53 protein-coding genes and 1 pseudogene are annotated in these 55,154 nt (G+C 71.6%); 28 read left to right on the top strand and 26 right to left on the bottom strand.

From position 1 onward, the window contains the following. Positions 1–95: 95 nt before the first annotated feature. On the top strand, positions 96–824 hold the full coding sequence (locus ACIF83_RS44705) for a 3-keto-5-aminohexanoate cleavage protein (RefSeq protein ID WP_393476306.1): 729 nt from the start codon (positions 96–98) through the stop codon (positions 822–824). On the opposite strand, the gene ACIF83_RS44700 is transcribed toward ACIF83_RS44705, so the two are convergent. Beyond that, entirely contained in the window at positions 770–1,504 is a 735-nt protein-coding gene (locus ACIF83_RS44700; RefSeq protein ID WP_393476309.1) for a hypothetical protein, read from the bottom strand. The genes ACIF83_RS44705 and ACIF83_RS44700 overlap by 55 nt on opposite strands. 149 nt (positions 1,505–1,653) lie before the next feature. Here ACIF83_RS44700 and ACIF83_RS44695 point away from each other — a divergent pair, with 149 nt between their 5' ends. After that, positions 1,654–2,721: an RNA ligase (ATP) gene (locus ACIF83_RS44695; RefSeq protein ID WP_393476312.1), complete on the top strand. Its 1,068-nt coding sequence runs from the start codon at positions 1,654–1,656 to the stop codon at positions 2,719–2,721. Positions 2,722–2,724: 3 nt separating this feature from the next. On the opposite strand, the gene soxR is transcribed toward ACIF83_RS44695, so the two are convergent. Then, entirely contained in the window at positions 2,725–3,183 is a 459-nt protein-coding gene (gene soxR / locus ACIF83_RS44690) for a redox-sensitive transcriptional activator SoxR (RefSeq protein ID WP_399736264.1), read from the bottom strand. A gap of 117 nt (positions 3,184–3,300) precedes the next feature. On the opposite strand from soxR, the gene ACIF83_RS44685 reads away from it, so the two are divergent. Further along, positions 3,301–3,762 carry a MaoC family dehydratase gene (locus ACIF83_RS44685; protein ID WP_393476317.1) on the top strand — a complete coding sequence of 154 codons (462 nt, stop codon included), beginning with the start codon at positions 3,301–3,303 and terminating at the stop codon, positions 3,760–3,762. A 19-nt stretch (positions 3,763–3,781) separates the two neighbouring features. On the opposite strand, the gene ACIF83_RS44680 is transcribed toward ACIF83_RS44685, so the two are convergent. The 3 genes from ACIF83_RS44680 to ACIF83_RS44670 form a co-directional block, all read right to left on the bottom strand. After that, positions 3,782–4,405 carry a TetR/AcrR family transcriptional regulator gene (locus ACIF83_RS44680; protein WP_393476320.1) on the bottom strand — a complete coding sequence of 208 codons (624 nt, stop codon included), beginning with the start codon at positions 4,403–4,405 and terminating at the stop codon, positions 3,782–3,784. Between the two features lie 93 nt (positions 4,406–4,498). Continuing rightward, positions 4,499–4,786 carry a YiaA/YiaB family inner membrane protein gene (locus ACIF83_RS44675; protein ID WP_393476323.1) on the bottom strand — a complete coding sequence of 96 codons (288 nt, stop codon included), beginning with the start codon at positions 4,784–4,786 and terminating at the stop codon, positions 4,499–4,501. A 60-nt stretch (positions 4,787–4,846) separates the two neighbouring features. Further along, positions 4,847–5,998, bottom strand: a complete 1,152-nt coding sequence (locus tag ACIF83_RS44670; RefSeq protein WP_393476592.1) for an acyl-CoA dehydrogenase family protein — start codon at positions 5,996–5,998, stop codon at positions 4,847–4,849. Positions 5,999–6,088: 90 nt separating this feature from the next. Here ACIF83_RS44670 and ACIF83_RS44665 point away from each other — a divergent pair, with 90 nt between their 5' ends. From ACIF83_RS44665 to ACIF83_RS44655, 3 genes are all read left to right on the top strand, one after another. Beyond that, positions 6,089–6,730 (top strand): TetR/AcrR family transcriptional regulator, encoded by a 642-nt coding sequence (locus ACIF83_RS44665; RefSeq protein WP_386574624.1) that lies wholly within the window; start codon positions 6,089–6,091, stop codon positions 6,728–6,730. A 46-nt stretch (positions 6,731–6,776) separates the two neighbouring features. Continuing rightward, positions 6,777–7,484: an ArsR/SmtB family transcription factor gene (locus ACIF83_RS44660; protein WP_399736258.1), complete on the top strand. Its 708-nt coding sequence runs from the start codon at positions 6,777–6,779 to the stop codon at positions 7,482–7,484. 286 nt (positions 7,485–7,770) lie between these two features. Next, positions 7,771–8,700 carry a DMT family transporter gene (locus ACIF83_RS44655; RefSeq protein ID WP_393476595.1) on the top strand — a complete coding sequence of 310 codons (930 nt, stop codon included), beginning with the start codon at positions 7,771–7,773 and terminating at the stop codon, positions 8,698–8,700. Between the two features lie 3 nt (positions 8,701–8,703). On the opposite strand, the gene ACIF83_RS44650 is transcribed toward ACIF83_RS44655, so the two are convergent. The 11 genes and pseudogenes from ACIF83_RS44650 to ACIF83_RS44600 all read right to left on the bottom strand — a co-directional run bounded on the left by ACIF83_RS44650 (position 8,704) and on the right by ACIF83_RS44600 (position 21,213). Next, the gene (locus ACIF83_RS44650; RefSeq protein ID WP_393476327.1) at positions 8,704–9,786 is read right to left on the bottom strand and encodes a Zn-dependent alcohol dehydrogenase; all 1,083 of its coding nucleotides are present in this window, start codon (positions 9,784–9,786) and stop codon (positions 8,704–8,706) included. A 15-nt stretch (positions 9,787–9,801) separates the two neighbouring features. Further along, on the bottom strand, positions 9,802–11,190 hold the full coding sequence (locus ACIF83_RS44645; protein WP_399736255.1) for an aldehyde dehydrogenase family protein: 1,389 nt from the start codon (positions 11,188–11,190) through the stop codon (positions 9,802–9,804). Between the two features lie 91 nt (positions 11,191–11,281). Further along, positions 11,282–11,727, bottom strand: a pseudogene (locus ACIF83_RS44640) (DUF3574 domain-containing protein). 18 nt (positions 11,728–11,745) lie between these two features. Next, complete coding sequence (locus tag ACIF83_RS44635; protein WP_399736252.1) at positions 11,746–13,125, bottom strand: ABC transporter ATP-binding protein; 1,380 nt, start codon at positions 13,123–13,125, stop codon at positions 11,746–11,748. A gap of 216 nt (positions 13,126–13,341) precedes the next feature. After that, positions 13,342–14,043, bottom strand: a complete 702-nt coding sequence (locus ACIF83_RS44630) for a class F sortase (RefSeq protein WP_399736249.1) — start codon at positions 14,041–14,043, stop codon at positions 13,342–13,344. Continuing rightward, positions 14,030–14,755 (bottom strand): hypothetical protein, encoded by a 726-nt coding sequence (locus ACIF83_RS44625; protein WP_393476337.1) that lies wholly within the window; start codon positions 14,753–14,755, stop codon positions 14,030–14,032. Before ACIF83_RS44625 ends, ACIF83_RS44630 begins: the two co-directional genes overlap by 14 nt. A 101-nt stretch (positions 14,756–14,856) precedes the next feature. Then, positions 14,857–16,092, bottom strand: a complete 1,236-nt coding sequence (locus ACIF83_RS44620; RefSeq protein ID WP_399736246.1) for an MFS transporter — start codon at positions 16,090–16,092, stop codon at positions 14,857–14,859. A 21-nt stretch (positions 16,093–16,113) separates the two neighbouring features. Then, on the bottom strand, positions 16,114–17,508 hold the full coding sequence (locus tag ACIF83_RS44615) for a CitMHS family transporter (protein ID WP_393476342.1): 1,395 nt from the start codon (positions 17,506–17,508) through the stop codon (positions 16,114–16,116). A 123-nt stretch (positions 17,509–17,631) separates the two neighbouring features. Then, the gene (locus ACIF83_RS44610; protein WP_399736243.1) at positions 17,632–19,872 is read right to left on the bottom strand and encodes a molybdopterin oxidoreductase family protein; all 2,241 of its coding nucleotides are present in this window, start codon (positions 19,870–19,872) and stop codon (positions 17,632–17,634) included. A gap of 122 nt (positions 19,873–19,994) precedes the next feature. Next, complete coding sequence (locus ACIF83_RS44605) at positions 19,995–20,612, bottom strand: TetR family transcriptional regulator (protein WP_393476347.1); 618 nt, start codon at positions 20,610–20,612, stop codon at positions 19,995–19,997. Between the two features lie 67 nt (positions 20,613–20,679). Then, a complete protein-coding gene (locus ACIF83_RS44600) occupies positions 20,680–21,213 on the bottom strand; it encodes a hypothetical protein (RefSeq protein ID WP_399736240.1) in 534 nt (177 codons plus the stop codon). A gap of 154 nt (positions 21,214–21,367) precedes the next feature. On the opposite strand from ACIF83_RS44600, the gene hmgA reads away from it, so the two are divergent. The 3 genes from hmgA (at position 21,368) to ACIF83_RS44585 (ending at position 24,734) form a co-directional block, all read left to right on the top strand. Then, positions 21,368–22,705 (top strand): homogentisate 1,2-dioxygenase, encoded by a 1,338-nt coding sequence (gene hmgA, locus ACIF83_RS44595; RefSeq protein WP_393476351.1) that lies wholly within the window; start codon positions 21,368–21,370, stop codon positions 22,703–22,705. Positions 22,706–22,750: 45 nt separating this feature from the next. Continuing rightward, entirely contained in the window at positions 22,751–23,497 is a 747-nt protein-coding gene (locus ACIF83_RS44590) for a GntR family transcriptional regulator (protein ID WP_393476353.1), read from the top strand. Positions 23,498–23,570: 73 nt separating this feature from the next. After that, a complete protein-coding gene (locus ACIF83_RS44585; protein WP_399736236.1) occupies positions 23,571–24,734 on the top strand; it encodes a type ISP restriction/modification enzyme in 1,164 nt (387 codons plus the stop codon). A gap of 51 nt (positions 24,735–24,785) precedes the next feature. On the opposite strand, the gene ACIF83_RS44580 is transcribed toward ACIF83_RS44585, so the two are convergent. Continuing rightward, positions 24,786–25,496 (bottom strand): TetR/AcrR family transcriptional regulator C-terminal domain-containing protein, encoded by a 711-nt coding sequence (locus ACIF83_RS44580; protein ID WP_393476359.1) that lies wholly within the window; start codon positions 25,494–25,496, stop codon positions 24,786–24,788. 63 nt (positions 25,497–25,559) lie between these two features. Between ACIF83_RS44580 and ACIF83_RS44575 the strand changes: the two genes are divergently transcribed. Genes ACIF83_RS44575 through ACIF83_RS44565 form a run of 3 tightly spaced genes read left to right on the top strand, consistent with a single transcriptional unit; the run spans position 25,560 to position 28,536 of the window. Continuing rightward, a complete protein-coding gene (locus tag ACIF83_RS44575; protein ID WP_399736233.1) occupies positions 25,560–26,516 on the top strand; it encodes an ATP-binding cassette domain-containing protein in 957 nt (318 codons plus the stop codon). Then, positions 26,513–27,295: an ABC transporter permease gene (locus tag ACIF83_RS44570; protein WP_399736230.1), complete on the top strand. Its 783-nt coding sequence runs from the start codon at positions 26,513–26,515 to the stop codon at positions 27,293–27,295. Before ACIF83_RS44575 ends, ACIF83_RS44570 begins: the two co-directional genes overlap by 4 nt. Before the next feature lie 44 nt (positions 27,296–27,339). After that, positions 27,340–28,536 carry a CaiB/BaiF CoA transferase family protein gene (locus ACIF83_RS44565; RefSeq protein ID WP_399736227.1) on the top strand — a complete coding sequence of 399 codons (1,197 nt, stop codon included), beginning with the start codon at positions 27,340–27,342 and terminating at the stop codon, positions 28,534–28,536. A 53-nt stretch (positions 28,537–28,589) separates the two neighbouring features. Here ACIF83_RS44565 and ACIF83_RS44560 read toward each other — a convergent pair whose 3' ends face one another. The 3 genes from ACIF83_RS44560 to ACIF83_RS44550 all read right to left on the bottom strand — a co-directional run bounded on the left by ACIF83_RS44560 (position 28,590) and on the right by ACIF83_RS44550 (position 30,340). After that, a complete protein-coding gene (locus tag ACIF83_RS44560; protein ID WP_393476371.1) occupies positions 28,590–28,856 on the bottom strand; it encodes a hypothetical protein in 267 nt (88 codons plus the stop codon). A gap of 126 nt (positions 28,857–28,982) precedes the next feature. After that, the gene (locus ACIF83_RS44555; RefSeq protein ID WP_399736224.1) at positions 28,983–29,801 is read right to left on the bottom strand and encodes an anti-sigma factor domain-containing protein; all 819 of its coding nucleotides are present in this window, start codon (positions 29,799–29,801) and stop codon (positions 28,983–28,985) included. Further along, positions 29,798–30,340: a sigma-70 family RNA polymerase sigma factor gene (locus tag ACIF83_RS44550; protein ID WP_393476375.1), complete on the bottom strand. Its 543-nt coding sequence runs from the start codon at positions 30,338–30,340 to the stop codon at positions 29,798–29,800. Before ACIF83_RS44550 ends, ACIF83_RS44555 begins: the two co-directional genes overlap by 4 nt. Before the next feature lie 211 nt (positions 30,341–30,551). Between ACIF83_RS44550 and ACIF83_RS44545 the strand changes: the two genes are divergently transcribed. The 4 genes from ACIF83_RS44545 (at position 30,552) to ACIF83_RS44530 (ending at position 36,941) form a co-directional block, all read left to right on the top strand. Continuing rightward, a complete protein-coding gene (locus ACIF83_RS44545; protein ID WP_393476378.1) occupies positions 30,552–32,093 on the top strand; it encodes a DUF4331 domain-containing protein in 1,542 nt (513 codons plus the stop codon). Positions 32,094–32,190: 97 nt separating this feature from the next. Then, positions 32,191–33,675: a tetratricopeptide repeat protein gene (locus tag ACIF83_RS44540; RefSeq protein WP_399736220.1), complete on the top strand. Its 1,485-nt coding sequence runs from the start codon at positions 32,191–32,193 to the stop codon at positions 33,673–33,675. After that, entirely contained in the window at positions 33,672–35,294 is a 1,623-nt protein-coding gene (locus tag ACIF83_RS44535; protein ID WP_399736216.1) for a sulfite exporter TauE/SafE family protein, read from the top strand. The genes ACIF83_RS44540 and ACIF83_RS44535 overlap by 4 nt, the downstream gene beginning before the upstream one ends. A gap of 27 nt (positions 35,295–35,321) precedes the next feature. Continuing rightward, complete coding sequence (locus ACIF83_RS44530; RefSeq protein WP_398140841.1) at positions 35,322–36,941, top strand: serine/threonine-protein kinase; 1,620 nt, start codon at positions 35,322–35,324, stop codon at positions 36,939–36,941. 3 nt (positions 36,942–36,944) lie between these two features. Here the strand turns inward: ACIF83_RS44530 and ACIF83_RS44525 are convergent, their stop codons facing one another. After that, positions 36,945–37,751, bottom strand: a complete 807-nt coding sequence (locus tag ACIF83_RS44525; protein ID WP_393476386.1) for an SGNH/GDSL hydrolase family protein — start codon at positions 37,749–37,751, stop codon at positions 36,945–36,947. Positions 37,752–38,097: 346 nt separating this feature from the next. Here ACIF83_RS44525 and ACIF83_RS44520 point away from each other — a divergent pair, with 346 nt between their 5' ends. The 5 genes from ACIF83_RS44520 to ACIF83_RS44500 all read left to right on the top strand — a co-directional run bounded on the left by ACIF83_RS44520 (position 38,098) and on the right by ACIF83_RS44500 (position 45,390). Continuing rightward, the gene (locus ACIF83_RS44520) at positions 38,098–38,532 is read left to right on the top strand and encodes a hypothetical protein (RefSeq protein ID WP_399736213.1); all 435 of its coding nucleotides are present in this window, start codon (positions 38,098–38,100) and stop codon (positions 38,530–38,532) included. 388 nt (positions 38,533–38,920) lie between these two features. After that, positions 38,921–39,742, top strand: coding sequence for a glycosyltransferase family 2 protein (locus tag ACIF83_RS44515; protein ID WP_398140805.1), 822 nt, complete (start codon positions 38,921–38,923; stop codon positions 39,740–39,742). Then, entirely contained in the window at positions 39,739–40,770 is a 1,032-nt protein-coding gene (locus ACIF83_RS44510) for a glycosyltransferase (protein WP_398140806.1), read from the top strand. Before ACIF83_RS44515 ends, ACIF83_RS44510 begins: the two co-directional genes overlap by 4 nt. Beyond that, positions 40,767–41,567, top strand: coding sequence for a polysaccharide deacetylase family protein (locus ACIF83_RS44505; RefSeq protein WP_399736209.1), 801 nt, complete (start codon positions 40,767–40,769; stop codon positions 41,565–41,567). Before ACIF83_RS44510 ends, ACIF83_RS44505 begins: the two co-directional genes overlap by 4 nt. After that, a complete protein-coding gene (locus tag ACIF83_RS44500) occupies positions 41,560–45,390 on the top strand; it encodes a lipopolysaccharide biosynthesis protein (RefSeq protein ID WP_399736206.1) in 3,831 nt (1,276 codons plus the stop codon). The genes ACIF83_RS44505 and ACIF83_RS44500 overlap by 8 nt, the downstream gene beginning before the upstream one ends. An 18-nt stretch (positions 45,391–45,408) precedes the next feature. Here ACIF83_RS44500 and ACIF83_RS44495 read toward each other — a convergent pair whose 3' ends face one another. Beyond that, positions 45,409–46,830 carry a xylan 1,4-beta-xylosidase gene (locus ACIF83_RS44495; protein ID WP_399736304.1) on the bottom strand — a complete coding sequence of 474 codons (1,422 nt, stop codon included), beginning with the start codon at positions 46,828–46,830 and terminating at the stop codon, positions 45,409–45,411. Between the two features lie 110 nt (positions 46,831–46,940). Here ACIF83_RS44495 and ACIF83_RS44490 point away from each other — a divergent pair, with 110 nt between their 5' ends. Next, positions 46,941–48,035: a DUF5925 domain-containing protein gene (locus tag ACIF83_RS44490; RefSeq protein ID WP_393476402.1), complete on the top strand. Its 1,095-nt coding sequence runs from the start codon at positions 46,941–46,943 to the stop codon at positions 48,033–48,035. Positions 48,036–48,091: 56 nt separating this feature from the next. Next, a complete protein-coding gene (locus tag ACIF83_RS44485) occupies positions 48,092–48,865 on the top strand; it encodes a DUF72 domain-containing protein (protein ID WP_399736203.1) in 774 nt (257 codons plus the stop codon). 61 nt (positions 48,866–48,926) lie between these two features. Here the strand turns inward: ACIF83_RS44485 and ACIF83_RS44480 are convergent, their stop codons facing one another. Continuing rightward, on the bottom strand, positions 48,927–49,298 hold the full coding sequence (locus ACIF83_RS44480) for a GntR family transcriptional regulator (protein WP_393476408.1): 372 nt from the start codon (positions 49,296–49,298) through the stop codon (positions 48,927–48,929). 72 nt (positions 49,299–49,370) lie between these two features. On the opposite strand from ACIF83_RS44480, the gene ACIF83_RS44475 reads away from it, so the two are divergent. Beyond that, positions 49,371–50,300 carry a GNAT family N-acetyltransferase gene (locus tag ACIF83_RS44475; RefSeq protein ID WP_399736199.1) on the top strand — a complete coding sequence of 310 codons (930 nt, stop codon included), beginning with the start codon at positions 49,371–49,373 and terminating at the stop codon, positions 50,298–50,300. After that, positions 50,281–50,781: a DUF402 domain-containing protein gene (locus ACIF83_RS44470; protein ID WP_393476413.1), complete on the top strand. Its 501-nt coding sequence runs from the start codon at positions 50,281–50,283 to the stop codon at positions 50,779–50,781. Before ACIF83_RS44475 ends, ACIF83_RS44470 begins: the two co-directional genes overlap by 20 nt. Positions 50,782–50,811: 30 nt before the next feature. Here the strand turns inward: ACIF83_RS44470 and ACIF83_RS44465 are convergent, their stop codons facing one another. Further along, positions 50,812–51,432, bottom strand: a complete 621-nt coding sequence (locus ACIF83_RS44465; RefSeq protein ID WP_393476416.1) for a class I SAM-dependent methyltransferase — start codon at positions 51,430–51,432, stop codon at positions 50,812–50,814. Positions 51,433–51,570: 138 nt separating this feature from the next. Between ACIF83_RS44465 and ACIF83_RS44460 the strand changes: the two genes are divergently transcribed. Next, positions 51,571–51,705 (top strand): hypothetical protein, encoded by a 135-nt coding sequence (locus tag ACIF83_RS44460; RefSeq protein WP_386574576.1) that lies wholly within the window; start codon positions 51,571–51,573, stop codon positions 51,703–51,705. A gap of 28 nt (positions 51,706–51,733) precedes the next feature. Here the strand turns inward: ACIF83_RS44460 and ACIF83_RS44455 are convergent, their stop codons facing one another. Then, the gene (locus tag ACIF83_RS44455; RefSeq protein WP_393476419.1) at positions 51,734–52,183 is read right to left on the bottom strand and encodes a GNAT family N-acetyltransferase; all 450 of its coding nucleotides are present in this window, start codon (positions 52,181–52,183) and stop codon (positions 51,734–51,736) included. Positions 52,184–52,361: 178 nt separating this feature from the next. Here ACIF83_RS44455 and ACIF83_RS44450 point away from each other — a divergent pair, with 178 nt between their 5' ends. Beyond that, positions 52,362–53,084: a hypothetical protein gene (locus tag ACIF83_RS44450; RefSeq protein WP_399736301.1), complete on the top strand. Its 723-nt coding sequence runs from the start codon at positions 52,362–52,364 to the stop codon at positions 53,082–53,084. Positions 53,085–53,607: 523 nt separating this feature from the next. Here the strand turns inward: ACIF83_RS44450 and ACIF83_RS44445 are convergent. After that, positions 53,608–54,315: a hypothetical protein gene (locus ACIF83_RS44445; RefSeq protein ID WP_399736194.1), complete on the bottom strand. Its 708-nt coding sequence runs from the start codon at positions 54,313–54,315 to the stop codon at positions 53,608–53,610. Between the two features lie 435 nt (positions 54,316–54,750). On the opposite strand from ACIF83_RS44445, the gene ACIF83_RS44440 reads away from it, so the two are divergent. Continuing rightward, the gene (locus ACIF83_RS44440; protein WP_399736191.1) at positions 54,751–54,999 is read left to right on the top strand and encodes a hypothetical protein; all 249 of its coding nucleotides are present in this window, start codon (positions 54,751–54,753) and stop codon (positions 54,997–54,999) included. Positions 55,000–55,154: the final 155 nt, after the last annotated feature.

The following is a 55,154-nucleotide window of genomic DNA, read 5'->3' as shown; positions in this document are numbered from 1 at the left end:
CGACGCGCCCGAGCACGCTCAACCGACAACAGTTCCAGACCGCTTGCCGGGACGCGCCGTTGGGCACTGTCAGTGGCCTCCGGCACCATCGACTCATGATGCAGGTGTGTCTCAACGGCCGCCGCTCGGCCATGGACGGCGCGTGTGTGCCGTTGTCCCCCGAGGGCTTGTCACGGTCCGCCGCCGAAGCGGTCGCGGCCGGCGCCACGGAGATCCACGTCCACCCCAAGACACCGTGCGGGCACGACAGTCTGTCCCCACGGGTGCTCGCCCCGACGCTGGAAGCGATACGGGCGCGGATACCGGCGCCGGTCGGGGTGACCACCGGCGCCTGGGCCGAGCCCGACCCCGCCGCCCGGCTCGACCGGGTGCGCAGCTGGTCGGTGCTGCCCGACTTCGCCTCGGTCAACTGGCATGAGCCGGGCGCCGAGGAGGTGGCCGAGCAGTTGCTCGCCCGGGGTGTGGGTGTGGAGGCGGGCATCTGGTCAGGCACCGACGGGGCGGCCCGGTTCGCGGTCTCGCCGCTCGGGCCGAGGGTGCTGCGGGTGCTCGCGGAGGTGACCGACCCGGATCCGGCGACGGCTCAGGCGTCGGCGCGGGCCCTGCTGGCCGAGCTGGGCGAGGCCCACGGCCGCCCGGTGCTGCTGCACGGCGAGGAGGGCGGCGCCTGGCCGGTGCTGCGTCTGGCCGGACGGCTGGGCCTGGCCATCCGCATCGGTCTGGAGGACACCCTGGTCCTGCCGGACGGTGAACGGGCCCGGTCCAACGCTCAGTTGGTGGGGGAGGCGCTGTCCCAGCAGGCGTGCGCCCAGCGGTCGTCGTAGGGCAGGGCCAGGAGTTCACTGCGGACGGCGAGGTCGTACTCGCCCAGGGCGTGCAGGCGGGCGGCACCGGGGCCGGCCAGCCAGGTACGCAGCTCGGCGAGGCCCGCCTCCTCGCTGTCGTCGTACCACCAGGGAAAGGGGGAGTTGTCGGAGAGCAGGTCGTAGAGCCACACGTCGGCGCAGTGGATGAGGTGTGTGTCGGCGACCGGTCCACGGGGCCAGCCATCGAGGAACGGAGTGACGCTCTGCGCGATCGTGACGCAGGTGTCGAAGATGTCGTCGATGCCGTACGGCGGTTCGGCGGTCGTGAGGGCGTCCTGCCACCAGGCGCGCAGGAAGGCATCGATCGCCGCGGACTGCTCGGCCGGCCAGGAGCGCCAGTCCACCCGGCTCAGCCCGTGGCAGCCGTAGCCGATCGAGCCGAGGGTGGCGTCGGCCATCGCCCGTGCGGCCTGCGGGAGCAGGCGGCGCATCGCGGCCGCGTGGTCGTCGAAGTGGTCGGACACCTCGAAGAGGTACATCCGCACCACGTCGACGGGCATGCGGACGTACGGCGTGCGCAGATACGCGGTCTCCTCGGGCAGGTGGCACCGGCCGCAGCCGGTCTCGTTCGGGCTCGCGAAGCCGTTGAAGACCGTGTCGATGTCCGCAAGGGCGGCGTCAAGTGCGGGTGAGGCCATGGGAGTCGGTCCCGTCGTGACTCCGTGCGCGGCGTCGCCGCCGGCCGAAGATCACGACGTTAGCAGGCCCGAATCCGGTCGCTCCACCCCTTTCTCGTGCGGAGAGTGGGTGTCGATGAAACCGAGCTGAGGAACCGAGGAGTCCCCAGATGTCGACGCTGCGCGTCACCGCCGAAGTGCTGACCGTCCACGAGCACCCGAACGCCGATGCGCTCGAGTTGGCCCAGGTGGGCCTGTACCGAGCCGTCGTCGCCAAGGGTGCGTACCGCACCGGCGAGGCCGCCGTCTACATCCCCGAGCAGTCCGTGCTCCCGCCGGGGCTGATCGAGGAGCTGGGGCTGACCGGACGGCTGGCGGGCGGCGACGCCAACCGGGTCAAGGCGGTACGGCTGCGGGGTGAGCTGTCGCAGGGCATCGTGTGCCGGCCGAAGGAGCTGGCGGACGTGGACCTGGCGCGAGCCGCGGCCGAGGGGACCGACTTCGCCGAGCGGCTGGGCATCACCAAGTGGGTGCCGCCGGTCCCGCCCACGATGGACGGGGACGTGGAGTCCGCGCCCGATCTGCTGCCCTGGGTGGACATCGAGAACATCCAGCGGTTTCCGGACATCTTCGCAGCGGGCGAGGATGTGGTCCTGACCGAGAAGCTGCACGGCTCGGCCTGCCTGCTGACGTATCTCGCCGACGAGGACCGGGTGCACGTCTCCTCCAAGGGCTTCGGCGCCAAGTCCCTCGCCCTGAAGGAGGATCCACGCAATCTGTACTGGCGGGCGGTGCGCGGACACGGCGTCGCCGAGGTCGCGGCCCGGCTCGCCGAGCGGCTGGGGGCACGCCGGGTCGGCATCTTCGGCGAGGTGTACGGGGCGGGGGTGCAGGACCTGACGTACGGGGCCGACGGGCGGCGGGAGACGCTGGGGTACGCGGTGTTCGACGTCTGCGCCGAGATCGACGGCACGGTGCGGTGGCTGGACGCGGCCGCACTCCTCGACGGTGAGCTGCCGTTGGTGCCCCGGCTGTTCTCGGGGCCGTACGACATCGAGCGAGTGCTGGAGTTCGCGAGCGGGCGGGAGACCATGTCCGGGCGGGGGCTGCATCTGCGGGAGGGCGTGGTGATACGGCCCCTCGTGGAGCGCTACAGCGGGGTGACCGGGGGTCGGGCGATCGCGAAGGCGGTCAGCCCGGCGTACCTGACGCGCAAGGGCGGGACCGAGTACGAGTAGGTCTCAGCGGCCCTCCGCCATGAGCCGCGATCCCGCCCTCCGCTCGCCGAACACGTCGTCCGGGTTGGACAGGACGCATGTGTCCAAGGACAGACAGCCGCAGCCGATGCAGTCGGTGAGGTGGTCGCGCAGGCGGTTGAGCTGCTTGATGCGTTCGTCCAGCTCGGAGCGCCACGCCTCGGACAGGCGGGCCCAGTCCTCGCGGGTCGGGGTGCGTTCCTCGGGGAGTTGCGCGAGGGCCTCGCGGATCGTGGCCAGCGGGATGCCGACCCGCTGGGCCGCGCGGACGAAGGCGACGCGGCGCAGCGTGTCGCGGGTGTAGCGGCGCTGGTTTCCGGTGCTGCGGCGGCTGGTGATGAGGCCCTTGGACTCGTAGAAGTGCAGGGCGGAGACGGCGGCGCCGCTGCGCGCGGACAACTGGCCGACGGTCAGCTCGTGGATCTTCTCGGGAAGCTGGGGCACTCCACAGAGACTACCGACAGACACCGTCCGGCCGGTCGGGACGGTATCCGTTGACATCGCCTCCGCACCCGACCATGCTAAGCAGTTGCTTAGACATGCGAGCGAGAGGCCGGGAACATGGCAGAACCGAGGACCTTCACCTCCCCCGACGAGCTGAAGGGCGCGGTGGGCGAGCAGCTGGGCTACACGGACTGGCTGGAGATCGACCAGAAGCGGATCGACCTGTTCGCGGAGGCCACCGGGGATCACCAGTGGATCCACGTGGACCCGGAGAAGGCCGCGGCGGGACCGTTCAAGACCACCATCGCCCACGGTTACCTGACGCTGTCGCTGCTCCCGCTCTTCGGGCCGCAGCTCATCAAGGTCGAGGGCGTGAGGATGGGCGTCAACTACGGGACGAACAAGGTCCGCTTCCCCTCCCCCGTCCCCGTCGGCTCCCGGCTGCGCGCCACCGCGACGATCACCGGCGTCGAGGACGTCCCGGGCGGCGTCCAGGTGGCCGTCGCCTTCACCGTCGAGCGCGAGGGCGGCGACAAGCCGGTCTGCGTCGCGGAGTCGGTGTCCCGGTACTACCTCTGAGTGCCCCCCGGGGGGCGCCTTACTCGGCGCCCACCATCCGCAGCACGAGGTCGGCGTACAGCGCGCCGACCTCCTCGGGGGTACGCGGGCCGTCCAGGGTGAACCAGCGGGCCACGTCGATGCACAGCGAGAGCACGGCGAGGGTGGTGCCCTTCACGTCGAGCACGTCGAACTCGCCGGAGGCCACACCGTCCTCGATGATCCCGCGCACCTCGGCGTCCACCTGGCGGCGCAGCGCGACGATCTCGGCGCGGGCCTCGGGGCCGAGCGCTTCGAGTTCGTACTGCACGACCCGTGCGGTGGTGCGCCGCCCTGCGTGCCAGCGGACGAAGGAGCTGACGGCGTCGGCGAGCCGCTCCGCGGCCGTGCCCTCGCGCCGGGCCGCCGTCCGCAGGATGTCCAGGGCCTTGTCGTGGCCGATCCGACTGATCCGGTGGAGCAGCTCTTCCTTGGTCTTGTAGTGGATGTAGAGCGCGGCCGGGCTCATGCCGGCGCGGCCCGCGATGTCGCGGGTCGTCGTCGCGTGGTAGCCGCGCTCGGCGAAGGCCTCCACGGCGGCGACCAGCAGTCGCCGGGCCGCCTCAGGGGTGACCTCTTCCCACGGCTCGACCTCGCCGCCGGCCGTCTCCTCCGCCGTACTCATCGCTCGCTCGCCCCTCTCGGTGACAGGAGCACCACCATACCGCCGAAGGTGAGCGCTCGCTTAGAGCGCCCGCTCAGAGCTTGCCTGCGCTTTTCACAGCTTCTCGAAGGGGTCGTGCTCGGCGAGCAGCTTCTCCAGGCGGGCCTGGTCGACGCGGCTGACGATCTGCCCGGCCTCCTGGCGGTCCCGGATCACCTTGGCGAGCGTGAAGGCGGACGTGACGAGATAGAGGACGGCGATGGCCAGGAAGGCCCGCACCCAGGCGTCGGCGTTCAGCCGGAAGATGCCCACGGCGGTGGCCACCATGGCGACCGCGAAGGAGGCGACGGACTGGCCGTAGAAGGCGGCCGTGTTCTGCTGTTTGACGGGTGTGTCACTCATGGGAGCAAGGATCGGCGGACGTGGCCCGCGCCACATCCGCCGAAGTACTCAGGAGCGTACTCAGAAGGCGGAGACCCCGGTGAGCGCCCGGCCGATGAGCAGCTTCTGGATCTGGGTGGTGCCTTCGTAGAGGGTCATCACACGGGCGTCGCGCAGGAGTTTGCCGGCCGGATACTCGTCGATGTAGCCGTAGCCGCCGAAGACCTGCAGGGCGTTGTTGGCGGCGCGGACGGCCGCCTCGGAGGCGAACAGCTTGGCCTTGGAGGACTCGACGGCGAACGGCTGCCCGCGGTCGATGAGGTCGGCGACCCGCCAGGTGAGCAGCCGGGCCGCGTCGACGTCGACGGCGATGTCGCTGATCAGCTCCTGCACCAGCTGGTGATGAGCGATGGACCGGCCGAACTGCTCGCGCTCACCGGCGTACCGCACGGCTGCGTCCAGCGCGGCCTGGGCTATGCCGACGCAGCCCGCCGCCACCGACATCCGCCCCTTGGCCAGCGCGGACATGGCGACGGAGAAGCCCTTGCCCTCCTCGCCGAGCAGCGCGGAGGCGGGCACCCGGACGTCCTCCAGAACCAGTTCGGCGGTGGCCTGGCCGCGCAGGCCGAGCTTGCCGTGGAGGGCGCGGCGGGTCAGTCCGGGGGTGTCGGCGGGGACCAGGAAGGCGGAGACACCCTTGTGCCCGGGGGCGTCCGTGGAGCGGGCGAAGAGCAGGACGACGTCGGCCCAGGTGCCGTTCGTGATGAACATCTTGGTGCCGTCGAGGACGTAGTCGTCGCCGTCGCGCACCGCGCGGGTGGTGAGGTTGCCCGCGTCGGAGCCGGTGCCGGGCTCGGTGAGGCCGAAGCAGCCGACGTACTCGCCCGCGGTCAGACCCGGCAGCCACCGCCGCTTCTGCTCCTCGCTCCCCCAGGCGGCGACCGACTTGGCGACCAGACCCAGGGACACGGAGACGATGCCGCGGACCGAGGAGTCCCCGCGGCCCAGCTCCTCGGTGACCAGGCAGTACGCGAGATGGTCGCCGCCCGAGCCGCCGTACTCCTCGCCGATGGTCAGACCGAGGAAGCCGACGTCGCCGAGCTTCTTCACGATGCCCCGGTCGACCTCCTCGGCCCGGTCCCAGGCGACCGCGTGCGGGGCGATCTCGCGCTCCACGAAGTCCCGGGCGAGCTGCCGTACCGCGGTCTGCTCCGCACTGAGCCCCAGGTTCACCACGAGATCACCCCACACCAGACGGATCTTGAAAGCCGGACATTTAAATTAGCACTGCTAGTTTCCTGTTGCAGCCCTACTATGTGCGCCATGGCCCGACCGCGCAAGCCCCTCCTCAGCACCGACCGGATCGTCGAGACGGCACGGGAACTCGTGGACGCGGAGGGCCTGGCGGCCGTCTCCACCCGGCGGCTCGCCGCCGAGCTGGGGGTGAGCGGGCCTTCGCTCTACAACCACTTCCGCACCAAGGACGAGATCCTGGAGGCGGTCGCCGACTCGGTGAGCGGTCTGGTGGACCTGTCGATGTTCGAGGACGTCCGGGACTGGCGGACCGCGCTGCACGACTGGGCCATCTCCTACCGGGCCGCCCTGCGCGACCACCCCAACATCGTCCCGGTCCTCGCCCGCGGGCCCGGGCGCCGCCCCGCCGCACTGCGGCTCGCCGACGCCGTGTACGGCGCGATGGTCGCGGCGGGCTGGCCACCGGCGCAGGCCACGTCCATCGGCGCGCTGATGCGGTACTTCATCATGGGCTCCGCGCTCGGCTCCTTCGCCGGGGGCTTCGTGGACGACGCGAGCGCGTACGACCCCGCCGACTATCCCCACCTCGGGCAGGCGCACCTCCTCGCCGAGCAGCAGGAGAAGATCGACGAGCGGGCCTTCGAGACGGGGCTGAGCGCGCTGCTGGACGGGCTGGCGCAGCAGTACGAGCAGGTACGGCAGAGCGTGTGAGGACACTTCGGCGGGTGCCTAAGTGTCGGTGCCGCATGCTGAAGGCATGACCGCCAAGGACTCCCGGGCCGCCGGCCTCGCCGCATTCGCCTCGCTGGTCGCCGACGAGACCCGGGCCGCGTGCCTGCTCGCGCTGCTGGACGGGCGGGCCTGGACCGCCGGGGAACTGGCCCGGCATGCCGGGGTCGCCGCGTCCACACTGAGCGAGCACCTGGGCAAACTGGTGGCCGGCGGCCTGCTCGCGGAGGAACGGCAGGGCAGGCACCGGTATGTGCGGCTGGCCGACGCTCGTGTCGCACAGCTCGTGGAGGACCTTGCCGCGCAGGTGCCTGTGGCGGCGGTACGGCCACGCTCTCTGCGGGAGTCGAATTCCCGGTCCGCCATGGCCCGGGGCCGTACCTGTTACGACCATCTCGCCGGACGGCTCGGCATCGCGGTCACGGAAGCGCTGACTTCCCGTGGGCTGCTTCGGCAGGACACCGGGTTCGCGCTGACGGACGCGGGGGTGGAGTGGTTCGGTACGGCGGGTATCGCCCTCAACCGTTCGACCAGGCGCCCGCTGGCCCGAGCGTGCCTCGACTGGACCGAGCGGCGGCCTCATCTCGCGGGGGTGGCCGGGTCGGCGCTGTGCCGGCACGCGATGGATGCGGGCTGGTGCGTGCGAATCGGCTCCGAGCGGGCCGTGAAGGTGACTCCGTCGGGGGAGCACGCGCTATTTGAGTTGCTCGGTGTCGAGGCGGCGGGGTTGGGTTGAGTTCGGCTACGGGGGTGGGGGGTTGTGTGGTGTGCCGGGTGCGGGTGCGTGGGGGCTGGTCGCGCAGTTCCCCGCGCCCCTGAGGGGTGCAGTGCCGCGCGCCGGAATCGCACCGCCCGTAGCTGCGGGCAGTGGTGCCGCTGGGGCGGCACGGGTGGGCGCAGCGGCACCCTGCCAGCGCCGGGGAGGGTCCCCACCTCCGCCCAGCTACAGCACCGGGGAACCAGCGACGCCGTCCGATTTCCGCCAGCCCACAGCCCTTTCGCTGCCTAGCTTCAGGAGCATGATGAGTACCTCCCCGCGCCAAAAGCTCCTCCCCGCTGCCGCCGCCGTCGTCTCCGTCGTGCTCTGGGCCTCCGCCTTCGTGGCCATCCGGACCGCGGGGGACGCCTACTCGCCGGGTGCGCTCGCGCTCGGGCGGCTGGTCGCGGGGGTCGTGGCGCTGGGCGTCATCTGTGTCGTACGGCGGGAGGGGTTGCCGCCCAGGAGTGCGTGGCGGGGCATCGGGCTGTCCGGGGTGCTGTGGTTCGGGTTCTACATGGTGGTCCTGAACTGGGGTGAGCAGCAGGTGGACGCGGGCACCGCCGCACTCGTCGTGAACGTGGGCCCGCTGCTGATAGCCCTGCTCGGCACCAGGCTGCTCGGCGATCCGATGCCGCCCCGGCTGCTGGCGGGGATGGCCGTGTCGTTCGCCGGTGCCGTGACCGTGGGGCTGTCGATGTCGGCCGGGGGCGGATCCTCGGTGTTCGGGGTGGTGCTGTGTCTCCTCGCGGCGGTGGCCTACGCCGCCGGGGTCGTCGCGCAGAAGCCGGCCCTCGGGCACGGGAGTGCCCTGCAGGTGACGACCTACGGGTGTCTCGTCGGTGCCGTGGTCTGCCTGCCGTTCGCCGGGCAGTTGGTGCGGGAGGCGGCCCATGCGCCGGTCTCGGCCACCCTCGACATGGTGTATCTGGGTGTCTTTCCCACCGCTCTCGCCTTCACCACCTGGGCCTACGCCCTCGCCCGCACCACCGCCAGCCGGATGGGCGCGACGACCTACGCCGTTCCGGCCCTGGTCGTGCTGATGTCGTGGCTGGCGCTCGGCGAGGTCCCGGGGCTGCTCACGCTGGTGGGCGGGCTGCTGTGCCTCGCGGGCGTGGCGGTGTCCCGGTCCCGGGTGCGCGGGCGGACCCGGCGGGTCGCGGCCGGGGAGCCGCGACCCGAGAAGGTCGGCTGAGCGTCAGAACACCACCAGGGACCGGCCGCCCTTGCCCGCCAGCATGTTCTCGAAGGCCGCCGGGATGCCGTCCAGGGCGATCCGTTCGGTGACCAGGGCCGAGAGGTCGAGCCGGCCCTCCCGTACGTGTCCGGCGAGCACCGGCAGGTCGCGGGCCGGGTCGGAGTTGCCGTAGACGCAGCCGGACAGGGTGCGGCCCCACTGGAAGATCTCCAGGGCGTTGAAGGTGACCTCCTGGTCCTTGCCGCCGATGCCGACGACCGTCGTACGGCCGCCCCGGCGGGTGGACTCCCAGGCGGCACGGATGGTGACCGCGCGGCCCACGCACTCCACGGAGACGTCGACGCCCTGCTTGTCGGTGAGGGCGCGGATCTCGCGGGGGGTGGTGTCGGAGGCGAGGACGAAGTCCGTGGCACCGGCGGCGCGGGCGAGCTCCTCCTTCTCCGGGGAGACGTCGACGGCGATGATGCGGGACGCGCCCGCGATGCGCGCGGACTGGAGGGTTGCCAGGCCCACTCCCCCGACGCCGAACACGGCGACCGTCTCGTCCGGCCGGACCTTGGCCGAGTGGTGGACGGCGCCGTAGCCGGTGAGGACGGCGCAGCCGAGGAGGGCCGCGTCGGTGAGCGGGACACCCTCCGGGAGGGGGAGCACGCAGGAGGAGGAGACGAGGGTCTCCTCGGCGAACGCGGCGACGTTCAGACCGGGGTGGAGGTCGGTGCCGTCGACGGTGCGGGCGTAGACGTCGGCGGTGCCGTTCAGCGCGTTGGCGCACAACCAGACCTCGCCGAGCGTGCAGGCGTGGCAGGTGCCGCAGGCCGGTGCCCAGTTGAGGACCACGGGGGTGCCGGGCGACACGTGGGTGACGCCCTCGCCCACGGCCACGACCGTTCCGGCGCCCTCGTGGCCGAGGACCACCGGGACCGGTACCCGCAGGGTGCCGTTGGACAGGGACAGGTCGGAGTGGCAGACACCGGCGGCGGCGAGGCGGACCCGGACCTGTCCGGGGCCCGGCTCGGGCAGCTCGATGTCGGTGATCTCCAGCGGGGCGCCGATGGCGGGCAGGACGGCGGCTCGTACGGCCATGGGTCGTGGACTTCCTTAGAACTGGAGGGACTTGGTCTGGAGGTACTCGGCGAGCCCGTGGCTGCCCAGTTCCCGGCCGACGCCGGACTGCTTGTAGCCGCCGAAGGGGGCGAGGGGGTTGAACCGGCCGCCGTTGATGTCGACCTGGCCGGTGTCCATGCGGCGGGCGAAGGCGACGGCCTCGGCCTCGTCGCCGGCCCAGACCGCGCCGGCGAGGCCGTAGACGGTGCCGTTGGCGATGCGCAGGGCGTCCTCCTCGTCCTCGTAGCGGAGGATCGTGAGGACCGGGCCGAAGATCTCCTCCTGCGCGATCGTCATCTCCGGGGTGACGTCCGCGAAGACCGTCGGGCTGACGAAGCATCCCTTCTCGCGCGGCGATTCGGGGCCGCCGGCGACCAGGCGGGCGCCCTCGGCGACGCCCTTCTCGATGTAACCGCGCACGCGTGCCTGCTGCTTGGCGCTGACGACGGGTCCGATGCGCTCGCCGTACTTGGCGGCGGCCGCGGCGGCCAGCTCGACGGCCTCGTCGTACCGGTCGCGGTGGACCAGCATCCGGGTCCAGGCGCTGCACGTCTGGCCGGAGTTGGACATGACGTTGGCGACGCCGACCTGGACGGCCTTGGCGAGGTCGGCGCTCGGCAGGATGACGTTGGCGGACTTGCCGCCCAGCTCCAGCGCCACCTTCTTGACGGCCGCGCCGGCCACCGCGCCGATCTGCCGGCCGACGGCCGTGGAGCCGGTGAAGGAGACCAGGTCGACGCCCGGGTGCTCGGCGAGCGCCTGCCCGGCGACCGGGCCGAGGCCGGTGACGAGGTTGAACACACCGGCCGGGACGCCCGCCTCGTGGACCGCCTCGGCGAAGAGCTGGGCGGTGAGCGGCGTGTCCTCGGCGGGCTTGAGGACGAGGGTGCAGCCCGCGGCGAGCGCCGGGGCGACCTTCGCGACGATCTGGTGGAGCGGGTAGTTCCAGGGGGTGATGGCGCCGACGACGCCGATCGGCTCGTGCAGGACGGTGGAGTTGCCGACCTTCTCCTCGAAGGAGTGGGTCGCGGCCAGGTCGGCGTAGGAGCCGGCCACGACGATCGGCACGCCCGCGTGGACCGCCTGCGCGAACTGCAGCGGGGCGCCCAGTTCGGCGGTGACCGTCTCGGCGATCTCGTCCTTGCGGGCCGCGAGCGCGTCCCGCAGCGCGGCCAGGCGTGCGGCCCGCTCGGCCGGGGGCGTGGCGGCCCAGGCCGGGAGGGCGGCGCGTGCGGCCCGTACGGCGGTGTCCACGTCCAGGGCGCTCCCGGCCGGGACCCGGCCGATGACCTGCTCGTCGGTCGGGTTCACGACCTCGATCACGTCCCGGCCCTCGGCGGGGCGCCAGGCGCCGTCGATGTACAGGCCGTCGTGTGCCTTCATGTTGCTTCCTCCCGGCAGGGCTGCGTCGTCCGGCAACAAACTAGCGGCGTTAGTTTTCAGGCGCCATACATGGCCGGACGTCCCCGGGATATCAGAAGTCGACCTGCGCCCGTTCGTCCACCCTGCCCACGGACTCCTGGCCGAAAGCCTTCTCGTGGGCGCGCCGGATGTCCTCGATGCTGCGGTCGCTCGCGTCCGCCCCTGCGGCTACAGCAGGATCGGCTCGTACGGCCGCTCCTTCTCGATGGTGCCGTGCGCGTCGCGCCACTGCCACCGCCCGTTCTGCACGGTGAGCCCGGCCGGGAAGCCGGGCGTGACCTGCTGGTCGACGAAGGCCATGAACTGCCGGTCGGTGACGGCCGGACCGCCGTCCGGGCGCGCCGTGCCGAAGAAGAGCCGGGTCTCGACGTACGGCTTTCCGCGGGTGTGCGCGGCCGGGTCCGGGGTGGCGAGCGTGGCGTACGCGGTCGGGGCGGCGGCCAGCAGCAGACCGGCCGTGGTGAGGGCGGCCCGGGTGGGGGTGAGGTGATTGCGCATGCCCCACCCCTGGTGGGCTCACTCCTCCAGGTCCGGCAGCCGCGCCGGGGACGGGCAGATCCGTTCGCCGTGCCGGTCGAAGACGAACAGGTGGGCGATGTCGACGAGAAGCGGGACCTGCATGCCGTGCCGGAGCTGGATGTCCGGGGTGGTGCGCACGACCAGGTCGCCGGGCATCCGGCCCTCCGGAGGCGCGGCTTCGGGGCCGTCGCCCGGCGGGTCCTCCAGGACCACGACCGGCCCGGCGCGCAGGGCACCGGCCCGCTCCCTGAGCCGGTCCAGGACCCTGGAGCCCTCCCGGCGGCGGCGCCGCACGGGGCGGCCGGACGGGCGCGGGGCCTCCAGCTCCGGCACGAGGGCCGGGCTCGAACCGGTGTTGAAGTGGACGAGGACCTCGTGCCCCTGGAACTCCACATGCTCCACCAGGCCGCTGATCGGCACCTCCCCGGGCCGGGCGGCGACGGGCCGCGGGGGTCCCCCCTGTTCGAGCGAAGCCGAGAACTTGGGGGAGATCCGGATCGCCTCCGAGCGCAGCCCGACGATCACCTCACGGCCCTGCTGCACGCGCAGCAACCGGTGGTCGAGGGAGAGGGGTTCGGGCAGGCGCAGCGCCTGTCTGCCGAGGCTGATGGTCATGGCGCCGTCCAGCGGGGCACGGACCAGGCCGCGCAGCAGATTGATGCGCGGGGTGCCGATGAAGGCGGCGACGAAGACGTTGCGGGGCAGCCCGTACACCTCGCGCGGGCTGCCGACCTGCTGGAGCACTCCACCGCGCAGGACGGCGACCCGGTCGCCGAGCGACATGGCCTCGGCCTGGTCGTGCGTGACGTACACCGTGGTCACACCCAACTCCCTGGTGAGCTGGGATATTTCGGCCCTCAAGTGGTTGCGGAGCTTGGCGTCGAGGTTGGACAGCGGCTCGTCCATCAGGAAGGCGGAAGGGCGGCGGGCGATGGCCCGGCCCATGGCGACGCGCTGGCGTTCGCCGCCGGAGAGCTGGCTGGGGAAGCGGTCGAGCAGGTCCTCGATGCCGAGCATGCGGGCGGTCGCGTCCACCCGCGGGCGGGGGTCGGCGCCCGGGGACTCGATGCGCAGCGGGAAGCCTATGTTGTCGCGGCTGGTCATGCTCGGGTAGAGGGCGAAGTTCTGGAAGACCATCGCGATGTTCCGGTCGGAGGGCTGCCGGTCGTTGGCGTACTCGCCGTCGAGGAGCAGTTCGCCCTCGTCGACCTCCTCCAGGCCGGCGATCATGCGCAGCACGGTGGACTTGCCACAGCCGGAGGGGCCCAGCAGTACCAGGAACTCGCCGGGCGCGATGTCCAGCGAGAGTCGGTCCACCACGCGGTTGCCCCGCGCGTAGGACTTGCTCACGTCGTGCAGAGAGATGGCGCGTGTCATGGCTGGTGTCCCCGGGGGCTGTCAGGAGCGCCGCTGCTCCGTGGGTCCGAAGGCCGCGTGCGGGTCGTACGAGGCCTGTGGGTCACGGAAGTTAACGGAATGTGCTCGGCCGGGGAAGACGGGGCGCGGCATCGGACGCCGCGCCCCTGGCAGGGGTGGAAGCGGACGGCGCGATTCGGGTCGCCGGGTGCGGTCGGCACCGTGCGCGCCGTGCGGTCACCTGGTCCCGGTCAGGTGGGCGAAGACCACCACGTTGCTCGTGTAGCCCGTGCGCCGGCTGAACAGACCGCCGCAGGTGAGCACGCGCAGCTCCGGGCGACGGGCCGGGCCGTACACCTCCTTGTCGGGGAAGTCGGCCTTGTCGAAGACCTTCACCCGGTCCACGGTGTAGACGGCGGTACGGCCGTCCGCCCGCTTGGCCTCGATCAGCTTCCCGGGCTTCACCTGGGCGAGTGCGGCGAAGACGGCGGGGCCGGTCCTGGTGTCGCGGTGGCCGACGGCGATCGCGGTGCCGGACTCCCCCGGCGTGGCGCCGCCCTGGTACCAGCCGATCTCCTTCGGCCGGTCGAGCGGTGGCGTCTCCAGCTGCCGGTCCCGGTCGAGCCGTAGCCCGATGACCGGCGCGTCGATCCCGAGGGACCGGATACGGAGGGATGTCGGGCGGGACCGGGGCAGCGGGCGGGGCGGGGGCGTCGGGCGGGCCGGGGCTGGATCCTCCCGGCCGGCGCCCCGCCCGTCGGTGCGGGCGGAGCCCGGGTCGGCGGCCAGGCCGCCCGCCCGGAGGGAGGCGGCCGGCCCGTCGTCTCCGCCGCACCGGACGCCCACCGTCACCAGGACGGCCGCGAGCAGGGCCGTCCTGGTGAGACGGTAGGCGCGGGTCCGGTACCACGGCCTGCGTCTGAGCCTACGCGGCGCCATGCGGCCGTCGGCGGATCAGGCGGAGGTACGCCACCCCGCTGACCGCGACCAGTCCCACGGCCGCTGCCGCGGCCACGGGCGAGAAGGCACCCGAAGTGTCCACGAGGCCGCCACCGCCCGCGTGCACACCGCCCTTCGGGCCGTCGTTGTGGTCACCGCCCTGACCCCAGGCCGCGTCACCGCGCTGGTCGCTCTGCTGATCCTTCTGCGGGTCCTTCTGCTGGCCGTCCTGCTGGTTGTTCTGCTGGTGGTCCTCGATCTGGCCCGGAGCGTGCGCCCCGTCCTCCTTGGCCAGGTCACGGCAGTTGACACGGAAGACCTTCTCCTTGGTGGCACCCGCGACCACCCAGGTGATCTTGTACTGACCGTCCGCCAGCCCCAGCGGGTCGGTGTGTCCGGCGCCGCCGGCGAGCGGGACGGCACCGGTGACGGTGGCGGACGTGGGCAGCGGGGGCTGCGGCGTGATGGTGTACGGGATGCTGGACAGGGTGTCGAAGTTGACGGCGTCGAGATAGAACCGGCAGACCTGCGACTCGTCCTTCCCCGTGCCGGGAAGCGCGAAGACCCGGTGGACCCTGATGTCGCCGTTTTCCCCTTGGGCCACCGCGGTCGGCGCCGCCACCCACGACGCTCCCGCCGCGGCGAGGGCGGTAAGGACGACGGTGGCGCCCGCGCGGGAGCCGACGGCACGTGGGAGTGTCAGGGTGGGCATGCGCATTCCTCCGAGTTCAGACGATTTTCATATAAATCGGTCTTTCGCCTGGACTCTGCTTCACGAACACCTTGCCCCGCGGCACGACGCCCGGCGCGTCGTCAGATATCGCTCGTGCGGCGCAATACCGAGCGTCCGGGCCGCTCCCCCTCCGCTCGTCCAGGACCTTCGGGTCGCCCCGGTGACCGCAGCGCCACCCCCGACGACAGCAGCAGCAACGCCCCGAGCATCACGAACGGCGCGGCCACCCCCGCCACGCCCGCGACCAGGCCCGCGGCGGCCGGTGCGGCGACCTGGCCGAGCCGGTTGCCGGTCAGCCGCAGCGCGAGCGCGGTGGAGCGGGCACCCTCGGGGGCGGCCTGGACGACCGTCGTCATGGACAGCGGCTGCCCGACACCGAGGCAGAAGCCGAGGACCGTGAGCATGAGGCCGAGCACCCACACCGGCACGGGCAGGGCCACCCCGGCGCACAGGACGGCCGCGAGGAAGCAGGTCACGGTGAGCAGCGCGGGCCGCCCGAGCAGCCGGAGCAGCGGGGTCAGGACCAGACGGCAGGCGATGGTGGCCCCGGCGCGCAGGCTGAGCAGGACACCCACCACCGACGGGGCGATGCCCCGGTGCTCGCCGACCACCGGGAGGTAGGCGGTGAGGATGTCGGTGGCGGAGAGCACGGAGAGGCTGATGAGCATGCCGGCGGGCACGCCCCGGGCGCGCAGGATCCCGCCGACGGGCACCCGGTCGCCTTGCAGGGAACGGGGGTTGACGGCCGCACGGTCCTCGATGCGCCACAGCGAGGTGAACGCGACCGCACCCCCCACGCCCGCCACCACGAGCGCCAGCGCGCTGCTGCCCGCCATGTCGGGGCCGCCGATCAGGGCTCCCGCGGCGACCGGGCCGATGAGCTGGCCGAGGGAGGCGCCGATGGTGAAGTGCCCGAAGTTGCGGTCCTGTTCGTGCGGCGCGGACTGGCGGGCCACCAGGGACTGGGCGCCGATCACGAAGCACAGATGACCGAGCCCCATCACCCCGCTCCACAGGGCCGTCGCCCACAGGGAGTTGACGACTCCGCTCAGTACGCAGCCGCCGGACACGAGGACCACGCCCACCGGGAGCAGGGGTGCGCAGCGGCCGTGGTCGGTGCGCCGGCCGAGCGGTACGGCGGCGAAGAGCGGGAGCAGGGCGTACATGCCCGCGATGACGCCGACCGCCCGCTCGTCGGCGCCCAGCGCGAGGGCCCGGTAGGAGACGGCGGGGCGGGCCATCGACACCGCCCCCTGCGCGAAGCCGAAGGCGATGACGAGACGGAGCAGCCAGCCGCGGTTCCCACCGGGCGCCATGGACGTGCCCTCCTCGAGAGATCAGATGATGCCGAAGAGGATTCCCGCCCCGAGCACCACGAGGGAGGTCAGGGCGGCCCACTTCACGACGAACCTGGTGTGGTCGCCGAACTCGACCTTGGCCATGCCGACGAGGACGTACACGGCCGGGACGAGCGGGCTGGACATGTGCAGCGGCTGGCCGACGAGCGAGGCGCGGGCGATCTCGAGGGAGGAGACGCCGTGCGCCTGACCGGCCTCGGCGAGCACCGGCAGGATGCCGAAGTAGAAGCCGTCGTTGGACATGAAGTACGTGAGCGGGATGCTCAGCACACCGGTGACGAAGGCCATGTGCGGGCCCATGCCGGCGGGGATGTTGTCCACCAGCCACTCGGCCATGTGGTCGACCATGCCGGTGCCCTGCAGGACTCCGGTGAAGACGGCGGCGGCGAAGACCATGCCGGAGACGTTGAGGACGTTGTCGGCGTGCGCGGCCAGGCGGGCCTTCTGGTCCGGCATGTGCGGGAAGTTGACGGTCAGCGCGAGCGCGGCGCCGATCAGGAACAGCACCGGGATCGGCAGCCACTCCATGATCATGGCGGTGAGCAGGGCGACCGTGAGCAGTGCGTTGAACCAGTAGAGCCCGGGGCGCAGGGTGGCGCGGTTCGGGTCGAGGCCCTGGAAGTGCTCGTCCTCGGGCTCGTCGGGCAGGTCCGCGCCGGTGCCGGAGCCACCGGCGCTCCGGGGGCCCTTGCCGGTGCCGGCACCGACCAGGACGGCCTCCGTGCGGGTCTCCTCCACCAGCACCTCGTCCAGCGTCAGCACGCCGAGCCGCCCCCGCTCGCGGCGGCCGAGGACGTAGGCGAGGGCGAAGACGAACAGCAGGCCCATCGCGAGCGCCGGGATCATCGGCACGAAGATGTCGCTGGCGTCCAGTTTCAGCGCGGTCGCGGCCCGGGCGGTCGGACCGCCCCAGGGCAGCGTGTTCATCACGCCGTTGGCCATGGCGGCCACACCGGTCATCACGACCAGGCTCATCTTCAGGCGCTTGTACAGCGGGTACATCGCCGAGACCGTGATCATGAAGGTGGTCGAGCCGTCGCCGTCGAGCGACACGATCGCGGCGAGGACGGCCGTCCCGACGACGATCCGCAGCGGATCGGCCTTGCAGAACCTCAGGATCGCCCGGACGATCGGGTCGAAGAGGCCGACGTCGATCATCACACCGAAGTAGACGATCGCGAACATGAGCATCGCCGCGGTGGGGGCGAGGCCGGTGACGCCGTCGATGACGTAGTCGCCGAGCTTGGCGCCCTTGCCTACGAAGACGCAGAACAGTGCCGGGATCAGCACGAGCGCCGCGATCGGCGACATCTTCTTCAGCATGATCAGGACCAGGAAGGTCGCGATCATGGCGAAGCCGAGGATGGTCAACATGAGTGGATACCTAACGTTCGCCCTTGAACATCCCACCTGGGGCTGGCGGTGCGACGACGTTAGGTCCCGTCAAACGGCGTTAACAAGACGTTGACACGCGAGCAATAAGCGCAAAACTCCAGGTCACAGCTGTGCGGCGAGTGCGGCGACCTCGACGGGTACTCCGTTGAGGACCGCGTTGCCCGACAGCGGGTCGAGCAGGCTGCCGTCGAGGAGCTGGTTGACGTTGACACCGGGCTCCCGGACCGCGTGGCTCATCCGGGTCCCGGGGCGGTCGTGACCCCAGCCGTGCGGCAGGCTCACCACGCCCGGCCGGACGCCGTCGGTGATCTCGGCGGGCGCGACCACCTCTCCCCCGGCCCCCTTCACGCGTACGTCCGCCCCGTCCCGCACGCCCAGACGCTCCGCGTCCTCGGGGTGGATGTGGAGGGTGCAGCGGTTGCTGCCGCCGGTGAGGGCGGGCACGTTGTGCATCCAGCTGTTGTTGGAGCGCAGATGGCGGCGGCCGACGAGGACGAGCCCCGCGGGGCGCTCGCGCAGGGCCGCCCGGAGCCGGGGCAGGTCGCCGGCGATCGGCTCGGGCAGCAGCTCGACCTTGCCGCTCACGGTCTTCAGCGGCTGCGGCAGCCGGGGCCGCAGCGGGCCGAGGTCGATGCCGTGCGGGTGGGCGAGCAGCCGGTCCAGGTTCAGCCCGTCGGGTCGTGCGCCGAAGCCGTCACCGTAGGGGCCGAGGCGCAGCATCAGGTCGAGCCGGCGCTCGGGGCCGGTGTCCCCGGTGAGCTGTGCGGCGAGTTCCTTCGGGTCGCGGCCGTGCACCGGGGAGTGGGGCTCCTGGACGGCCTTGCCGAGGGTCTGCTCGATCACCATCGCGTCGACCGCGCCCGGGTCGGCGCCGTGCATGCCGATCGCGGCCAGGGTCAGCCGGGCGAGGATCTCGGTCTCGGCCATGCGGCCGGGTTCGAGGGGTACGGCGGGGCGGCTGTAGCGGACCTGGTTGCGGACGGCGAGGGTGTTGAAGGCGAAGTCGTGGTGCGGGCTCTGCGCGGGCGGCGGCGGGGGCAGCACGACGTCGGCGTGGCGGGAGGTCTCGTTGAGGTAGGGGTCGACGCTGACCATGAAGTCCAGCGAGTCCAGGGCCTTGTCGAGGCGCAGACCGTCGGGGGCGGACAGCACCGGATTGGCCGCGACCACGACGAGCGCGCGGACGGGCTTGCCCGCCTCGGTGACGGTGTCGATCTCCTCGGCGAGCGCGGAGAGCGGCAACTCGCCCTTGGCCTCCGGAAGTTGCCGTACGCGAGAGTGCCAGCGGCCGAGCGTGAAGCCGTGTCCGGGACCCGCCGGGCGGGGCGTCCTGTCGGTGGCGGCCTGCGGGAACAGGGCGCCGCCCGGCCGGTCCAGGTTGCCGGTGAGGATGTTGAGGACGTCGACCAGCCAGCTCGCCAGAGTGCCGTGCGGGACGGTGCAGCTGCCGATGCGGGCGTAGACGGCGGCGGTGGGGGCGGCGGCGAGTTCGCGGGCGAGGGTACGGATGAGGCCGGGCTCGACGTCGCACGCCCCGGCGACGGCCTCGGGGGTGAACTCCCGCAGGGATTCACGGAGTTCGGGCAACCCCTGGACATGCGGGGCGAGGTCCCCGAGGTCGGTCAGGTCCTCCTCGAACAGCACGGTGGTCATCGCGGCGAGCAGCAGGGCGTCGGCGCCGGGCCGGACGGCGACGTGCCGGTCGGCGAGCTTCGCGGTCCGGGTGCGGCGCGGGTCCACGACGGTGAGCCGGCCGCCGCGGGCCTTGAGGGCCTTGAGCTTGCCGGGGAAGTCGGGGGCGGTGCACAGACTGCCGTTGGACTCCAGGGGGTTGGCGCCGATGAGGAGCAGATGGTCGGTGCGGTCGAGGTCCGGCACCGGGATGGCGTTGGCGTCGCCGAAGAGCAGCCCGCTGGAGACGTGCTTGGGCATCTGGTCGACCGTGGAGGCGGTGAACAGACTGCGGGTGCGCAGCGCGCCGAGCAGGACCGGCGGGTAGAGGGCACCGGCCATCGTGTGCACGTTGGGGTTGCCGAGGACGATCCCGAGGGCGTCGGCGCCGTACCGCTCCACGACCGGGCGCAGACCCGCGGCGACCGCGTCGAAGGCCTCCTCCCAGGTGGCCTCGCGCAGGATGCCGTCCTCGCGGACGAGCGGGGTGCGCAGCCGGTCGGGATCGCCGTCGACGGCGCCGAAGGAGGCTCCCTTGGGGCAGATGAATCCCTTGCTGAAGACGTCCTCGCGGTCGCCGCGGGCGCCGGTGACACGGGTGCCCTCGATGGTGAGGGTCAGCCCGCAGGTCGCCTCGCACAGGGGGCAGATTCGCAGGGCGGTGCGGGACACGGGTCCTCCCGGAGGGTCGGCGGTGGCCGTACCGCTGGGGCACAGGCGAGCTCGGGCCGAGCATACCGACCGGTAGGCATGGTGGGGAGCCCCTTGTCGCCGCCGGGATCCTCACGATGGGCTCAGTCGAGCACACGCCCCAGGTACGCCCGCAGCAGCTCCCGTGTCTCGTGGATGATCGCCTCGTCGCCCTGGGGGTCGATCCGGAAGGCCAGCTGCACGAGGGTGTCCGCGCTCTCCACGGCGACCAGGAAGACGCGTCGCAGCTCTTCGTCCGGGGTGCGGCCTAGGTAGCCGGAGAGCAGGTCGGTGAGGCGGTCGGCGACCCGGGTGTTGGGTTCGGCCTGGCGGACGCCGACCGGGATCTGGTTGCCGAAGTCCACGAGGGAGAAGCCGGGCGCGGTGCGCTTCATGCCCAGGTACTCGTCCAGCACGGCGTCCATGGCACCCCGCCAGTCGCCCCGCTGCGCCTCCTCGAGGCGCCGGGTGACGCGGTCGGTGTACCGCTCCAGGTTGCGCTGGGCGAGGGCGTCGGCCATCTGCCGCTTGTTGCCGAAGAAGCGGTAGACCGAGCCGATGGGCACTCCGGCGCGCAGGGCCACCGCGCGGGTGCTCAGCTCGTCGTAGCCGACCTCGTCGAGGAGGTCGGCGCAGGCGTCCAGGATCCTGGTCAGCCGTTCGGCGCTGCGCCGCTGGACAGGCGCGCGACGAAGCGATGTCGCGTGGGGCACGGACTTCATGATGCCTTTCCGCCGGGGTCTGGTGAACCTCGCCCCCCAGTACGGAAAAGGGTGCCCGTTGCACTCATCAGGGTGTCGACGCCGGCTCCGTCTCCGCTGCGGACGCCGTGATGTCGGCGGTGCTCTGGACCGGCTTGCCCTGCACGGCCCACACCGTGCCGTCGTCGGCGTACAGGCGGGCGGTGACGTGGTGGGTGCCGTGCGGGACCAGACGGGGGGCCAGGTGGTACTCGGGCGCGCGCAGCCGGGCCACCGGGCGGCCGTCGACGAAGAGGGACGCGAGGCCGCACCCGGGGACCGCCTTCGACCGCGCGCCGGCCGGGGAGAAACGGAAGTGGCGCAGGCTCAGCCGCACGCCCCAGCCGCCGGCGGCGTCCGGGGTCACCTCGACGCCGACCTCGGGCGCGTCCTCCTTGCCGACCTCGCGCAGATGCCGGCCGGCCTCGTCCGTGTCGTCCAGGACCTTGCCCACCGGCGAGGGCGAGATGGCACCGGCGCCCCCGCGCGCCTCGTCGGTCCCGCAGCCCTGCACCCCGAGCGGCAGCAGGACGCAGACCGAGAGCAGGGTCAGGGCTCTGCGCCTCCACGACGTCCACGACATGCCCGGGAGATTAGAACAACGTTCCGCCAACCGAATCCCCCTTAAGTCTGGTTCCGGCCCTACCCCGGAGGAAGGACGACCCGAGGCCCTCTTGCGCCCGCCCGCGCTCATTCCTACGGTGATGCATAGGAATGAGGAGCGCAAGGGAGCGATCATGAGCGGGGACGCACGGAAGACCGCCGAGGGCCTGTCGTATCTGTCCGGGTTCGGCAACGAACACGCCTCGGAGGCGGTGCCGGGTGCCCTGCCCGAGGGCCGCAACTCGCCGCAGCGCGCGCCGCTCGGCCTGTACGCCGAGCAGCTGAGCGGTTCGGCCTTCACCGAGCCGCGGGCGCACAACCGCCGCTCCTGGCTGTACCGCGTCCGCCCGTCGGCCGCACACCCGGCGTTCACCCGGACCGGCAACGGCGCGATCCGCACCGCCCCCTTCACCGAGACCGTGCCGGACCCCAACCGGCTGCGCTGGAACCCGCTGCCCGAGCCGCCGGCCGGCACGGACTTCCTGGCGGGCCTGTGGACCCTGGGCGGCAACGGCGACGCGAGCCAGCGCACCGGCATGGCCGTACACCTGTACCACGCCAACTCCTCGATGGAGCGGGTCTTCTCCGACGCCGACGGGGAGCTGCTGATCGTGCCGGAGCGCGGCGGGCTGCTGCTGCACACCGAGTTCGGCAGGCTCCATGTGGAGCCTGCCCATGTGGCGCTGATTCCGCGTGGGGTGCGCTTCCGTGTGGAGCTGCTGGACACCGCATCGGACGGCGGGCAGAGCCCGACGGCGCGCGGCTATGTGTGCGAGAACTATGGGGCGCCCTTCCAGCTTCCCGACCTGGGCCCCATCGGCGCCAACGGGCTCGCCAACGCCCGGGACTTCCGGGCGCCGGTCGCCGCGTACGAGGACGTGGAGGGCCCGGTGGAGGTGGTGAACAAGTTCTGCGGCAACCTCTGGACGGCGACGTACGACCACTCGCCCCTCGACGTGGTCGCCTGGCACGGCAACCATGTGCCGTACGTCTATGACCTGCGCCGTTTCAATGTGATCGGCACCATCTCGTACGACCACCCGGACCCCTCCATCTTCACGGTCCTGACCTCCCCGTCGGACACCCCGGGCCTGGCCGGGGTCGACTTCGTGGTCTTCGCGCCCCGCTGGCTGGTGGGCGAGGACACCTTCCGGCCGCCGTACTTCCACCGGAACGTGATGAGCGAGTACATGGGCCTCGTCGAGGGCGCCTACGACGCCAAGGCGGAGGGCTTCGTGCCGGGTGGCGGCTCGCTGCACAACATGATGTCCGCGCACGGCCCGGACCGGGAGACCTTCGACAAGGCGAGCGCCGCCGAACTGAAGCCGCAGAAGATCGACGACGGGCTGGCGTTCATGTTCGAGACGCGCTGGCCGGTGACGCTCACCCCGCACGCGGCCGAGGCGGACCACCTCCAGCAGCGGTACGACGACGTGTGGCAGGGACTCGAGCGTCACTTCCGCGCGCTGTGACGCCTGCGTTGCACGGAACGTTCCTCAACAGGTACGGATAGCCATGTGACCTCCTTCGCTCCGGATTCGATCGTCCTGAACCGCAAGCTGCCGCTGTGGTACCAGGTGTCGCAGTCGCTGCGCGCCTCGATACTCGGCCGCTCGCCACGGGATCCGCTGCGCCTGCCCACCGAGGAGCAGCTGGCAGAGCACTACGGGGTCAGCGTGCTGACCATGCGGCAGGCGCTGAAGGAGCTGGAGGACGAGGGGCTGATCAGCCGGCACCGGCGGCGCGGCACGTTCATCGAGCCGGATGTCCGGCGCGGTGCCCCGGTGCGGCTCCTCGGCTCGGTTGACGCGATCGTGGCCCAGCAGTCCGGCATGACGACCGAGCTGCTGGACCACGGCAGCGTCCCCGTGCCGGCCGATCTCGTCGAGCACTTCCCGGACCTCACGGAGGTGGCGACGTACCACCGCCTGCGCAGCGACGAGACGACCGGCGAGCCGACCAACCACGCCCTCAACCACGTACGCCCCGAACTGGCCGCGCGCATCGACCTGGACGACCTCGCCCGCTGGCCGATGACGAAGGTGCTGCGGGACGTCGTCGGGGCGGACATCAGCCGCATCACGGACACCGTGGAGGCGAGGCTCGCCGACCCGGAGACCGCCCGGCTGCTCGAAGTGCCGCTGCTCAGCCCGATCCTGCACTACACGGGCGTGACGTACGACGCCGAGGGCCGGGTCCTGGACGTGGCGGTCATCCACTACCGGGGGGACCGCTTCTCCTTCACGGTGACCCTGGAGGCGTGAGCGCTTCGCCGGGAGTGCCGCGATGGCCGCCGATCGAACACGGCCCCGCGCCCCCTTGGGGCGCTGCCGTACCATGCCCAGCGTGACGCGCGACGACGCTCCGCTGCTCGCGGACCTCATGCCGTGGTCCGTCGCACCGCTGCGGCCGGGCCGCGCCTGGCCGACGGCACCCGACGCGGCTTCCCTGAAGGCCCGCTGGGACGCCCTGCTCAAGTCCGAAGGGCCGGACCGGGAGACCCTGTTCGAGCCGACCCGCTCCCGCACGCCGCAGTCGGCGGTGGGGCAGCTGCCCGGCCAGTCCACCGGCACCGAGCGGCTGGCGCGCGCCGAGGGCCCCTGCGCCGAGCCGGTACGGGTCCTGGCGGCGCCCTTCGACGAGCAGTGGCTGATCCCGGACCACCGGCTGATCGACACGGCCCGCCCGGAGTTGTGGCGGGTGGCGGACGAGCACCAGGTGTTCGTGGTGGAGACAGGCGCGGAGACGACCGAGCACACCCCCCTCCTGGCGACTTCCCTCCTCCCCACCCTGCGCACCGGCCGCATCCGCCCGCTGTACCGCCGCCCGGGCGGCACGGAACCGAACCTGGCACCGGGCCTGCTGGACCACCTCTCCGCCCGCCTCGGCACACGCCCCACCCCACCGGACGTACTGGCGTGGATCCTGGCGACGATCCGCCCCGACCTCACCGTGCCGCTCACCGAGGACACGGAACTCTGGTCCGGGGGCGTCGAGCTGGGCCACCGCATGCTGTGGCTGATGCGCCGCGACGGCGACCGCCCCAAACTCCCCGGCGGCCGCCGCCCCTACGTCCGCGCACCCCTCCCCACCCGCCCCGCGACCCTCGACTACGACCGCGACGAGGAGACCCTCCACCTCGACGAGGGCCGCATCTCCCCCGTCCCGCCGGAGGCCTGGGACTACGAGGTGTCCGGAGTCCGGGTCCTGGAAGCCTGGTTCGCGGCCCGCACCGCCCCGGCCGACCCGGGCACGCTGGCCGCCATCCGCCCGGCCACCTGGCCGCAGCCCTGGACGTCCGAACTCCTCGAACTCATCACGGTCCTGGCCCTGCTGTCGGAACTCCGCCTGCAGCGGACCGACTTGAAGCCGACTTCGACGATCACCGCGACCGACCTCCGCACGGCGGACATCCTCCCGGCGCCGGACTCGTCCCACCGCCCCGCCTCGGTCCTCGACCACCACGAGGAGGGCCCGGAGGGCCAGTTCGCGCTGCTCTAGTGCCGGTCGTCCAGGGCGGACGTCCATGGCCCGGCCGCCGAACCACCCCGGCTAGCGCGGCGAGAACGCGTCCAGTACCCGCTCCAACGCCCGCTGGAAAACCGCCTCCAGATCAACCGGCCCCGGATCCTCCCTGAACGCCGCCGCCATCCTCGGATACGCGCCGGAGGCGAGCCGGCCGCCCAGGTACGCGGCACGTGCCGCGTTCTCCTCGTCCTCCGACCAGGGCAGGGCGCGTACCCGCTCAGCCGTGTCGAACTCGTTGCGGACGTAGGTGGTCACCACGCCGTTCAGCATCGCGATCAGTTCGAGTTTGGTGCCGTTGGACACCTCCAGCGGGTCCAGGCACGCCAGGCAGTGCTCCAGGTAGCGAAGAGCATGCGGGCTGAAGCCGTAGACGGGGGACATCAGGCGCGGCACCCACGGATGGCGGTGCATCAGCGCACGGGTCTCGTGCGCCACCCGGAGCAGATCCGCCCGCCAGTCCCCGCCGGGCTCCCACGGGACGTGCTCCGCGCTCACGGCGTCCATCATCAGCTCGTACAGGTCCTCCTTGCGGGGGACGTAGTTGTAGAGCGACATGGTGCCGCAGCCCAGCTCGGCCGCGACGTGCCGCATCGACACCCCGTCGAGCCCCTGCGCGTCGGCGATCCGGACGGCCGCCGCCGCGATGTCGTCGCGCGTGTAGGCCGGCTTCGGGCCCCGGCCCGTGCGCTCGGGGCGCGCCCAGATCACTTCGGGGACGACCCCTCGGACTGCCATCGATCATCACCTCGGCCACCATCGTAGTTACGTACGTCGTACGTAGTGCGATATGGTCACGACATGACTACTACGTACGCTGTACTCAGTGAGGGGCTGGAGAAACGCTTCGGCGCTGTGCACGCCCTGCGCGGGCTCGACCTTGCCGTGGGGCAGGGGACGGTGTGCGGGCTGCTGGGCCCGAACGGCGCGGGGAAGACGACGGCGGTACGGCTGCTGACCACGCTGCTGCGGCCCGACGCGGGTTCGGCGCGGATCGCCGGGCACGACCTGGTGCGGAACCCGGCCGCGGTACGGCACCGGATCGGGGTCACCGGGCAGTACACCTCGGTCGACGGGGACCTCACCGGCCGGCAGAACCTGCGGCTGTTCGCGCGGCTGCACCGGGTGCGGGGCCCGGCCGGCCGCGCCGACGAGCTGCTGGAGCGGTTCGGTCTGGCCGAGGCCGCGGACCGCAGGGCGTCCACCTACTCGGGCGGCATGCAGCACCGGCTGGACCTCGCGGCGAGCCTGGTCCGCCGGCCCGACGTGCTCTTCCTCGACGAGCCGACCACCGGACTCGACCCGGCCAGCCGCACCCGCGTCCGGGAGGCGGTGCGCGACCTGAAGGCCGACGGCACGACGGTGCTGCTCACCACGCAGTACCTGGAGGAGGCCGATCAACTCGCCGACGACATCGCCCTGGTGGACCGGGGCAGCGTCGCGCACACCGGGTCGCCCGCCGAACTCAAGGCGCTCATCGGGTCGTACGCCGAGGCCGTCGTCGCGCACGCCGACGGGCTGCCGCAAGCGGCGGCCGTGCTCGACCGGCTCACCGGCTCCGCGCCCGTGTTCGACCGTGAGCGCAACGCCGTCGGCGCGGTCGCCGCCGACCCGACCCTCACCCTGCCCCGCCTGGTGCGCGAACTCGACGCGGCCGGGGTGCCGTTGCTCGACGCGAGTCTGCGGCCGCCGACCCTCGACGACGTCTTCCTGCGGCTCACCGCAGGGTCCGCCGACGACAGGGAGCTGGTGGCATGAGCACGTTGGCCCACGACGGAGTGGCCATGACGGGCCGGCAGCTGCGCCGGGTCCGCAACAACCCCGGCCTCGCCGTGCTGACCCAGCTGATGCCGGTCAACATGCTGCTGTTCTTCGGCTACGTCTTCGGCAGCGCCCTGGCGGTGCCCGGCCGCGAGTACCGTTCCTTCCTCGTGCCGGGGCTGTTGGTCGCGACCGCCGCCGGCGGGCTCATGACCGGGATGTTCCAGGCCGCCGCGGACACCCACCGGGGTGTGATGGACCGCTTCCGCACGATGCCGGTGAGCCGGGCCGCCGTGCCGCTCGGGCAGGCGGTGGCGGACCTCGTCGTCACCACCCTCGGCACCGTGCCCCTGCTGCTGGTGGGGCTCGCGGTGGGATGGCGGGTCGAGGGCTCCGCGCTCGCCGCCGCCGGAGCGGTGGGACTGCTGCTGCTCTTCCGGTTCGCCTGCACCTGCGCCGGGATCTTCCTGGGGCTGCTCACCCGCAGCGAGGACGCCGCCGGGCAGCTCGGCGCCTCCTCCTTCGTGCTGCCGCTGCTGTCGAACGCATACATCCCCACCGGCAACCTGCCCGGCTGGCTGCGCACGCTCGCCGAGTGGAACCCGATCAGCGCCGTGACCACCGCCCTGCGCAAGCTGTTCGGAAACGCGCGGGTCCCGGCGGACTCCGCCTGGCCGGTGGCCCACCCGGTCGCCGGGGCGCTGCTGTGGAGCCTCGTCCTGATCGCCGTGTTCCTGCCGCTCGCCGTACACCGGTACGCGCACGGCGAGCGATGACCCACTGCTGACAAAGTCGCCGGTCAGGGGAGATCATCCACCCCATGGATCTTCTCCCGCTGCCCCTGGAGGGCATCACCGTCGTCGCCGTCGAACAGGCCGTGGCCGCGCCCTTCGCGACCCGGCAGCTCGCCGACCTGGGAGCCAGGGTCATCAAGGTGGAGCGGATCGACGGCGGCGACTTCGCACGCGGGTACGACACCGCGGCCGCAGGTCTCGCCTCGCACTTCGTGTGGTGCAACCGGGGCAAGGAGTCCATCGCCCTCGACCTCAAGAACCCGCGTGGCCTGGACGTCGTACGGCGGCTGATCACGGACGCGGACGTGTTCGTGCAGAACCTCGCCCAGGGGGCCGCGGCCCGGCTGGGGCTCGATGCGGCCACGCTGTGCGCGGCGGACCCGCGGCTGATCGCCGTGGACATCTCGGGGTACGGCAGCTCGGGGCCGTACGCGGACAAGCGGGCGTACGACATGCTCGTGCAGTGCGAGGCGGGGCTGGTGTCGGTGACCGGCACGCCCGGGCGGCCCGTCAAGGCGGGGATCCCGGCGGCGGACATCGCGGCAGCCATGTACGCCTTCTCGGGGGTGCTGGCCGCACTGGTGCGGCGCGGCACGACCGGTCGGGGCGGGCCGGTGGAGGTGTCCATGCTGGAGGCGCTGGCCGAGTGGATGGGACATCCGCTGCACCACGCGATGCACGGGGGTGAACCCCCGGCCCGTACCGGGCTCGCACACGCCGTCATCGCGCCCTACGACGCCTATGCGACGGCTGACGGCGGGCGGGTGCTGTTGTCGGTGCAGAACGACCGGGAGTGGCGACGGCTCGCCGAGCAGGTCATGGGACGGCCGGAACTGGGGACGGATCCGGCCTGTGCGACGAATGCGGCGCGGGTGGCCAACCGGGAGCGGACCGACGAGCTGGTCGCCGGGGCGCTCGGCGTGCTGAACACGGACGAGGCGCTGGCCCGGCTGGAGCAGGCGGGCATCGCCTGCGCACGGCTCAGGGACCTGCACGAGCTCGCGGAACATCCGCAGCTGACGGCCAGGGAGCGGTGGCGTCAGGTGGGTTCGCCGGTCGGGCCGCTGAAGGCGTTGCTGCCTCCCATCACACTGCCGGGCGGGGACGAGGCACGGATGGGTGATGTGCCCGCGCTCGGACAGCACACCGGGGCGCTGCTGCGTGCCGTGGGGATGACGGACGACGAGATCGCAGCGTTGCGCCGGGCCGGTGTGGCGGCCTGAGCGCGGGCCTCCTGGATCGGAATCCAGGGACTGCCGGTTCGCTCGGTGACCGCTCAGTGTCCGCCGAACAGCGAGCGGCGCAGCCGACGCAGCGGCGCGAAGAGAGAGACGCGGCTGACCCGCCGGCCTCGGTCACTGCGCTCGTGCGGGGTGTCACGTGCCGTCAGCTCGCGCATCAGCGAAGTCGCCTCGGCCGCCTTCTGGTGCGGTACGGCGGGACCCGCCAGCACCGAGAGATGGCGGTCGAGGCGCGAACTGGTCGCGCTGCTCCCGCAGGTGATAGCAGGGACCCTGGCCCTGCTGCGTGTTATCTGCTCCATGTCACTCCCCACCCGTACGAGTCCACCCGGCCCGGGCAGAGTAACCCTATCTCCCCAGTGGGGCATGCGTGTATCGCGCCCACAGGATTCACCTTCCCCGCAAGGCGGTTGACCATCCCTCGATGACTACTCTCCGAATCCGACCGATTTCAGGGTGAGTTGGACAAGCGGCTGACCGGTGGGCTGTGCTGACCCTCCGTCAGGCTCGACGGTTACTGCGAGTGACGTCGAGGACTTGCCGAGACCCTTGGCGACCAAGGGCGTGTCGCCCGCGAAGAGCCCGAGGGAGCGTGGTTGCACATGGGGGCGCATGAGCCAGAGCTGGTGCACGCGGCCGCCGGACGGGGTGCCGTATCCGCTGAGGGTGACGACGGCCCGCCCCTCCGATGCGGAGGCGATTACTCCGATACTGCGGCCCCGCGCGTCCTCGCTGCTCGCGGCGCGGGCGTCGGGAGCGGCCAGAACGTGTGCGATCTCACGCGCCTGGGACCGTTCGGCGTCGAGCTGGTCCCGGGTGCGGTTCGCCTGGACCGCGAAGAGGGAGGCGACGACGAGGGCCGCGGCCGCGGTCGCCGTGGCGAACGGGACGAAGAGGGGGCGCCCACGGGGCGTACGGGTGCGCGACGGAGGAGGCTGAGTGCCCCAGACGTGCGGCGGCAGTTGGGGTGTGCGCTCCCGCGCGGGCGCGGGCGCGTGCTCCTGCGGGGTGGTGCGGACGGCGGCCAGGACCCGGTCGCGCAGGGTGGCCGGCGCGGGAGCCGCCGTGGACCAGGCGAGGCGCACCGCGTCCTCGGACAGGGCCCGCACCTCGGCGGCGCAGCGGTCACAGCCCTTGAGGTGCTTCTCGAAGCGGCGCCGCTCGGCGGGGTCGAGGGCGTCGAGCGCGTAGGGAGCGGCGAGGGAGTGCAGGTCCTCGCGGCCCAGCATGCGGCCGAGGATGCTCATGCGGCACCTCCCAGGCACTCGCGCAGCCGGGTGAGTCCGTCGCGCATCCGCGTCTTGACCGTGCCCAGCGGCAGCTTCAGCCGCTCGGCCACCTCACGGTACGTGTAGCCGTCGTAGTAGGCGAGCGTCACGGACTGGCGCTGCAGCGCGGTGAGCCGGTCCAGGCAGCGGCGCACCCACTCGCGCTCCAGACCGGCCTCGACCTCCTCGGCCACATGGTCGAAGGCGGGTTCCCCGGCGCGCAGGGCCTCGCGCTGTTCGCGTTCGCCGGCCGCGCGGGCGCTGCGCACCCGGTCGACGGCGCGGCGGTGGGCGAGGGTGAGGATCCAGGAGAGGGCGCTGCCCCGGGCGGGGTCGAACCGGGCGGCGGAGCGCCACAGTTCGAGCAGCACCTCCTGGGCGACCTCCTCGGACTGGGCGGGGTCGCGCACCACCCGTCGTACGAGCCCGAACACCGGTCCGGACACCACTGCGTACAGATCCTCGAACGCCCGCTGGTCACCGCCCGCCACGAGCACGAGCAGTTCGTCCGCCTCCACCCCGGTCCCCCTTCCGTGGCCGCAGCCGGCCGCCCTGCCTCTGACTCCACGCATCCGCACGAGCGCACACCTCCGGCGGGTGATACGGATCGGCGGGCCGAAAACGCGGGTTTGAAATGCCGAAAAGATTTTTTCCGTCGGACCAATCCGATCGGCTCCTCGGCTCCGTATACCCGTCCGTCAAGGCAAGTTGGCACTGAGGACGGACGGCATGACACCTCTCATCTCCAGGAGCGGCACGGGACGCAAGGGCCTGGTCACGCTCATCTGTGGTGCGCTGGCCGCCGGAGGGCTCGCAGCCGCCGGCGTCGCCACGCTGGAACCCGGGGCGGCATCCGCCTCCTCCCACCGGGAGGCCCCGCTGATCTCGGGGACCCCGCAGTACGACAACACGGACCTGTACGCGTTCGTGAGCCCGGACAAGCCGGACACCACGACGATCGTGGCCAACTGGATCCCCTTCGAAGAGCCGGCCGGCGGACCGAACTTCTACACGTTCGCGGACGACGCGCAGTACGACATCCACATCGACAACAACGGCGACGCGCAGGGCGAGCTGCTGTTCCGGTACACGTTCAAGACGCACGTCAAGAACAAGAACACCTTCCTCTACAACACGGGGGCGGTGAAGAGCCTCGACGACCCGAACCTGAACATCACGCAGACCTACGACATCGACCTGGTCAAGCTGCACAACCAGAAGGTGGTCTCCAAGACACGGCTCGCGGACAACGTGCCGGTCGCGCCGTCGAACGTGGGCAAGGCGTCGATGCCGGACTACGCCAAGCTGCGCTCCCAGGCCGTCTACAAGACGGCGGGCGGTGCCGCGACCTTCGCCGGCCAGGCCGACGACCCGTTCTTCGCCGACCTTCGCGTCTTCGACCTGCTCTACGGCGGGAACCTCTCCGAGGTCGGACGGGACACGCTCAAGGGCTACAACGTCAACACGATCGCGCTGCAGGTGCCCAACGACCTGATCCGCGAGTCGTCCAAGCAGCCGATCGTCGGCATCTGGTCGACGACGCAGCGCAAGAACGCGCAGGGTTACTACGAGCAGGTCTCGCGCCTGGGCAACCCGCTGGTGAACGAGGTCGTCAACCCGCAGAAGGACAAGGACAAGTTCAACGCGTCCCAGCCCTGGTACGACGCGCAGTTCCTGAAGAACGTGACCAACCCCGAGCTGCCGAAGCTCATCGAGTCGATCTACAAGATCAAGGCTCCCGCCGAGCCGCGCAACGACCTGGTCGACGTGTTCCTCAAGGGCGTCAAGGGCCTCAACCAGCCGCCGTACGTGAAGCCCGCGGAGGAGCTGCGGCTGAACACCTCGATCAAGCCGAGCATGCACCCCAAGCGGCTGGGCGTCCTCGACGGTGACAACGCGGGCTTCCCGAACGGCCGTCGCCTCACGGACGACGTGATCGACGCCTCCCTCCAGGTGGTCGAGGGCGAACTGGTCGGTTCCAAGAACGACTTGGGCGACGCGGTCGACAAGAACGACAAGGGCTTCGAGAAGTACTTCCCGTACGTGGCCGAGCCGACGGCCGGTTCCCGCGGCGCCCTGGCCAAGGGCACGTCCGGCAACGCCGACGTCCGCAGCCAGCTCGGCGACGCCCTGCAGCCGGCCGGGTCCTCCTCCGACGGCTCCGGCAACACGATGCTGATCGCCGCCTCGGCGGCCTCGGGTGCGGCCGGGATCCTGCTGATCGGCACCGCCTTCGCCTGGTGGCGCCGACGGATGCAGCGCCCGTACTGACCCGCACCCCCCTGACCGGCGCGGCCCGTATCCCCCTCCCCCACGGCGGGCCGCGCCCTTCTTCTTCCGAGCACGACCAGGCGACCGAGGAGAGGGCATGTCCCCGCGTACGAACGACGACGAGGCCGACAAGCGGCCGGTGAGCACGGGCGGGGATGCCGCTTCGACACAGGCCGCTCCCGAGGCCGCACCGACCGGGTCCGAGACGGAGCCGGGGGATCCACGCGTCGCCGCAGTCCGCCGGGTCGCCGCCATCGGGCGGCGCCGGCGGGCGGTTCGACTGGGCAGTTGTGCCGCACTGTTGGCCGTCGCGCTGACGGGTGCGGCGATCGCCGTCGGGGCGGCACGGGACGGCGGGCCCGCGGTGGCGGCCGCCTCCACCGCCGTCGATCCCGGGGTGCTGGGCAGCGGGAATCTGGACGCGAGCATCGCCGCACTCCAGGTGCATCTGCGGTCCCAGCCGAGGGACTTCGGCAGCTGGGCCACCCTCGGCCTGGCCTACGTCGAGCAGGCGCGGACCAAGGGCGACCCGGCCCGGTATCCGCAGGCCGAGAAGGCCCTGAAGCGCGCTCTGGACCTGTCCCCCGGCAACGACCAGGCCCTGGCCGGCCGGGCCGCCCTCGCCGCCGCGCGACACGACTTCAAGGACGCCCTGACCTACGCGGACCGGGCCCTGAAGCAGAACCCGTACAGCGAGCGCGCCCTGTCCTTGCGCATCGATGCCCTGGTCGAACTGGGCCGGTACGCCGAAGCGGACCAGGCCGCCAAGACCGCCGACACGCGCAAGCCGGGCGTGCCGGTCTTCACGCGGTACGCGTACGTGCACGAGCTGCGCGGCGACGTGACGACCGCCCGGCGCGTGCTCAAGCAGGCCCTCGCCGCGGCCACTTCGCCGGGTGATGTCGCTTACGTGGCCGCCCAGCTCGGTCAACTCGCCTGGAACCAGGGCGACTACGACTCCGCGCTCACCTACTACGCACGGGCCCTGGCCGCCGACGAGAACTACCTCCCCGCGCTGGAGGGCCGGGCCCGCGCCCAGGCGGCGAGCGGCGACCGGGACGAGGCGATCAAGGGTCTGGAGACCGTGGTCTCCCGCTATCCGCTGCCCGGACCGCTCGTCGAACTCGGCGAGCTGTACGAGGCCCGGGGCGCAGCCGGCGACAAGGCCAGGGCGCACGACCAGTACGCGCTCGTGGACGCCTGGATCGCCCTGGCCCGCGCCAACGGCGTCAACGCCGACCTCGACACCGCGCTGGCCGCCGCCGACCACGGCGACAAGACGTCCGCCCTGCGCGCGGCCCGCGCCGAGTGGGCCCGCCGGCACACCGTGCACACCGCGGACGCGCTCGCCTGGGCGCTGCACGTCAACGGCCGTGACAAGGAAGCACTTCCCCACGCCCGCCAGGCCACGGCCACCGGCTACCCCAGCGCCGCCTTCCTCTACCACCGCGGCATGATCGAGCTGGCCACGGGCCACACCAAGGACGGACGCGCCTCGCTGAAGGCGGCCCTGAAACTGAACCCCGGCTTCTCTCCCCTGGGCGCGGCCCAGGCCCGCAAGGCGCTGGAGGCCGCCCAGTGAACCTCCGTCGCCCGCTCGCCTGTGCCGCGGCGGTCCTCACCGCCGCCTGCGCCCTCGTGCTCACCCCGGCCACGGCCGCGAGCGCGCACCCGCTCGGCAACTTCACCGTCAACCGCTACGACGGTCTCGTCGCCGCCCCCGGACAGCTCCGCGTCGACCATGTGGAGGACCTCGCCGAGATCCCGGCCACCCAGGCCAAGCCGGACATCGAGCGCCTGGGCCTGTCCACGTGGGCCGAGCAGCGGTGTGCCGCGGCCGCGAAGGGCAGCAGGCTCACCGTCGGCGGACGGCCCGCCCCGCTCACCCCCGGCTCCGCCCGTGCGAGCCTGCGGCCCGGGCAGGCGGGGCTCAACACGCTGCGCGTGGAGTGCCGGTTCACCGCGCCGCTCGCCCGGGGGAAGTCCGTCACCCTCGGCTTTCACAGCGCGGGTGCCACCACCGGTCCCGGCTGGCGGGAGATCACCGCGCGCGGCGACCGCATGACGCTCACCACGACGGACGTGCCGAAGAAGTCGGTCTCGCACGAACTCACCAGCTACCCCAAGGACTTGCTGTCGTCCCCCGCCGACACCGCCACCGCCTCCCTGCGGGTGCGCCCCGGCGGCCCGGCCCTCGCGCAGGAGCGGCAGGACGCCCCCGGCGCCTCCGTACTGCCGCGGGGCGCCGACCGCTGGACCCGAGCCCTGGACGACCTCGTCGCCCGCCATGACCTCACCCTCGGCTTCGCCGCGCTCGCCCTGCTCATCGCCGTCGTCCTCGGCGCGATGCACGCCCTGGCTCCGGGCCACGGCAAGACCCTCATGGCCGCGACGGCGGCCGCGCGCGGAGGCCGGGCCCGGATGCGGGACGTGCTGCCCCTGGCCGCCTCGGTCACGGTGACGCACACCCTCGGCGTGGTCGCCCTGGGTCTGCTCGTCACGGCCGGTTCCGCAGCCACGCCCTCGGTCATCGCCTGGCTGGGCATCGCCAGCGGCGCCCTGGTGCTCGTGGCGGGCGCGAACCTCGTGCGCCGTGCCTGGCGCAACCGCACGCACGCACATCCGCACCCTCATCCCCACCCCCACCCGCATGCGCACAAAGAAACCGAAGAACGCCCGCTGGTCCTGGTCGGCGCACACCAGGACCAGGAAGCAGCCCACGCTCATCACCACCACCACGACGACGGCCACCATCACCACGACGGCCACCACCATCACCACCACGAGCACGAGCACGAGCACGAGCACGGCGTGGTGCACACCCACGGCGGCCACACCCACAGCCACCCCACCGCCCCCACCATCCGCGGCACGATCCTGCTCGGGTTCGCCGGCGGTCTGGTGCCCAGCCCCTCCGCGGTCGTCGTGCTGGTCGGTGCCGCGGCACTCGGGAAGGCCTGGTTCGGGCTGCTGCTCGTCGTGGCGTACGGCGCCGGGCTGGCGCTGACGCTCACGGCGGCCGGGTTCGCCGTCGTCCGGCTGGGCTCGGGCGTCACCCGGGTGCTGGACCGGCGCCCGCGCTGGACCGCACACCCGGTTGCCACTCTCGTGCGCCGGACCCTGCCGCTCGCGTCCGCGCTGGTCGTCGTCGCCCTGGGTGCCGGATTGGTGCTCAAGGGGGCCGCATCCGCGCTCGGCTGAGCTACTTTTGTGGAGAATTCACGTGAGATGCCGTGGGGGTCGCCCGTGTCCGAAGAGCCGGGCCGTGAACGAGTGATCGCGGGCCGCTACCGTCTGCTGTCCCCGCTGGGCGAGGGCGGCATGGGCACCGTGTGGCGCGCCCGTGACGAGGTGCTGCACCGCGAGGTGGCGGTCAAGGAGGTGCGGGCCCCGGCCGGGCTGCCCGCTTCGGACGTCGAGCGGATGTACGCCCGCCTGGAGCGCGAGGCGTGGGCGGCGGCCCGGGTCGCCAACCGCAACGTGGTCACGGTGTACGACGTGGCCATGGAGGGGGGCCGCCCCTGGGTCGTGATGGAGCTGGTGCGCGGGCTGTCCCTCGCCGACCAGTTGGAGGCCGAGGGTCCGCTGCCGCCGCAGCGGGCCGCGCACATCGGTGCCGAGGTGCTGGCCGCGCTGCGTGCCGCGCATGCCGTCGGGGTGCTGCACCGGGACGTGAAGCCGGCCAACGTGCTGCTGGCCAACGACGGCCGGGTCGTGCTCACCGACTTCGGCATCGCGACGGTCGAGGGCAGTTCGGCGCTGACCATGACGGGCGAGGTGATCGGCTCGCCCGAATTCCTTGCTCCGGAGCGGGCCTTGGGCCGTACACCGGGCCCGGAGTCGGACCTGTGGTCGCTGGGCGTGCTGCTGTACGCGGCCGTCGAGGGCAACACCCCGTTCCGGCAGGACACTCCGCTGAGCACCCTGCGTGCCGTGGTGGACGAGGAGTTGCCGCCGCCGCTCCGGGCCGGACCACTCGCCCCGGTCATCGAGGGGCTGCTGCGCAAGGATCCCGCCGAGCGGCTGTCCGGCGAACGGGCCGAGCACGATCTGCGGATCGTGGCGGCGGGCGGGTCTCCCGGGCCGGCGCGCACGGAGTCGATGCAGGCCTCGCCGTACGCACCGACGATCGCGGCCGAGTCCCGACGGCCCTCTCCCACACCGCCGTTGCCTCTGTCCACCGGGTCCCCGGAGCCACAGACCACCACCGTCGAGCCGCGACGCAACCGGCGGGCCGGCGTGGTGCTGGTCGCCGGTCTCCTCGCGGTCGTCCTGGCGGTGGCCGGACTGACGTACGCGCTGCTCAACCAGCACAACGGCGGCGGTGGCGGGAACACCGGCGCGCACACCAGCCGGGCGAGCGGCACTACGCACTCCCCCAGCCCGAGCACCAGCGCCCACTCGGACACCGCGGCGCCGCCGCCCGCGCGGAGCAGCAGCGCCACGGCGAGCAGTCAGCCGGCCCAGTCCGTGCGGGTCACCCTGACGGGCGCCCACACGGAGTACGACGGAAGCTGCCCGCCGCCGACCGCGCAGGCGCCCACGTTCACGGCGACGTTCACGGTGGGGCGGGTGCCCGCGCAGGTGGAGTACCGGTGGGTGCTCGCGCACGGGTCGGTCTCCGACCCGGGGTGGAAGACGCTGTCGTTCCCCGCGGGCGGCGGGAAGACCCGGCAGGTGCAGGTGGTCGTGACCGCCTACTCCGACAGCGGGACGATCGAGAACGAGATCAGCGTGGAGGTGCGCAGTCCGGTGCGGACCACGTCGAACCCGGTGCCGTTCACGGTGACCTGCGCAACGACGGAGACCCCGACGGACGGGGCCTCCGCTTCACCTTCGGCCTCGTGAGGGTCAGGCCGCGTTCGTGAGCACCGGCAGGTAGCCGCCGGACTGGCCGGCCGCGGTGGGGTGGTACGACTCGCCGATCGAGAGCCAGTTGACGCTGTGCAGCCAGGAGTCGCCGGAGCAGATCTCGTGGCCGGTGAACGTGGTGCGGACGTCGCCGAAGACGAAGTCGTGGTCCAGGGCTCGCTTCTGGATGGCGGCGTCGATGTAGTCGGCCGCGCCGTTGATCGCGGACCGCTTGGTCTCGGAGAGTCCGAGGCAGGTCTGGCCGAGCTGGTAGAAGCGGGGGTAGCCGATGACGACCACCCGGGCGGACGGGGCTTTGGCGCTGATCGCGTTGTACACGGCGTCGAGCTTGCCGGGGAGCGTCGAGTCGACGTACGCCTTCGCCGTGTTGATCCGGGACAGGCACGAGCTGTCGGACTGGAGCACACAGGTCGTCATGACGTCGGCGAAGCCGGCGTCGTTGCCGCCGATGGTGATCGAGACCAGGGCGGTGGAGGAGTTGAGCGAGCCGAGCTGATTGGCGAGCACGTCGTCCGTCTTGGCGCCCGAGCAGGCGTTGAAGGCGAACGAGGACGGGCTGTGAGCGGCGTTCCACAGGTACGGGTACGCCTTGGTGCTGCGGTCGCAACTGCCGCTCGAGCTGATGTAGCTGCCCGCTCCGACTCCGGAGGAGTAGGAGTCGCCGAGCGCCACATAACCGCCGTTCGCGGCAGCCGTGGAGGCCTGCGCCGTGGCGGCCCCGGTGAGGGCGAGGCCGGTGGCGAGGAGGAGCGAGGTCACGTATGCCGCAAATCGGGAACGTCTCATGGAACCTCCCTTTAGCAGGATCTCTGCCACAACTGTCGTAGCAACTACGCGTGTTGACTGGAAGTGTTCATGCCAAGACTTTTTAGGCCTCAACGACGTCTCGACGGGATCGACTCAGGACGTTCACGGACCAGATATTACGTGTACACGTCATCTCTGTTGACGGCTCGTCAACCCGCAACGGCCGCAGGCACGGCCGCACACACCCCCTGAACACCCCGTTCCCCGGAGACCCCGAAGGCTTCCGGGGAACACAAGTTCAGGAAGAGGCGTCATCTTGACGGCCCACAAGGGCCTGCGTCACATTGAAGCCCGACATCCGGCGCGTCGGGGGGCAAAGTCGCCAATGCAGACCTTACGCATCAAGACACCTTCGCCGGACGGCGCCGGGGACGACACCGAGCGGGCACGGCCAGGTCCGGGGAGGAACCTGTCTCCACTGCTCGCGGGGGCGGCCACGGCGGTGGGCGTGGTCGGCGCACTGCTCGCGCTCACCGACACCCACTCACCGCTGCGCGGTCCGTGCACGCTGTTCTTCCTGCTCGCGGCGCCGGCCGTGGCGATCGGGGCGGCGCTGCGCGGGCTGGATCCCTTCGGCCGGACCCTCACCGCGCTTGCGGGCGCGGTCGTACTGGACATGCTGGTCGCCCAGGGCATGCTCGCCGTGCACCGCTGGTCGGTGCGCGGCGGCGTGGTCGCGGTGACCGCGCTCAGCGTGCTGCTGTTCCTGCTCGTCCTCGGCCGGGAGAAATTCCGTTCGAGGAAATCGGAACAAGAGTGAAGAACTCGGGCCAAAGTTACGTAATGGCCAAACCAATAAAGACGTGAAATACCGTTCCAGGTCTTGCCATTCTGCTTCAATCGTCAATACCGTCGTACATCTCACCCGCATCGGTCCGTCAGCACGCGGTTCAGGGGAGGGCTCAGGGCCGTGACGTTCCGGCGCGGGGCGCGGTAGGGGGGTGCCGTGCTCGGTGACCACACTTGTGACCGAGCCGTGCCGCGCGACCGGCTGTCGTCTTTTCCGGCAGCCCGGCCAGCTTTGCCAGCTCGTCTGCGTGTACGGAGACCATTTCGCCGTGCCACGGATGAGAACCCCCCTTTCGAACCGGACAAAGAGCCGGGCCACCCAGGGGCGGGCGGTCCACCGGACGAGAGGGACCACACTCATGAGTTCTGTCCTGCATCCGCCGAGTTCGGGCCAAGACCCGTTAATGGCCACCCACTACCGGCCCATCTCCTCTCACCTGGCGATCACTCCGCCGGTGAGCGTGGTGATTCCCGCCATGAACGAGGCGGAGAATCTGCCCTACGTCTTCAAGACCCTTCCGGACTGGATACACGAAGTGGTTCTCGTGGACGGCAATTCCACCGACGACACCGTCGAAGTGGCCCGCTCGCTGCGGCCCGGGGTGCGCGTCGTCGAACAGCAGGGCAAGGGCAAGGGGGATGCCCTGATCACCGGGTTCGAGGCGTGCACCGGTGACATCATCGTGATGGTCGACGCGGACGGCTCGGCCGACGGCAACGAGATCGTGTCGTACGTGTCCGCCCTCGTCTCGGGCGCCGACTTCGCCAAGGGCTCGCGCTTCGCCAACGGCGGCGGCACGGACGACATGACCTTCATCCGCAAGCTCGGCAACTGGGCGCTGTGCACCGTCGTCAACCGCAAGTTCGGCGCCCGCTACACCGATCTCTGCTACGGGTACAACGCCTTCTGGCGGCACTGCCTCGACAAGATCGACCTCGACTGCACCGGCTTCGAGGTCGAGACCCTGATGAACATCAGAGTGGTCAAGGCGGGGCTGAAGGTGCAGGAGATCCCCAGCCACGAGTACCTCCGCATCCACGGCACGAGCAATCTGCGGGCCGTGCGGGACGGGATCCGGGTGCTGAAGGTCATCCTCAAGGAGCGCTCCAACCGGCGTGCCCTGCGCCGCCAGGCCCACCACGAGCGACTGCTGAACACCGGGCGGGGAGAGGTGACTTGAGAGATCCCGACATCTCCGTCGTGATCTGCGTGTACACCGAGGACCGCTGGGAGGACATCCTCGCGGCGGTCTCCTCGGTGCGCGCGCAGTCGTATCCGGCGCAGGAGACGCTCCTGGTCGTCGACCACAACCAGGCCCTGCGGGAACGGCTGGCCCGCGAGTACAAGGAGGCTGGCGATGTGCGCGTGCTCGGCAACGCCGGCCCGCGCGGTCTGTCGGCCGGCCGCAACACCGGAGTCGCCGCCTCCCACGGCGAGGTGATCGCCTTCCTCGACGACGACGCCGTGGCCGAGCGGGACTGGCTGCGCCGCTTCGCCGAGGGATACGCCGACCCGCGGGTGATGGCGGTCGGCGGCCGTACGCTGCCCGTCTGGGCCTCGGGCCGGCGTCCCGCCTGGTTCCCGGAGGAGTTCGACTGGGTGGTGGGCTGCACCTACCGGGGGCTGCCGCCGGGCCGGGTCCGGGTGCGCAACGTGTTGGGCGGAAACGCTTCGTTCCGGCGTACGGCGTTCGACGCGGCGGGCGGCTTCGCGACCGGCATCGGCCGCGACGGCGACCGGCGCCCACTGGGCTGCGAGGAGACGGAACTGTGCATCCGCCTCACCCGGGCCCGCCCCGACGCGGTCCTGCTCATCGACGACCGCGCGGTGATCCACCACCGGGTGCCCGCCGCCCGCGAGCACTTCGACTACTTCCGCACCCGCGCCTACGCCGAGGGCCTGTCCAAGGCGCTGGTGGCCCGCAGCGTCGGCGCCGGCCGGGGACTCGAGTCCGAACGCCGGTACACCACCCGGGTCCTGCCCGCCGGGATCGCCCGCGGCCTGCGGGACGCCCTGCTCGCCCGCCCGGGCGGCGCCGGACGCGCGGGGGCGATCGTCGCGGGGGTGCTCACCGCGGCGGGCGGCTACGTCGTGGGCAGCGTGCGGGCGCGGCGAGGCGGGCCGACGTTCTCCGTGGTGCCGGTCGCGCCGGCGAGCACACCGGGCAGCGACACGGGTGCGGGGACGGAGGAGGGGGAACGCCCATGAGCGACACCGCCGTACCCATCCTCATGTACCACGCGGTGGCGAGCGCACCGAACGACGCCACCCGGGCCCTCTCGGTCGCTCCGGAGGCCTTCGCCGAGCAGATGGCGCTCATCGGCGACCTGGGCCTGACCCCGGTCACCACCGCCGACCTCGCAGCCCGCTGGCGGTCCGGCCGCCCGCTGCCCGAGCGGCCGGTGCTGATCACCTTCGACGACGGCTACGAGGGGATCCACCGGCACGCCCTGCCCGTGCTCGCCAAGCACGGCTTCCCGGCCACGCTGTTCGTCTCCACCGGCTGGATCAGGGGCGCGTACGACACCGGGGGCAGTCTGGACGCCATGCTCGACTGGCAGCAGGTGCGCGACCTCGCGGACACCGGGGTCGAGATCGGCGGGCACAGCCACTCCCACCCGCAGCTCGACCAGCTCGACGACGCCGGCCTGCGCGCGGAACTGGTCCGCAGCACGGAGATCGTCACCGGCGAACTCGGCGCACGGCCCGTGTCGTTCGCCTACCCCTACGGCTACTCCAGCCGCCGGGTCCGCACCGCGGTCCGGGAGGCCGGGTACGCCCAGGCGCTCGCCGTCGGCAACGGGCTCGCCCGCCGCCGCCAGGGGCCGTACGCCCTGCAACGCGTCACCGTCCGCCGCGGCACGGACGTCGAGGAGTTCGAGCGGCTGCTCCAGGGCCGTGCCATCACCCGTAACTTCGCCAAGGACCACGCGCTGACCAAGGGGTACGCCCTCGTACGCAGAGCACGCCAGGTCCGCCGGAAGGCCATTCGTTCCCGTGTCTGACACGACCACCACGACCGAGGCCGCAACGCCCGAGGACCAGGCGCCCGAGCAGTCGGGGCGCCGCCTCCGCCTGCCCGGGACGGGCCGGGGGGCCGGCGGCAACCAGCTGTTCCGCAACGCCTACGCGCTGATGCTCAACACCGGCATCTCCGCCGTCCTCGGGCTGGGCTTCTGGCTGGCCGCGGCGCGCTACTACTCCGAATCGGCGGTGGGGCAGGGTTCCGCCGCCATCGCCGCGATGAAGCTGCTCGCGGGGCTGACCGCGGTGACCCTGACCGGCGCCCTGGCCCGCTTCATACCGGTGTCCGGGCAGCGTACCGGGCGGCTCATCTTCCGTACGTACGCGGGCAGTTCGCTGGTCGTGGCGGTGGCAGCGGGGATCTTCCTGCTGACGCTGGACGTGTGGGGGCCGTCGTACCGCTTCCTGCACGGGCCGGTCAACGGGCTCGGCTTCATCGCGGCCGTCGTCGCCTGGAACCTGCTCACCCTCCAGGACGGCGTGCTGACCGGGCTGCGCAGCGCGCCCTGGGTGCCGGTGGGCAACACCGTGTTCTCGGCGGTGAAGCTGGGGCTGCTCGTCGCGTTCGCCGTGGCGATCCCGACCACCGGCGTCTTCGTGTCCTGGGTCGCCGCGATCGCCACCTCGGTGGTGCCGCTGGGCTGGCTGGTGTTCCGGCGGCTGGTGCCACGGCATGTCAAGGCGACCGCGGACCACGCCGAGCCGCCGTCGCTGAAGGAGATCGGACGGTTCCTCGCCGGCGACTACACCGGCTCGCTGTTCTCGCTCGCCGTGGTCTATCTCGTCCCGGTGATCATCGCCTCGCAGGTCAGCTCCGAGGACAACGCCTACTTCTACATCACCACCACCATCGGCGGCACGACCAACCTGCTCGCCATCAACATGGGCGCGTCCCTCACGGTCGAGGGCTCGCACGACCCGGGGCGGCTCGCCGCCAACACCCGCGCCGCGCTCAAGCGGATGGCCCGGATCATGCTGCCGATCGCGAGCGTGCTGTTCGTCGGCGCCCCCCGGATCCTGGGCGTCTTCGGCGCCGGCTACGCGGACGCGGCGACCCCGCTGCTGCGCTGGTTCGCGGTGGGCGCGGTGCTGCGGGTCGTCATGGAGACGTACTTCGCGGTGCTGCGCGCGCAGAGCCGTACCGCCGGACTCGCCTGGCTGCAGGGCCTGTTGTGCGTGCTCGTGCTCGGACTGACGCTGCTGCTCCTGCCCCGGATGGGCCTGACCGGAGCGGGCGTCGCCGAGATCTCGAGTCTCGCGGTGATCGTCGCGATCGCCGCGCCGAAGCTGTGGCGGACCATCCGGTCCGCACCCCCTGCCCTGCCGGAGACGGCGGCACCCGACGGGGACCTCGCCGACCTGTCGGTGCTCCCCCGCTCTCGGCTTCTCCCCCGCTCTCGGCCTCGCTCGGGCGGGAGGACCCCCACGAGCGGGGGGACCCCCACCGGCCCCGCCGCCTCGGCACCCCGGCGCAGCCCGTCCTGGGCGCTGGACAACGACACCCTCGCCCTCGGCATCCACGTCGACTTCGACCACGTCGAACGCCGGCCGGACGTCCGCCCGGGCCCCGGCACCCCGCCCGCGGGCACACCCGTGCCGCGACCGGTCGAGGAGCCGGAACCGGGCGCGGAGGCGTCGCTGGGTCCGGCCGAGGCGGCACTGCTGAAGGAGGCGGAGGTCGACGCGCCGTTCGAGGCCGTGGCAGCCGAGCATGCCGTGGTGGACGAAGTCGTCGACGAATCCCCGGACGAGGCCGGGGACGAGGGGCCGTCCGCACCTCCCGCCCGCCCGGGGCTCACCCGCTCCGGTGTCGTTCTCGGCTGTCTGCTGATCGCCGCGCTCCTGCTGTACTGGGTGCCCGCGCTGCGCCTCGGCGAGGCAGACCTCGACGGGATGGGCGGGCTCGGCCTGGTCTCCGTGCTGCCGCTGCCGACGCTGGTGGGGGCGGCCCTGTTGATCACGGTGTTCGCCTCACTGCTCCGGCTGCGCCGCGAGCACCGGGCCCTGCTGCTGGTCACGCTGCTCGCGACCGTGGTGTCTTTGCACGCGCTGCCCGCGGTGCTGGAGACCGAGCCGCGGTTCGCGACGGCCTGGCAGCACCTCGGCTTCATCGACTACATCGACCGCACCGGGTCCGCCGTACCGGATCTGGACGCCCGCTGGAGCTGGCCGGGATTCTTCGCGGTGGCCGCGTTCGTCGCCCGGGCGTGCGGGATCGACGACTTCACGGAGATCATCCGCTGGTGGCCGACGGCGGTCCAACTCGCCTATCTGGCTCCGATGTTCCTGCTCACCAGGTCGCTTCGGGCGAGCTGGCGGGCCAAGTGGACCGGCGTGTGGCTCTTCGTGCTCAGCGGCTGGGTCGGACAGGACTACTTCTCCCCGCAGGGCTTCACGTTCCTGCTGTACCTCGTGTTCGTGGCGATCCTGCTGGTGTGGTTCCGGGCTCCCCACGCGGTCTGGACGAAGTTCCGTCCGGGCGAGGCCGAGGTCGAGCCCACCGACCGGCGCCGGCGGGCCGTGCTGCTCCTGGTGCTGATCGGTCTGTACGCGGCGAGCGTCCCGGCGCACCAGCTCACCCCGTTCGTGATGCTCGGCGTGCTCGCCGCGCTGGTGCTGCTCGGCCGGTCGGAGCTGCGCGGGCTGCCCATCCTGTTCACGGTGCTGGTCGCGGTCTGGGTCTGCTTCATGGCCGAGCCGTACTGGTCCGGGCACTTCGACGACCTCTTCGGCGGGGTCGGTGGAGTCGGCAGCAACGTCTCGACCTCGGTCTCCGGCCGTATCCAGGGCGGGAACCCGACGCACAAGCTGGTCCTGTACATCCGGGTCCTGCTGGCCGGTTCGGTGCTGGCCCTCGCCTGCTGGGGCTGGTGGCGGCGGCGCTTCCACCGGTACCGCGAACGGTCGCTGCTGGTGCTCACCTTCGTCCCGTTTCTGGGCTTCGGCATGCAGTCGTACGGCGGCGAGATGGCGCTGCGCGTCTTCATGTTCGCGGTGCCGGGCGCGGCCCTGCTCGGCGCGCTCGCCCTGTTCCCGCGTACCGGCGTCACCGCGAGGGAGCGCGAGAAGGAGCGGATCGGTCTCGCCCCCCTGGCCGCGCTGCTCACCGGGCTGCTGCTGATGGGCGGCTTCCTGGTGGCCCGGTGGGGCAACGAGTCGTTCGAGCGGACCCGGCCCGGCGAGGTCGCGGCCATGGACTGGGTGTACGCCCACGACCGGCCGACGGTACGGCTGCTGTGGCTGAGCCAGGACACGGTCAACGACGTGACCCCGGCCATGCCGTGGGGCGCCCGGGACATGGAACGGGTGAACTACGTGCCGACGTCGGCACCCGTCGACCCGGTGCTGGTGTCCGGTCTGGTCAAGGCGCTCAAGGATGCGGGCCCGAACTCGTATCTGATGATCAACGAGAGTCAGGTGACCTATCTGGAGCTGGACGCGGGTTACTCGGCGACCTGGAAGTCCCGGCTGATCCACAACCTGGACGACCGGCAGGAGTTGACGAGGGTCCTGGTCAACGCCGACGTCACCGTGTACGCGCTGCGCAAGCAGCCGACGGGCCCGGTGCCGAAGCCGAACCCGGGCCGGATCGGGCCGCAGGTGACGTGGACGTCGTGGTCGGTGGTCGGCGCGCTGGCCGCCGTGGCGCTGATCCTGCTGCTCACCGCGCGCGAGGTGGTCCGGGTCGCGGCGCGGCCGAGCATCGGACAACTGCGCTGGCTGCAGGGCAGCTTCTGGTTCTCGGTGCCGCTGCTGGCGGTGCTGCTGGCCTCGCTGGTACAGCGGTTCCTGACGATGAAGTGACGGGTACGGGGCGGTGGCTCAGCGGTCGAGCCACCGCACCTCGTACGCGTGCATGTCGAACCGCTTTCCGTCGACCTGGGCGCTGATCGGCCGGTCGAGGGTGTTGACCACGAGGACCGTCCTGCTGCCGGCCAGCACCCGTACGTTGGGCACGTCGTCCTGGGCGACGGACACCGTCTCGTACCGGGTGCCCGGCGGGAACGCCCGGTCGAACCGGGACACCAGGTCGTACAGGGGGAGTTCCCTGCCCCCGCCCGGCGTGTCGGTCGGCGTCCACAGGCAGCCGGGGCAGTCGGTGCCCGTCTTCTTCTCCGGGTTCCAGTAGAAGCCGGAGTCGGCGCCGCCCTTGACCATGGCGATCATCCCGGTGGCGTGCACGGCGAGGCGGTGCGCCTCGGACCAGCCCTTGCGTTCGTCCTTGCCGTCGGCGGGCTCGACGTAGTACTCGGCCCACCACAGGGGCAGGTCATGGGTCTGCTGCCGTACCCACTCGCCCACCGCGGTGAGCTTGTCGGTGGCCGCGAACTCGTCGGGCAGCAGGTCGTCGTCGTTGGTGTAGCTGGAGCCGTCGACGACCACGAAGTCGGCGCCGGCCTTGTGGCTGTTCCAGTAGCCGAAGGCATCGAGGACCCGCTGGTCCATGGCACCCCAGGCACCCCGGAGGGCGGTCGACGCGTTCTCCTGCTGCCGCGGGTCGACACTGTCCATGACCAGGTACGGGCCGCCGACCATGATGTCCTTGTCGACCTTCTTCAGCGCCTTGTAGACAAGGTTGTACATCGTCGTGTAGCCCTCGTAGTCCCAGCGGCCCCTGGCGTTGTTCCAGAAGCCCTTGAACTCGTTCCACACGATGAAGTGGCGTACGTCGGGATAGCGCTTGGCGACGGTCGCGGCGAGGTCGGCGAAGTCCTGGTAGTGGTCCGGGGTGGGCGCGGTCTCCAGGGCGGCCTGGCTCCAGTCGGTGTTGTCGACGCCGGCCCTGCCGCCCTTCATCCAGTCCGGCGAGCAGCACAGCGTGACCACGGGGGTGCCGCCGGACCTGCGGATGAAGTCGATGCGGCGGTCCATGGCGCCGAAGTCGTAATGGCCCTTCACCGGCTCGGGGTTGTCGGCGCCCCAGCCCATGAGGGCCTGGTCCTGCGGCAGCCCGCCGTGCTGCGCGAGCAGCCCGGCGACCCGGTCGGTGGCCGCGCCGCTGCCCTGGTCGGCGCTGTACTGGGTGTGGGTGAAACCCCAGCCCACGTACGGCTCCGGGCGCTCGGGCGGGGTGGCGGGCGTGCCGTGGACCTTGTCGCCGTCGCGCGAGGTACCGGCGGTGCTTCCGCCGCCGGGCAGCGTGTTGATCAGGGTGACGACCAGGGCCAGAGCGGCCACGCCCACACCGAGCAGGGCGGTGAGCCGCCACCGTCGATTCCCCGTATACCACTCATGACGTCCCATCATGGACAACAGTAACGGCGGAGACCAGGTACGGGGCGGCTCTTGGGAACACCCGGGACAAGGGGTGGAAATGCCGTGCGCGGAGGGCATCGGTGCCGGATCATGGCGGCATGGCCGTGAACCCGCACGAAGCTCTGCCGATCAGGCTCCACGTCGACGACTCCGACTCTCCGTCCGACGTCGTCGACGCGCTGTTCCTCGGCCGCTTCGCGACGGGCGAGCAGCCGTACTCGCACGCGGCGAACATCGACCGCGTGCGCTCCGGGGCGACCCTGCTGCCGGAGGGCGCCCGGGTGCTGCGGGTCGCGCGCGACGACGACCGCAGCGCGACCCTCGCGGAGGGCGACGGCTGGACCCTGCTGGTCTCCCGCTGGAACCGCGGCGCGGACGTCACGGTGACCGCGACCAGCGCCGAGCTGGCGAAGACGGTTCTCGACCGGGCCACGGACGGCGCGTCCGACGAGCCGGAACCGCAGCCGGAGAACGTGACCATGGGCTTCTGGTACGTCTCCCCGCGGCGCGGCCCGCACCGCACCACCCGCCAGATCTCCGCGGGCACCTGGGACGAGGTGCGCCCCAACTACACGGCCCCCGTGGCGGACGCGATGGACCGCCTGATGAAGACGACTCCGGAGGACATCGCGGGCCGGCTGCTCCTGCTGCACGGCCCGCCCGGGACCGGCAAGACCTCCGCGCTGCGCACGCTCGCCCGCTCCTGGCGGGACTGGTGTCAGGTGGACTGCGTGCTGGACCCGGAGCGGCTCTTCTCCGACGTCGGCTACCTGATGGACATCGCGATCGGCGAGGAGGACAGCGCGGGCAAGGGCCGCTGGCGGCTGCTCCTGCTGGAGGACTGCGACGAGCTGATCCGCGGCGAGGCCAGGCACACCGCGGGGCAGGCCCTGTCCCGGCTGCTCAACCTCACCGACGGCCTGCTCGGCCAGGGCCGCAACGTCCTGGTCGGCGTCACCACCAACGAGGACCTGGAGCGTCTGCACCCGGCCGTGGTCCGCCCCGGCCGCTGCCTGGCCCGCATCGAGGTGGGCGCGCTGACCCGCCACGAGGCGGTGAACTGGCTCGGCACCGAGGAGGGCGTCGGCCGCGAGGGCGCGACCCTGGCCGAGCTGTTCGCGCTGCGCCGGGGCACGGCACCGACGTCGGTCCCGGGGGCGCGGGACGGCGCGGACGCGGGGCTGTACCTGTAGGTCCTGTAGTACCTGTAGGACCTGTAGCCGATCGCCTCCGGTGCTTTGATGGACATATGACCCTGTTCGTCGGCACGTCCGGGTGGCAGTACAAGGACTGGCGGGGGGTCCTGTATCCGGTCGACCGTCCGACCCGGCTGTGGCTGGAGGAGTACGCGACGCGCTTCGCCACGGTGGAGATCAACAACGCCTTCTACCGGCTGCCGACGCGGGAGAACTTCGAGGCCTGGCGGGACCGGGTGCCGGACGACTTCGTGGTGGCGGTGAAGGCGAGCCGGTACCTCACGCACATCAAGCGGCTGAAGGACCCCGAGGAGCCGGTCCACCGCCTGATGACCCACGCGGCGGGCCTGGGCGCCCGCCTCGGCCCGGTCCTCCTCCAGCTCCCACCCACGCTGCGCGCGGACCCGTCCCTGCTGGACACCTGCCTGGCCTGCTTCCCCTCCGGCACACGAGTCGCGGTCGAGCCACGCCACGACTCGTGGTGGACACCCGAGGTGCGCAGGCTCCTGGAGTCCCGGAGCGCGGCCCTGTGCTGGGCGGACGTCCGGGCCCACCCGGTGACTCCCCTGTGGCGCACGACGGACTGGGGCTACCTCCGCTTCCACGAGGGGCGCGCCCAGCCGTGGCCGCGCTACGGCCGACGGTCCCTGGAGACGTGGGTGGACCGCATCGCGACGACCTGGACCGACGCCGAGGACGTGTACGCGTACTTCAACAACGATCCCGGCGGAGCGGCGGTGGAGGACGCGGTGACGTTCGGGACGGCGGCGACGAGAGCGGGCCTGACCGTGACGCGAACGCCGGGTGTCCTCTCATCACGCCGTTAGGCGATGTCCGCCGCAACGGTGCTCAGCCATGACGGCCCCTCCCGGCGGTGCCGAACTCTCCTCAGCCCTCCCCGTAAGCCGCCCGCAGGGCATCCCGCACCGCGGCCGACGCCTCGTCCTCGGTCAGCCCGAGCCGCCGAACCCGCTCCGCGTAAGCCTGAGCAGCCAGCGACGCCTCACGCACCGCGGCCGAGCCGGCGGCAGCCACGAACGTGCCGTTGCGCCCCCGCGTCTCGATCACCCCGTCGCCCTCCAGCGCCCGGTACGCCTTGGCGACCGTGTTCACCGCGAGCCCCAGCGACTCGGCCAGCCCCCGCACGGTCGGCAGCCGGTACCCCACCGGCAGCACCCCGGATCGCGCCTGCTCGGAAATCTGCGCCCGCACCTGTTCGTACGGCGGCGCACTGTCATCGATGTGGATCTTCAGGCTCACAAGGCCGATTGTCCCGTACCCACCGGAAAATCAGAGGCATCCCCCGCACATCTCCCCGTACGGTGCCTCCTCATGACTGTGATCGTGCGCGACCTGCAGCCCGACGTCCAAGCCGACACCGAGGGCTATGCCCGGGTCCGCCATCTCGCCCTGCCGTACATCCTGTTCACCCCGGAGTCCGTCCGTCACACCCTCGCCCACAGTCACCCCGACGCCCACTTCCGCGCGCTGATCGCGGTCGAGGACGGCGAGGTGATCGGCACGGCCGGGGTCTCCCTGGCGCACGACAGCACGGAGCCGGGCCAGGGGTACCTCAACATCTATGTACGCCCGGACCGCGTCCACCGCGGCGCCGGCCGGCTCCTCGCCCGGACCGCCGAGGAGCATCTCGCCGCCGTGGGCGCGACCAAGCTGTACACGTGGGTCCTCGACGAGCCGGCCCATCACGCCTTCGCCGACCGGCACGGCTACACCCGGGGGCGCCCCGCGCACTTCCTCCGTCTGGACCTGGCGCACGGCGCCCTCCCGCCGCTCCCGGAGATCCCGCCGGGCGTGGAGCTGCGCACGGCCGCCGACTTCGCGGACGACCCGCGGCCGCTGTTCGAGCTGGACGCGGAAACGGTGCCGGACGAACCCGGCGAGATCAACGTCGAGTTCACGGACTACGACGCCTGGCTGGAGCAGACGTGGAGGCATCCGCTGCTGCACCCCGAGCTGACCATGGCCGCGGTCGTCGACGGCCGTCCGGTCGCCTTCAGTGTGGCCTACACCGACGGCGCCACCCGCTACACCACCGCGATGACCGGCACGGCCCGGACCCACCGCGGCCGGGGCCTGGCCAAGCTCGCCAAGATCCACTCCCTGTACCGGGCACGTGCCGCCGGCCTCACCGAGGCCTTCACGGGCAACGACGCCGGCAACGACCCGATGATCGCGATCAACAAGTGGCTCGGGTACGAGATCTGCGCGACGGAGGTGCGCTATGTCCGCGAACTCGGCTGAGACCGCCGGCCGGGTGGAGGTCGTCCTGGTCAAGGGCGGCCGCACGAAGATCCGTTATCCGGCGGAGCTGCTGGCCGACGATGGTGTCCGCGTCTCGGTCCGCGCCCCGTGGGCGGGCGAGGGCGTCCGCGACTTCGGCTTCGTGCGGTTCGAGGCGGGCGACGTGTTCACCGAGCACTACTGGCGGGACCGCTGGTACTCGGTGAAGGAGGTCCGGGCCGGGGACGGCACCCTCAAGGGCTGGTACTGCGACATCACGCGCCCGGCCGTCCGGTCCGGCACCGAGCTGGTCGTCGAGGACCTCGACCTGGACCTGTGGCGCTCCGCCGACGGCACGGACGTACGGCGTCTGGACGAGGACGAGTTCGCCGAGAGCGGGCTGGCGGACACGGACCCCGAGGCCGCGTCCGCCGCCGTGGCCGCCCTGGACGAGCTGGAGGCGCTGGCCCGCGCGGGCGGCTTCGAGAAGCTGTTGATCTGACGCCGCGCAGGCTCCGCCCGACTGCACCGTCTACACGGTCGCGACCACCGCATACCGCTCGTCGTCCACGGTCTTCCCCCACAGCACGGGGTCGTCGGACAGCCGCTCCACGCGCACGTGCCCGGCGACGGGCTCCAGCAGGGCGGTGAGCCGGTCGGCGGGTATGCCGACCGGGGCGAGGGTCCCCCAGACGCCCTCGACCAGCACGAACCGGCCTGCGGGCCGCAGCAGGGTGCGCCAGTGCCGCAGGACGCGCGCGGGGTCGGGCAGGGTCCACAGCACATGCCGGACGAGGACGACGTCGTACCGCTGCTCCCCCACCGGCGGCACGGCGGCGTCCCCGTGCAGGACCGCCGCGTCCCGTCCGGCGAGCTTGGCCCGGGCCCGCTCGACCATGGCCGGCGAGCTGTCGACGCCGGTCACCCGGTGTCCCTGCTCGGCGGCGAGGAGCGACAGACTGCCGGTGCCGCAGCCGAGGTCCAGTACGTCGGCGGGGTGCTCGGGCAGCCAGGACCGGAGCAGTGCCGCCCAGCGGGCACGCACCTCCGGTGCGCGCAGGCCGTGGTCCGGCTCGTCGTCGAACGCGGTGGCCGCCGCGTCCCAGTCCACCTCGGTACCCAACGCAACCAAGCGCTCACTCTCGTTCGTCATTCCCCCAGAGTGACACCCGCCACTGACAGTCCCGACGTGACAGCCACCACTGACAGACCGGCACCGATGAGGAACTCTCGCCCAAAGGGTCCACCTCCGTGACACCACGGATCCAGGTGGGCACTGAAGGAGGCAGCCATGCGCCGAGTGACCGTGCAGAAGCCCCTGAAGAGGACGGACGGCCGCCGGATCCGCGAAGAGGCGGAGGAGCGCCCCGCGGGGCGTCCGGAGGTGCGCAAGGACATCGCACGCACCTGGTGGCCGGACAGCTGACCGGGCCGGCAGATTCCGGTGTCCGGGGTCAGACCAGTCGTTTCCGGTAGTGGATGCGGTCGTACGGCCCGTCCACGCGCCGCTCCACGACCTCGTAGCCGAACCTCGGATAGATCTTCTGGTTCTCCCACATCAGCGCGTTCGTGTAGAGCCTGACCTCGGGCAGGCCGAGCGCACGCGCGCGTGCGTCCACGAACTCCAGCAGGCGCCGCCCCACCCCTTTGCCGTGCGCGTCCGGACGGACGGCGATGCTGTCGAGAAACAGGTGGTCCCCGTGAGCCTCGACCACGACGAGCCCGGCCACCGGCTCCCCGAACACGAACACCCGGCCCGCGGCCACGTCCGCCGCATGGTCCGCCTCCATGGGCTGCGGCACCACCCCGATGCGCTCGATGTAGCGGTGGTACGCCGCATCGGTCACGGCCTTCACGGCCGGCACGTCGGCAGCCCGGGCGGGCCGGATCTCGTCGTTCGTCATGGCGGGAAGGTTATCCACCTCAGCGCAGTCCGAGCGTCGGAGGCTCATGGCACGCGTACGGGCTTTCCCTTCGCCGCCGAGCCCGTCGAGCACGACGTCGACGCCCTTCCCGGAGAACTCGCGCACCCGCTTGGACGGACAGCAGCCGAGTCAGCCAGGCATTCACCCCTGCAGGGTGATGCTCACGGCCCAAAGCGGCGACGAACGTGGTTGGCGTGAGGTCGGCCAGACGTTCGGCAGGGAGTTCCCGATGTCAACTACCCACGAGACCAGGCAGCTCGACGAGGTCCGCAACGCCCGCTACGGAGAGATCATCCTGATCAGCTCTGGGGAACGGGGAGAGCTTCGGGCCGAGGTGTACAACACCATGGGCCTCAACGACTGCCCGCCTGAGAAGTGGTCGGCTCTGGATGCAGGCAGCGTTGCCCGCGATGCCGAGGTGCCTGCCGCTTGGTTGAACGGTCCACGGTTCTGGCTGATGGACCGCATCACCGTGTCCAGGGTCGGCGACATCCACTCGTTCCAGGGGCTGGAGGCACGCTGGGTCGCCGCACTGGAAATTCCCGCGGGCTTGGACCTCAACAGCAGGGGAAGCGAGCGCTTCTACAAGGACGTGGTGATCGACCGGGACACCGAATGGCTGTTCGCCGCGGGCAAGCCCGTCTATCAACTGCGCGATCCCGATGGCCGTACGTACGTGATGCAGGCGTACTCACACATCGTGGACGACACCCTCGACCTGGACGCGCTTCCCGGGCTGGCGGACCGGCTACAACTCCCGGATGGATGGACGTACCGCGAGGACACCCCGGCACACGACCTCTCGCTGCGTACCGTGACCGGAGAGGCGCACGTCGTGCAGGACGAGCTCGAGAACACCTACATGCTCGTGACACAGTGAGGCGCCCAGGACGGCCGTCGAGCATGCGATCAAGCACGAAGCCGAGCGGGTGAAGACCCTGGCTCGCGACTTCGTGCAGACAACCACACGGGTGGCAGCAGCTGCGGTGACATCCCCACGGGCCGACTGTCATTCGGCGGGAAGCTGCAGCAACTCGTCGTGACCGTCGCTGACACCGCCACCGAGTAGCGCCCGGTCGCTGCGCCTGCGCCCCGTACCGCATCCCTCGCGGTACGGGGCGCCTGCATGTCCGAGGCAGGCGACCGCCCTTGACGCAGTTCTGCACGAGAATCGCGCGCGAAACGAACGCGAATCGTCGACGAATCGCACGCGGATCGATCGCGCTCGGACGCCCTTGCAGGTCAACGCGATCTGTCCCCAGGGGACGACCGGTGGGCATCCTCAAGGAGGGCGAGGAGAACCCGTACGCGACGTGAACCCCGCATCCGGGAGACCGAGACCGATCTCGACGGCGGGGTTCCCCGCTCCCCTGTCCCTGGTCCCGGAAGCGGGTCCCGGGTTCCTACTGGACGTCGACGAAGTCGCTGGCCGACGTCGCGGCGTCGGTGGCCGTGGTACCCGCGTAGGAGAAGCGGTAGTACCCGTCGCTCGTCGCCGTCGTGGTGGCCTTCACCGCTCCGCCGGAGCCGCTGGTGACGGTCTTGAGAGTCGTGTACGTGCTGGTGCCCGACTTGCGGTACTGGAGCTTCACCGACACGTTGCTCAGGCCCGCGTACGCATGGGTCTCCCAGTTGGCGCGGGTGAGCGTGCCCTTGACCGTGATGGTCCGGCCATGGACCACCGGCTCGGGCGAGGCATCCGCGGTCAGCGTGGTGTTGCGCTTCACATGCACAGAGCCGGCGTATCCGTCGCTGACGGAACCGCTCGGGCGGCCGTACGCGATGGCGTACGCGTGCCAGGTGCCCGCATAGGAGTTCGTGGTCATGTCGACCTTCGGATCCACGGTGAAGTGGACCGTGCACGTCGACGTCTGGGCATCGGCTGCCACGCATGAGCCCGATCCCTCCTCGGCGGGCAGCAGAACGCCGTCCCTGCCCTGGTCATCGAAGGAGGTGCCGTGCCACAGGGCGACCCAGCCGCCGGTGACGCCGTCCGGGTCGGCCGCGGTCACCGTGGCGGTGAACGACTTCTCGGCGGAGGTGCCGAGGACGATGTCCTTGCCCCCGTTGACGACGACCTTCGTGATCGTCGTGTCGTCGTCACTGGTCATAGGCCCCGCGTGCGCCTGCGCGACGGTGGGAAACACCAGAGCCGAAGAGAGAACCAGGGCGCCGGACAGAGTGGCGACCGAAGCGCGTCTGCGCATATGCATCCCCCGCGGTGAGAAGAAGGGCCCCCGCGGGACGTTTCCCGACAAGAGCCCATGGGCGCACGCATCGTACAGATTCTTTCCAGCCACGACGAGATGCGGGGATCCCTCGATCCCTCCCCGGAGACTCGCGCGCGCGTTCCCCTCCCCAACACCGCGCCCGCCTCTGCCACCGCCGTTGGCACGCCTAGTCGACGGCAGCAGCCGAAGCGGTTAGACGGTTGCCATGGTGAGAGCACATCAGCGCGCAGGAGGACAACGCCACCGCAGGCTACAGCGGTTGGTTGCTCACCAAGCCTCGGCCCTACCACGGGCGTGCCAAGTAGGGTGCCGCTCGTGAACACGTCTCCTGATCGCGTCGACAGCAAAGAGGACCTGGCTGCCTTCGTACGTGCCCTCCATCGCAACCACACCGATGAGGGCCGCTCATGGGAGAACGCGGACCTCGCGAGTTTCCTGGAGGCGCTGGCAGCCTGGATCGACGACGCGGACGGCTGGTACAGCAACGCCGGCCGCAATCTGCCCGCCAGCGGTGACTGGAGCTTCTTCGCACGAGCCTTGCAGGCTGCGACCAACTACGAGTAGTCCAAGGCTCACAGCAGACGCACGGAACGGGGGCAGCGCCTGTGCCAGACACGTGCTAGATGTATTGATCACGAGCGTTGTTGACGCTTGCCGGGCTTGATCATGGCGAAGACCTCCGGTGTGGTGGAGCTGTCTAGGACTGCACCGCACGGAGG

Source organism: Streptomyces sp. NPDC085866 (genome assembly GCF_044541035.1).
Taxonomy (GTDB): Bacteria; Actinomycetota; Actinomycetes; order Streptomycetales; family Streptomycetaceae; genus Streptomyces.
Note: the sequence above shows the minus strand (reverse complement) of the source record. Positions and strands in the feature narration are given on the sequence as shown.

Coding starts and splice junctions, on each gene's coding strand:
- ACIF83_RS44705 (WP_393476306.1), top strand. CDS start 96: ATGATGCAGGTGTGTCTCAACGGCCGCCGCTCGGCCATGGACGGCGCG.
- ACIF83_RS44700 (WP_393476309.1), bottom strand. CDS start 1,504: ATGGCCTCACCCGCACTTGACGCCGCCCTTGCGGACATCGACACGGTC.
- ACIF83_RS44695 (WP_393476312.1), top strand. CDS start 1,654: ATGTCGACGCTGCGCGTCACCGCCGAAGTGCTGACCGTCCACGAGCAC.
- ACIF83_RS44685 (WP_393476317.1), top strand. CDS start 3,301: ATGGCAGAACCGAGGACCTTCACCTCCCCCGACGAGCTGAAGGGCGCG.
- ACIF83_RS44680 (WP_393476320.1), bottom strand. CDS start 4,405: ATGAGTACGGCGGAGGAGACGGCCGGCGGCGAGGTCGAGCCGTGGGAA.
- ACIF83_RS44675 (WP_393476323.1), bottom strand. CDS start 4,786: ATGAGTGACACACCCGTCAAACAGCAGAACACGGCCGCCTTCTACGGC.
- ACIF83_RS44665 (WP_386574624.1), top strand. CDS start 6,089: ATGGCCCGACCGCGCAAGCCCCTCCTCAGCACCGACCGGATCGTCGAG.
- ACIF83_RS44660 (WP_399736258.1), top strand. CDS start 6,777: ATGACCGCCAAGGACTCCCGGGCCGCCGGCCTCGCCGCATTCGCCTCG.
- ACIF83_RS44655 (WP_393476595.1), top strand. CDS start 7,771: ATGAGTACCTCCCCGCGCCAAAAGCTCCTCCCCGCTGCCGCCGCCGTC.
- ACIF83_RS44650 (WP_393476327.1), bottom strand. CDS start 9,786: ATGGCCGTACGAGCCGCCGTCCTGCCCGCCATCGGCGCCCCGCTGGAG.
- ACIF83_RS44645 (WP_399736255.1), bottom strand. CDS start 11,190: ATGAAGGCACACGACGGCCTGTACATCGACGGCGCCTGGCGCCCCGCC.
- ACIF83_RS44635 (WP_399736252.1), bottom strand. CDS start 13,125: ATGACACGCGCCATCTCTCTGCACGACGTGAGCAAGTCCTACGCGCGG.
- ACIF83_RS44630 (WP_399736249.1), bottom strand. CDS start 14,043: ATGGCGCCGCGTAGGCTCAGACGCAGGCCGTGGTACCGGACCCGCGCC.
- ACIF83_RS44625 (WP_393476337.1), bottom strand. CDS start 14,755: ATGCCCACCCTGACACTCCCACGTGCCGTCGGCTCCCGCGCGGGCGCC.
- ACIF83_RS44620 (WP_399736246.1), bottom strand. CDS start 16,092: ATGGCGCCCGGTGGGAACCGCGGCTGGCTGCTCCGTCTCGTCATCGCC.
- ACIF83_RS44615 (WP_393476342.1), bottom strand. CDS start 17,508: ATGTTGACCATCCTCGGCTTCGCCATGATCGCGACCTTCCTGGTCCTG.
- ACIF83_RS44605 (WP_393476347.1), bottom strand. CDS start 20,612: ATGAAGTCCGTGCCCCACGCGACATCGCTTCGTCGCGCGCCTGTCCAG.
- ACIF83_RS44600 (WP_399736240.1), bottom strand. CDS start 21,213: ATGTCGTGGACGTCGTGGAGGCGCAGAGCCCTGACCCTGCTCTCGGTC.
- hmgA (WP_393476351.1), top strand. CDS start 21,368: ATGAGCGGGGACGCACGGAAGACCGCCGAGGGCCTGTCGTATCTGTCC.
- ACIF83_RS44585 (WP_399736236.1), top strand. CDS start 23,571: ATGCCCAGCGTGACGCGCGACGACGCTCCGCTGCTCGCGGACCTCATG.
- ACIF83_RS44580 (WP_393476359.1), bottom strand. CDS start 25,496: ATGGCAGTCCGAGGGGTCGTCCCCGAAGTGATCTGGGCGCGCCCCGAG.
- ACIF83_RS44575 (WP_399736233.1), top strand. CDS start 25,560: ATGACTACTACGTACGCTGTACTCAGTGAGGGGCTGGAGAAACGCTTC.
- ACIF83_RS44570 (WP_399736230.1), top strand. CDS start 26,513: ATGAGCACGTTGGCCCACGACGGAGTGGCCATGACGGGCCGGCAGCTG.
- ACIF83_RS44565 (WP_399736227.1), top strand. CDS start 27,340: ATGGATCTTCTCCCGCTGCCCCTGGAGGGCATCACCGTCGTCGCCGTC.
- ACIF83_RS44560 (WP_393476371.1), bottom strand. CDS start 28,856: ATGGAGCAGATAACACGCAGCAGGGCCAGGGTCCCTGCTATCACCTGC.
- ACIF83_RS44555 (WP_399736224.1), bottom strand. CDS start 29,801: ATGAGCATCCTCGGCCGCATGCTGGGCCGCGAGGACCTGCACTCCCTC.
- ACIF83_RS44545 (WP_393476378.1), top strand. CDS start 30,552: ATGACACCTCTCATCTCCAGGAGCGGCACGGGACGCAAGGGCCTGGTC.
- ACIF83_RS44540 (WP_399736220.1), top strand. CDS start 32,191: ATGTCCCCGCGTACGAACGACGACGAGGCCGACAAGCGGCCGGTGAGC.
- ACIF83_RS44530 (WP_398140841.1), top strand. CDS start 35,322: ATGCCGTGGGGGTCGCCCGTGTCCGAAGAGCCGGGCCGTGAACGAGTG.
- ACIF83_RS44525 (WP_393476386.1), bottom strand. CDS start 37,751: ATGAGACGTTCCCGATTTGCGGCATACGTGACCTCGCTCCTCCTCGCC.
- ACIF83_RS44520 (WP_399736213.1), top strand. CDS start 38,098: ATGCAGACCTTACGCATCAAGACACCTTCGCCGGACGGCGCCGGGGAC.
- ACIF83_RS44515 (WP_398140805.1), top strand. CDS start 38,921: ATGAGTTCTGTCCTGCATCCGCCGAGTTCGGGCCAAGACCCGTTAATG.
- ACIF83_RS44505 (WP_399736209.1), top strand. CDS start 40,767: ATGAGCGACACCGCCGTACCCATCCTCATGTACCACGCGGTGGCGAGC.
- ACIF83_RS44495 (WP_399736304.1), bottom strand. CDS start 46,830: ATGGGACGTCATGAGTGGTATACGGGGAATCGACGGTGGCGGCTCACC.
- ACIF83_RS44490 (WP_393476402.1), top strand. CDS start 46,941: ATGGCCGTGAACCCGCACGAAGCTCTGCCGATCAGGCTCCACGTCGAC.
- ACIF83_RS44485 (WP_399736203.1), top strand. CDS start 48,092: ATGACCCTGTTCGTCGGCACGTCCGGGTGGCAGTACAAGGACTGGCGG.
- ACIF83_RS44475 (WP_399736199.1), top strand. CDS start 49,371: ATGACTGTGATCGTGCGCGACCTGCAGCCCGACGTCCAAGCCGACACC.
- ACIF83_RS44470 (WP_393476413.1), top strand. CDS start 50,281: ATGTCCGCGAACTCGGCTGAGACCGCCGGCCGGGTGGAGGTCGTCCTG.
- ACIF83_RS44465 (WP_393476416.1), bottom strand. CDS start 51,432: ATGACGAACGAGAGTGAGCGCTTGGTTGCGTTGGGTACCGAGGTGGAC.
- ACIF83_RS44460 (WP_386574576.1), top strand. CDS start 51,571: ATGCGCCGAGTGACCGTGCAGAAGCCCCTGAAGAGGACGGACGGCCGC.
- ACIF83_RS44455 (WP_393476419.1), bottom strand. CDS start 52,183: ATGACGAACGACGAGATCCGGCCCGCCCGGGCTGCCGACGTGCCGGCC.
- ACIF83_RS44450 (WP_399736301.1), top strand. CDS start 52,362: ATGCTCACGGCCCAAAGCGGCGACGAACGTGGTTGGCGTGAGGTCGGC.
- ACIF83_RS44445 (WP_399736194.1), bottom strand. CDS start 54,315: ATGACCAGTGACGACGACACGACGATCACGAAGGTCGTCGTCAACGGG.